Below are 57,671 nucleotides of genomic sequence, written 5' to 3'. Positions count from 1 at the left end.
ACCCGGGATTACTTAATCAAACCGATGTTGAATCAGCATTATCCTGTGGCTGTGAAAGGAGAGGGGATTTATTTATATGATCGGGACGGGAAAAAATATTTAGACGGCTCATCGGGTGCTGTCACGGCAAGTATTGGACATGGCATACGAGACATCATTGATGCCATGACAGAGCAAGCGGAAAAGGTGAGCTTTACGTACAGATCACAATTTACAAATGAACCAGCGGAAGAACTTGCCTATGAATTGAGTACGCTCTGCCCAGGGAACCTGAACTGGTCTTTTTTTGTCGGAAGCGGATCAGAGGCAACAGAAACCGCCATGAAAATAGCCATTCAGCATTGGCAGGAGCAGGGGAAGGCTGAGAAGAATCACATCATCTCAAGATGGATGAGTTATCACGGCATCACACTCGGTGCGCTTTCGATGTCAGGACATATTGCAAGGAGAGAGCGCTTTGAACCACTGCTCGAAAAACACCCGGTGCTGTCTCCGCCATACAGCTATCGTTCGTGGCTGCCAAAGGAAGAAAGCAAGCAGGTCGAATGGTATGTACAGGAATTTAAAACCGTCATCCAGCGTATAGGAAAAGAGAGGATTGCGGCTTTTATTGCAGAGCCGATTGTTGGAGCAGCGGGCGCGGCGCTTGTTCCGCCAGATGGATATTTTGAGGCGATGAAGCGAGTTTGTGAGGAAAACGATATTTTAATGATTGCAGATGAAGTCATGACAGGCTTTGGACGAACTGGGAAAATGTTTGCCATGGAACATTGGGGCGTCGTACCAGATATTATGGTACTCGGAAAAGGCATGAGCGCCGGCTATTCACCGATTGCGGCAGCTGTCTCAGCGGATCATGTGATTGCACCGATTCTCAGCGGTTCGGGCTCTGTGATGGCAGGCCACACTTATAGCGGCAATCCGCTTTCAGCAGCCGTCTCACTGGCTGTCATTCGATATATGAAAAAACACCAGCTTTCAGAACGAGCTGATTTGTCTGGCCGATATTTAATGAATGCTTTAAAGAATTTGCAAACAAATCATTCCATCATAGGAGATGTGAGAGGAAAGGGACTGCTCATTGGCATTGAATTTGTCGCAGACCGATTATCGAAAACACCATTTCCTGCCCATGCTCAAATGACACATTTAGTTGTGGAGACGGCCAAACAAAATGGTTTGCTTGTTTACCCAGCAAGCGCTGGTGAGGATGGCGTAGGAGGTGCAGCGGTCATGATCGCACCGCCGCTTTCTATTACGCAGCAGGAGATGGATGAACTGATTCATTTATTCAGGCAGACAATGACGCAGGTCGAGCAAGAAGTCATCAATCGAGGGTTTTTCCCATCTGCCATGTAGGGAGGAAAGATGATGAACAAAATAGCGAACTTTGATGAAGTCATCACGCATTTCAGAGACGGAATGACCATCATGTTTGGCGGGTTTGGCGGTGTGGGTTCACCGCCATCATTGATCGATACCATTCTAGAAGCCAATATCAAAGACCTGACATTGATCGGAAACGATGCAGGCTTCCCGCAAATCGGTGTTGGCAGGCTGATCACAGAAGGAAGAGTGAAGAAAATCATTGCCTCTCATATTGGCTCAAATCCAATTGCCGGGCAGAAAATGCAGGCAGGTACACTAGACGTTCTTTTTTACCCGCAAGGCATTCTAGCAGAAAAGATCAGGGCAGGCGGGATGGGTTTAGCGGGCATTGTGACAGATGTCGGCATGGATAGCCTGAATCTTGATGAGAAACAATTGGTTCAGCTGGATGGAAAGAAGTATATCCTTGAGCCTGCACTGACTGCGGATATCGCAATTGTGAATGCCCTCAAAGCAGATGAAGCAGGCAACCTGATTTTTGATAAAAGCGCGCGGAATACAAACCCGATTGTGGCGATGGCAGGAGACTGGACCATTGCGGAAGTAGAAGAGATTGTGCCTGTGGGCGGGCTTCATCCAGAGGAAATCGTCACGCCAGGCGTATTTGTGAACCAGATCGTGCAATCAAAAGGAGTGAACTGGACATGGGCATGGGAGACATCGATTTAAGACACCGCATAGCCAAACGCGCGGCTCAGGAAATTGAAGATGGGATGATCGTCAATCTTGGGATCGGCATCCCGACTCTTGCAGCTGAATACATCCCAGCACATTACGAGGTGTGGCTGCATGCAGAAAACGGCATTATGGGGGCAGGCGCTTCACCAGCACAAGGGGAAGAAGATCCGAATTTGTGCAATGCCGGCGGTTTTCCCATTACGTTAACAAAAGGCGGCTCATATATGGACAGCACAACCGCTTTTGGCATCATTCGCAAAGGGATGCTGGATATGACCATTTTAGGTGCACTTGAAGTCAGCAGTCATGGTGATCTTGCCAATTGGATTGTGCCAGGGAAACGAGTGCCGGGTATGGGTGGAGCGATTGAACTCGCGCAAAAAGCGAAAAAGGTGGTGGTCGTAATGAGCCACCTTGATAAACACGGACAATCTAAGATAAAAGCAGCCTGCACGCTGCCTTTAACAGCTAAGACTTGTGTGGACTTGATTATTACGGATATGGCAGTCATAGAGGTCAAGTCAAAGCTGCTCATTTTGCGTGAAGTCATGCCGCCGTTTCAGCCGGAGGATGTCATGAGGGCGACAGAGGCGCCGCTCATTTTAGCGCCTGATGTCAAATCTGTTGTGTAGAAAGGATGACCGACTTGCAGCCAATTACACGTATCAGAAGCTGGATGAAAGAGCATAAGGAGGAAGCCGTGACGCTTCTTCAGCAAATGGTGCAATGTGACAGCACACAAGGAAATGAGCAAGAAGTACAGCAAATCGTAGCAAATAAAATTTCTGCCATTGGCTTTGATGTTGACCTATGGGACATTGGCGGAGATGACTTGCTGAACCACCCGTATTTTTATTCCCCTAGGCGTTCCTTTAAAGGAAGTCCTAATGTCGCCGGACGATTGAAAGGTAAAGGAGGCGGCAAATCTATCTTATTAAATGGGCATGTGGATGTTGTCCCAGCAGGAGATCACAAACAATGGACATATCCGCCCTACAGCGGGCATATCATAAATGGGAGACTTTATGGACGCGGGGCAACAGATATGAAAGGTGGAAACGTTTCTTTACTCTTTGCACTTGAAGCACTGCATGCGCTTCAGATTCCGCTGAAGGGAGATGTCGTGTTTCATAGTGTTGTCGAAGAAGAGAGCGGCGGCGCAGGCACCCTTGCAGCCATACTAAGAGGATATACAGCAGAGGCAGCCATCATTCCAGAGCCAAGTCATATGAAAATCTTTCCGATTCAGCAAGGATCTAAATGGTTCAGACTGCATATTAAAGGAAGGGCTGCTCATGGCGGAACAAGATATCACGGCGTTTCTGCTATTGAAAAGAGCACGATAGTCCTTTCACATATAGCGGCACTTGAAGAAGAAAGAAATCAGCGAATCACTGAGCCGCTGTTTCAGCATATCCCAATCCCGATCCCGATCAATATCGGGAAAATTCAGGGCGGTGATTGGCCATCCTCTGTAGCAGACCTTGTCACAATGGAAGGCAGGCTCGGGGTGATGCCGGGTGAAACGGTAGAACAGGCAGAGAAGGAATTAGAAAATTGGATGGCAGGACTCGGAGAAAAAGATGAATGGTTCCAAGAGCATCCTGTTGAGGTTGAATGGTTTGGTGCAAGGTGGCTTCCGGGTTCCATCGATACGGATCATCCGCTTTTAGGTTTATTGAAGGAACAATATGAAGCGGTCATGAATCAGCCGCCGAAGATCGAAGCCGCCCCTTGGGGAACGGACGGCGGATTACTGTCACAGGCGGCAGGTATTCCGATCATCGTGTTTGGACCGGGAACAACGGAGCTTGCCCATTTTCCGAATGAATCCATCGACATTGAGCATGTGATTGAAGCAGCAGAAATTATTGCAGGTACAATAGTAGAATGGTGTGAAGCAGCGGAATGAGATGAAAATGATCACAAAAAAGAAGGCTGTCTTACTCAGCCTTCTCTTTATGTGTATCCTGCTGCTCACACATATATGTCACTGGACAAAAACGAAGAATACCAGATCCCAGTTTCATACCGCCAAACATGATGCCCAAAAGCAGCATTTTACTCCATGGTTTTCTAGCATATAACGATCCAGCCACAGTACATATTGTCATTCCGCAGGCAATTCTAATGAGCGCTTCCATTAAGCCGAGATTAGGTTTCATTGAAGGTGAATCTCCTTTTTTAAATTATTTTAAGTGTGATTTCAAGAAATTGTAACGTTTCATTAATGCGTAACGTGGTTCGTTATGTTACGATAGGGCTAATACAAATGAAGGAGAGTATGTGAATGTCCGAACGTACTTTTAATTGGAGAAACAATGACATCCGCACACAAATCGATGTAGTCGACTCAAAAATAGTTCCAACACTCCTTTTAACGAATGGACTCGTGCTTAACCCGTTTTTGAAACAATGGGTGAAGGCAAATATTTGGATACATGATGATCGAATTGTTTATGTCGGAGCAGAGCTTCCTCAAAATAAATCAGCTAAACGTGTGATTGATTGTGAAGGGAAATACATTGTGCCTGGGTATATAGAGCCTCACGCGCACCCGTTCCATATTTATAATCCCCAATCACTTGCAGAATATGTGTCTCAATTTGGCACAACAACAATGGTCAGCGATAACTTATTTCTTCTTTTGCAAAGCAATGAAAAGAAAGCGCTTTCCACTCTGTGTGAATTAAAAAAGCAGCCATTTCAGTATTTCTGGTGGTCCAGATACGATCTTCAAACGGAAGTCAGATATGAAGATGAGATGCTGCCAGTCAACTACCGGAAGGAATGGATTGATCATCCTGACGTCCTCCAAGGCGGCGAATTAACAAGCTGGCCAAGATTGATGGACGGTGATGATCTCATTCTATATTGCATGCAAGAAACGAAGAAGCAGAGAAAACGAATCGAAGGTCATTTCCCTGGAGCTTCTGAGAAAACGCTAACAAAAATGAAGCTGTTTGGCGCGGACAGTGATCATGAAGCGATGAATGCGGACGATGTGTTAAAACGCTTGTCCCTTGGCTATCATGTTTCATTGCGGCATTCTTCCATCCGCCCAGATTTAGTGAACATTTTAAGAGAACTGCATGAGCGTGATTTTAGACATTATGATCACTTTTTCTATACAACAGATGGTGCTGCTCCTCACTTTTATGAGGAAGGCATGATTAACCGTTTGATTTCAATTGCCCTTGAAGAAGGCGTGCCGATCATTGATGCGTATAATATGGCGACATTTAACATTGCAAAATACTATCAAATTGATGATTTACTAGGCGTTGTTGGCCCAGGCCGGCTGGCTTCTTTGAATATTTTAGATGATCCAATGAACCCAAATCCTGAAACGGTGATATCTAAAGGGGTTATTCTCAAATTAGATGGCGAGAACCAGCACCAATTCCAAGAAACAAAATGGGAAAATGGCGGGCTTGCTCCATTAGATTTAGGCTACGATCTCACGATGAGTGATTTGCAATTCTCTATGCCGCTAGGTGTCAAGATGAGAAATGCCGTTATTATGGAGCCTTATACAGTGGAAATTGATAACTCAATCAACCAGCTGTCATGTGACCATGATCAAAGCTTCTTTAGCCTGATTGACCGAAAAGGTGAGTGGCGTGTGAATACGATGCTAAAAGGGTTCGCAAATAAAGTGCAGGGCTTTGTCAGCTCATTTTCGCTCACGGGTGACATTTTAGTGATCGGGAAAAATAAAGAAGATATGATGCTGGCTCATAAGCGGATGAAAGAAATTGGCGGGGGAATCGTACTCACAGAGAACGGGAAAATTTTGCACGAAATCCCGCTGCAATTATCAGGCTGTGCATCGGCTGAACCGTTTGAGACTGTTCTTCAGCAGGAACAAACATTACGTGAGCTGCTCATTGAGCGCGGCTATCCATTTGACTGCCCAATTGATACACTTGTCTTTTTCCAAAGTACACATTTGCCGTATATTCGAGTGACACCAAGAGGAATATTTGATGTCATGAAAAAAACTGTACTCTTTCCGTCTATAATGCGTTAAAATATAACAGAGTGGAGCTGTATCATCTTTGCCGCATTTCTGACTGCTGTTATAGGGCAGAAGTGAGCCATGGTTCTCTTCACTGCCATGTAAGTGAAAATGATCTTATGTGGAGCTGTTGACAAAGCAGAGGGCTTTGACATGACGAAAGAAGTACTCTAATTGTAAAATGAATCTGTCGGTTACGCTGACCGGCCAACATATTTTGAATAATTGAGCAAGGCGGGGCGCATATTTGTGGTCTCGCCGAGCTTTCCGCAAAGCCTGTATATAAGGGTAGAAGACCTAACCAAGCAGTAGTCATCTTTATACCGGAAGCAAACAAGTTTGTCAGATTGTCATACAAGGAAAATGACAGAACTTGTCGAATTTGTTTACGATAAAGAAGCTTCGGCTTACGAAAGAACCTGACGGCAATTTCAGCGTAGAACCAAACCTGTCATGATCTGTTCAAAGCTCATTGCTGAGGTTTTAAAAAATTAGTCAGGAAAGATACCGCTTTCTCAGAAGAAAATCGTGCGAAGCGGTGGGGCAATAGTAAAGGAGAAGATGTATTAAGATGCAAATTGATAAATTAAGGGGCAAAAGCTTAGATCAGTTATTCAACTCCATCTTATCCCTTAAAGACCTGGAAGAATGTTATCGATTCTTTGATGATTTATGTACCATCAATGAAATCCAATCTTTATCACAGCGTCTTGAAGTAGCACGTATGCTTCGCGAGGGAAACACGTATCATAAAATTGAGACGGAAACAGGTGCAAGCACTGCAACCATCTCACGTGTCAAACGCTGCTTGAACTACGGCAACGATGCCTATACGATGGCACTTGACCGCGTAGCAGAACAGCAGGAAAATAACGAAACAAAATAAAGCAGCTTTCACTGTAAACAATCCTTTTCACAAAAAATGGACTTGTTTGCAGTTTTTTTTATGAAAAGGCGGGCAGGGGCTGATAAAGTGTCCCTGTTTTTTTACTTTAGCTCGCCCATAAACCATCTTTCTCCCTCATAGGAGATGCCATCTTCACTAGACATGATTTCCTTAAATCCTACTGTTTGCATGTCCTGTGAAACAGATAACCACCATTCCCTTTGAAAGTCTCTTTCTGCGGGAAGAGGCAGCCATTTCTGATCGTCATCATGTCTATCGAAAAAGTTTTGAAAATAGGCATCTCCTTTAAATACAATGATTTGTGAACCCAAAAATCCAGGGACGTCTACTGCAACTACTACACGATATGTTTCACCGTCATTCGGTTTTAGATCAATAAGATGTTCAGCTCTATTTAATAGGGTTTGAATGCATAATCGCTTTATCTTTTTCGGTGTTTTGCTCGAGGAAATAAAATCATATGCAACTGGTAGAGGCAGATGCCAATAGCCATGTTCGATATCTGCCGGGAACTTCTGTGTATTTGCCTCAATTCTTGTGACCATTTGATCGGTCTTCCGTTTCCTTCCGCGAACCTTTTTCTCACGCATGCTCTAGCTCTCCATTTCAGTCACTTTTTTAAGTTCTTTATACGCGATTAATGTCAATAAAAAAGGCGCGTTTCCGCACCTTTTCGAGTTAGACAGATGGCTGTGTGCCTGAGAACATCGGCACTTCGCTTGTCTGGCCATTCTCTTGTCTAAAGATAATATGTTTTTCATTAAAATGAATAGGCGATTCTATTCCCGCAGCTGCGGATAAGTTAAACAAACCTTCTCTAAGAGACAGGATATAATTGCAGACTCGATATTTCTTTTCTTCAATCGATAAACCCTTTTGCAGCTTTGGATCAGTCGTGGCGACCCCGACTGGGCATTTATTCGTGTGGCAGACTTGGGCGCGAATGCATCCGACTGAAAACATGAGTCCTCTGGCAATATTCACAAAGTCAGCTCCCATTGAAAGGGCAATCGCAATTTTATCAGGTGAGAGAAGTTTGCCAGAAGCAAAGAGCTTCACTTGATCTCTGACACCGTATTCTTTTAATATTTGATGAACCATTGGGAGTGCCGTGAAAATCGGCAGCCCGGCGGAATCTGCCAATTCATGAAAGGACGCCCCTGTACCGCCTTCTCCGCCATCCACTGTAATGAAATCAGGGTGTTTCCCGCTTTTTTTCATATAGCTGGCAAGCTCTTCAATATTTTCTTTATGTCCGACAACAAGTTTGATTCCGACTGGCTTTCCGCCTATACTCCGCAACTCCTCAATGAAATCAAACATGTCAGGAATGGAGTGGAACATCTCAAAGCGGTTTGGGCTGTCAATGGATTGGTGAGGCGGTAATTTACGGATATTCGCAATTTCTTCCGTCACTTTTTCGCCGTCAATATGACCGCCGCGTGTTTTTGCTCCTTGTGCCAGCTTGAGTTCAAAGGCTTTGACTTCCTCGTGTTCGCTTTTTTTCTTGAATTCTTCAAAGGAAAATGCGCCATCTTCTGTTCTGACGCCAAATAAACCAGGTCCAATCTGGCAAATGATATCTGCGCCGCCTTTGAGATGATAAGGAGAAAGCCCGCCTTCACCTGTGTTCATCCACGTCCCGCCGGCCATTTTTAATCCTGAGGATAGAGCTGTAATCGCCCTGTCGCCTAATGAGCCGTAGCTCATGGCAGATTGACCGATCAATCCTTTCACATGGAAAGGCTTTTGACATGTGTGTTCGCCAATGACTTGTACATCCTCTTGATGGAGAAAGTAAGGCTTTGCTTCGACTTCTTTGAAATGTTCACTTCTTCGCAGTAAATTGTCTTGGTCAATCTGATATACTTTTGTTTTGATTTTTTCAGATTGATCGATTCGTAGTTCATTTCGCTGCTTTGGAAATAGGACGTTTCGAATGTAATAGCCTGGCTTGTCAAAATCACGTTTTGATCCAAAGCCCATCGTCCGGCTTTTGTACTTCCCAGACATGACCGCCTGCTCGTATTCTCTTCTTGAGAAGGGCAGCTCCTCTCGGTCATTCAGAAACAGATATTGGCGAAGCTCAGGTCCTATTTTTTCAAAAATAAACCGCAGCTTTCCAATGACCGGATAATTTCGCAGAACTGAATGTTCTTCTTGTTTTTCATCTCTCATCCAAATCCAGATTAGTAGAATGATTGGGATGATCAAACAAATGACTAGTAATGCGCTGATGATCATTAAGGTTGTGGTCATGAAGTTCCCCTCTTTTCTCTTTCATTGCTGTTGTTATTCCACTTTTTAATGAAAGAGAAACCACACCAGCATATTGTGACGTTTAGAAATGAAAAGGCGGGGTAACTTACAAATAAGATCATAAGGGGAGGGAACATACATGAATAAGCGTCCAAATGCGTATGTACTTGCAGGATTAGGGGTTGGAGGTGCTGTGTTATTAGCGGTAAAAAATAAACAGCATCTGAAAAAATGGGCAAGCATGTTCCGGTCAGATGAAAAGATTCCTGAAAAAGCCGGCCACCCAGATCCATTAGATATCCAAGACAACAAGATGGTCGACGAAGGGGCTATGACATCCGTCCATTATTTTAATGAAGCGAGACAATAATTTGAAAAAAACCGTTTTGAAAGATCAAAACGGTTTTTTTTCTTGTGATGTTATAGCGAAGAGGATCGACAATGGTAAAACCGGTCAGCCCATTGTGATCAGATGTCGAGAATTGAAATTCAATGCCTGACAGATGATAAGTTGAGAGAATTTCCTGATCTGTCAAACGTAAAGAAATTTCATCCTCATAAACCGGTACGTTCCGCAGCACTTTGGATTCTTCTGCAAATAACTCCAAGCCAGCCACCCGGCCTTCTTGATCAATATCTACATTGACACATTCATTGACATCTAATTCAATGGTTTCTTTGATTTTCATATGCTCCGCTTGCGGGGTGATATAGATGTATCCGATGTCTATATTTTGTTCATATGTAATCGTTCTTTTCAACTGAATCACCTCTGCTCAATAGATGGTTTTTAAATCTATAGTAAAATATTCCTTTATTGTATAATGACATGTGACAAAATGCCAAAATATCAACCTCTTTTAGCTCCTCTTCGAGTGGGTTTTTTATCTATTCTCCAGCAATTTTATGTAAAGACACAATCACCCATTTTCAAAAGAATGAAACTTTTAGCTAAAGGAGGTTACCCATTTTTTGCGGCCTTTGATTTTGTTATAATATTTAAATGGAATGAAACGAATGGAGGAACGTTTTTCATGTATGATGTTACCGAGTGGAAGCATGTCTTTAAACTCGATCCAAATAAAGAAATTTCCGATGAACAGCTAGAAGCGATTTGTGAATCTGGGACGGATGCCATATTGATTGGCGGCAGTGATCATGTGACAGAGGACAATGTGCTTCAATTGATGTCAAAGGTCCGCCGGTTTCTTGTACCATGTGTGCTCGAAATCTCCACACATGAGATGATTGTGCCCGGCTTTGATCTGTATTTCATCCCGACCGTCTTAAACAGCTCTCACCCTGACTGGATTGTTGGGCTCCATAAGGACGCGATGAAGGAATTCGGTGATTTGATGTCAATGGAAGAGATTGTGCCTGAAGGTTATGTGATCTTAAATGAAGATTGTAAAGCGGCCAAGCTTACAGAGGCAAATACAGCGCTGGATATCGATGACGTCAGGGCATATGCAAGAGTGGCAGAGCATTTGATGAAGCTGCCCATTTTTTATCTGGAATACAGCGGAACGCTTGGAGACATAGAGCTTGTCAAAGAAACAAAAGCAGTGCTTGATGAAACAGTTCTTTTTTATGGCGGCGGCATCGAGAACGCTAAGCAGGCAAAAGACTTCTCGCAGCATGCAGACGTCGTGGTTGTAGGAAACGTCATTTATAACAATTTCAAAGAAGCACTAAAGACAGTCGAAGCAGTCAAAAAGTCATCATAGTCAAATAAGACGAAACGGGTTAAAATAGAACATAAGTTCGAATTGGCGGTGAATGGAATGAATGAAATATCGAATCATCTATTAGAAGGGCTGAATGACGCGCAGAAAGAAGCAGTCAAAGCAACAGACGGTCCTTTATTATTGATGGCAGGAGCAGGAAGCGGGAAGACACGGGTGCTCACACATCGAATTGCCTACTTAATGGCAGAAAAGCATGTGGCTCCGTGGAACATTTTAGCGATTACATTTACAAATAAAGCAGCACGTGAAATGCGTGAACGTGTCCAGGCTATTTTAGGGCCTGGCGCAGATGACATCTGGATCTCTACGTTCCACAGCATGTGTGTCCGTATTTTAAGACGCGATATTGACCGCATTGGTGTGAAACGCAACTTCTCTATTTTAGACACATCTGACCAGCTTTCAGTTATTAAAAACATTTTAAAAGAACGGAATATCGATCCTAAAAAGTTTGACCCACGCAGCATTTTAGGTTCCATCAGCAGTGCAAAAAACGAACTCATTGACGCAGAGGAATACGCCAAAACAGCTGGTGATTTCTATGATCAAGTGGTCAGCGATGTCTATACAGATTATCAAAAGCGTCTACTTAAAAATCAATCACTCGATTTTGATGATTTAATTATGATGACGATTCGTTTGTTTGAGCGCATCCCTGAAGTGTTAGAGCACTATCAGCGGAAATTCCAATACATTCATGTGGATGAGTATCAGGATACGAACAGAGCGCAGTACATGCTTGTGAAACTGCTCGCGCAGCGTTTTCAAAATATATGTGTTGTCGGTGACTCGGATCAGTCTATTTATCGCTGGCGCGGAGCGGATATTACAAACATTCTCTCCTTTGAAAAAGATTATCCATCCAGTGAAGTGATTCTGCTTGAGCAAAATTACAGATCGACGAAACGCATTTTGCATGCCGCAAATACGGTTATTCAAAACAATGCAAACCGGAAGCCGAAAAATCTTTGGACAGAAAATGATGAAGGGGCGAAGATTGCCTATTACCGCGCAGATAATGAATTTGGTGAAGGTCAATTTGTCGCTGGAAAGATTCATCAGCTCTATAAGAGTGGTAAGCGCAAATTATCTGATTTTGCGATCCTTTATCGGACCAATGCCCAATCTCGTGTCATAGAGGAAACATTATTGAAGTCAAACATTCAATACAACATTGTCGGCGGCACGAAGTTCTATGACAGAAAAGAGATCAAGGACATTTTGGCATACTTACGCCTAGTGGCAAACCCAGATGACGATATTAGTTTTGCACGAATTGTCAACGTACCAAAGCGCGGAATCGGTGCGACATCTGTTGATAAAATTGCAGCATATGCGGAGATGAATGACCTGTCTATGTTTGAAGCACTTGGTCAGGTGGATTTCATTGGACTCAGTGCAAGAGCAGCTAATGCGCTTGATGAGTTCAAACAGCTCGTTGATCAAATGACGAACATGCAGGATTATTTATCTGTCACTGAATTAACAGAAGAAATTCTAGAGAAAACAGGCTATCGTGAAGCGCTGAAGCTCGAAAAAACGATTGAAGCACAAAGCCGCTTAGAAAATATTGACGAGTTTCTATCCGTCACTAAGAACTTTGAAGAACAGAATGAGGACAAGTCACTTGTGACCTTCCTGACAGATCTCGCCCTCGTCGCAGACATTGATAAGCTGGATGAGAATGAAGAAGAAGATCAGGATGCCGTCATCTTAATGACTCTTCACGCCGCAAAAGGTCTAGAATTCCCTGTTGTTTTCTTAATGGGGATGGAGGAGGGTGTCTTCCCGCACAGCCGTTCATTAATGGAAGATGCAGAGATGGAAGAAGAGCGCCGCCTCGCTTATGTGGGCATCACACGGGCTGAAGAAGAGCTTTATTTATCAAGTGCAAAAATGAGAACACTTTTCGGCCGGACGAACATGAACCTTGAATCTAGATTCATTCGAGAAATACCAGCCGATTTATTGGACAACCTAAATGAGAAAAAAGAAACAAAAACACCGTTTGGTCAAACAAGAGAAAGACCGCAAAGACGGGGACCAGTCTCACGTCCGCAAACACAAACGATTCAAAACACAGGCGGCGGCAGTATTGGCTGGGCTGTGGGCGATAAAGCGGCCCATAAAAAATGGGGCGTTGGTACGGTTGTAAGTGTGAAAGGCAGCGGAGACAGCACAGAACTTGATATTGCCTTCCCAAGCCCTACAGGCATTAAGCGTCTTCTCGCAGCATTTGCACCAATCGAGAAGCAATAAATTGATAGGACTGACAAAACGGATGAATTGAAAGGAAGAAGCAGATGGAAAAAGAAGCAGCGAAACGCCGGATCGAGGAACTGCACCAGATTTTGAATCAATACAACTACGAATATCATACACTTGATCGTCCAAGTGTTCCTGACGCTGAATATGATGCGCGGATGCGTGAGCTGATCTCTCTGGAGGAAGAGCACCCTGATTTAAAAGCAGCGGATTCTCCTTCACAAAGAGTAGGAGGCGCTGTTTTAGACGCCTTCCAAAAAGTGCGTCACGGCACACCAATGCTCAGCCTTGGGAATGCGTTTAATGAACAGGACCTTCTTGATTTTGACCGCCGGGTTCGTCAAGCAGTCGGCGACGATATCGCATACAATGTCGAGCTGAAGATTGATGGACTCGCTGTTTCTCTCCGTTATGAAAATGGCGTGTTTGTCCGAGGAGCTACACGCGGCGATGGAACAACGGGTGAGGATATTACTGAAAACCTCAAAACGATTCGTTCCATCCCGCTTAAAATCAAACGCCCTCTGTCGATTGAAGTGAGAGGCGAGGCATTTATGCCAAAACCTTCTTTTGAAGCATTAAATGAAAAAAGAATACAAAACGAAGAAGAGCCGTTTGCAAACCCGCGTAATGCGGCTGCAGGTTCACTTCGTCAGCTTGATACGAAAATTGCAGCGAAACGAAACCTTGATATATTCGTCTACAGTATAGCGGAGCTTGATGAAATTGGTGTTGAAACGCAAAGCGCAGGACTTGATCTTCTCGACGAACTTGGCTTTAAAACAAACAAAGAAAGACGGATGTGCCAAACGATCGAAGAAGTCATCGACCTTATTGAAACATTAAAAGTAAAGCGTGCCGATTTTTCGTATGAAATCGATGGAATTGTTATTAAAGTCGATTCACTCGCTCAGCAGGAAGAACTCGGCTTTACAGCAAAAAGCCCGCGCTGGGCGGTTGCGTACAAGTTTCCGGCTGAAGAGGTCGTAACGAAGCTGCTTGATATTGAACTTAGTGTCGGGCGAACAGGCGTGATTACACCAACAGCAATTCTTGAGCCTGTCAAAGTAGCAGGGACGACAGTGCAGCGTGCGTCTCTTCATAATGAAGATTTGATCAAAGAAAAGGATATTCGCTATTTTGATCAAGTGATTGTGAAAAAAGCCGGCGATATTATTCCTGAAGTCGCAGGTGTCCTTGTCGATCAGCGTACAGGCGAAGAAAAGCCGTTTCACATGCCAACTGAATGTCCAGAGTGTCATAGTGAGCTGGTGCGAATCGAAGGCGAAGTGGCCTTACGATGCATCAATCCAGAATGCCCTGCCCAAATACGCGAGGGGCTCATTCACTTCGTTTCCCGTAATGCAATGAATATTGATGGGCTTGGCGAACGGGTCATTACACAGCTCTTTAAGGAACAGCTCGTTTCTCGTGTGTCAGACCTTTACCGATTAACGAAAGAAGAGCTGATTCAGCTTGAACGAATGGGCGAAAAATCTGTAGACAATTTACTGCGTTCGATTGAGCAGTCGAAAGAAAACTCTCTTGAGCGTTTACTATTTGGACTCGGTATTCGATTTATTGGTTCAAAAGCGGCAAAGACCTTGGCGATGCATTTCGAAAACATCGATCAATTAAAGCAAGCAACGAAAGAACAATTACTTGAAGTCGACGAAATTGGTGAAAAAATGGCTGATGCCGTCGTCACGTACTTTGAGAAAGAAGAAATACTCGATCTGCTGAACGAACTAAAAGAACTTGGAGTCAATATGACCTACACAGGGCCAAAGCCGGTAAAAGCAGAAGAAAGTGATTCCTACTTTGCAGGAAAAACCATTGTGCTGACAGGGAAATTAGAAGAAATGGCTCGAAACGATGCAAAAGCAGCGATCGAAGCGTTAGGCGGCAAGCTGGCAGGCAGTGTGAGTAAAAAAACAGATCTAGTCATTGCCGGAGAAGCAGCGGGGAGTAAGCTGACAAAGGCAGAAGAACTCAATATTGAAATTTGGGACGAAGCTAAAATGCTCGAGGAGCTAAAGAAATAAGAGGAGTGTTTTCTATTGAAAAAGTTGTTATTGCTGCTGACAATGCTCACACTGGTATTGTCAGCGTGTGCACCTTTTGGGGGAAAGGAAGAGGAAGAGGTCACACAAAAAACGGATGAAACGAAGGAAACAAAGGAAACAGCCATCATCCCGATGTACAATATCTCAGACTCCTATTACAAAATGGTTCTGCCGTTTAAACAAGGAGCTGCGAGAGGTTTAACAGCGGAGCGTCTCAACACACGCTTGGACATTGATGAATTTGAAACAGGACTCATGCGCCTCGCAACAGAGTCATTTAATACGAACGACTATCTTTTCCAAGAAGGACAGCATTTAGATGAGGACACCGTTCTCAGCTGGCTGGCACGCAAAAAAACAGGCAGTGATCTGAAAAAGGCAGAAAAAGATGATAAAGACTTTAAGAATCTAGGCTTAAATCCTGCTCTTCCAAACTCAGGTTCAACAAAGTCTAAAAATGAAAATAGTCCAATTTACTTAGCTTCAATGCTAGAGCATAATTACTTAATTCGAAAAGACAAAAACAGCTTACAGCTTGGCGGAGTTGTCATAGGTCTTGCGCTGAACTCTGTTTATTATTACCGTGAAAAGATCGGTGACCCGCAGCAAGAGGTGACCATCGATTCATCGAAAAATTCAAAGAAACTTTTGGCAGAGGGTGAAAAAATCGCTGAACAAGTGGTCAAACGCATTCGTCAAATGGACGGTCTGCAAAAAGTGCCTGTCATGATTGCCCTTTATAAGCAAGCACCAAAATCATCTATCGTTCCAGGTAACTTTATCGCCAAAACGGATGTGAAAGCAGGCTCTGCTGATATTGGAAATTGGGATACGATCAAAGAGGAGAATGTATTCTTCCCTTCAGATAATGCGAAAAGCAGCTACAAAGATGATTCAGAGCGATTTGACCGCTTCAAGACAAAGGTCGAAGACTACTTCCCGAATTACACTGGTGTTGTAGGAAAAGGTTTTTACAAGAACGGCAACCTGCAAAAAATGAAAATCGAAATTCCAATGCAGTTCTATGGAAAAACGGAAGTCGTAGCCTTCACACAATATTTAACCGGGGAAGTCATGGATTACTACAAGAGCACCAATATTGAAATCAACATCACATCTTCTGATCAACAAGAAGCCCTGATTACAAAAAATGCTGAAGACAAAGAACCAACTGTTCATATATATGACTAAATAAGAGGGATTTCCAAACCCTTGTCAAAATATTAGTAGAAACCAAGAAGAAAGGCAGGTATGTTGATGCTCGTATAATGCTGATTACCGTCAAGAACATTTAAAAAGACGATAAAAGGAGAATCAGCATGCATAAAGAAGTAAAAGCACGATACGATGAACAGAAAGTCTTAAAGAAAGCGGCTCATTTGTATGACTTTCAGCTTGACCAAGTCACATTTCTAGCCGATGCAGAAAATTATGTGTATGAATATCAGGCAATGAATGGGGAGAATTATATATTAAAAATCACCCATACCATTCGTCGTTCACCCACATATATTTTAGGAGAAATGGACTGGATTCGATTCCTGTCTCATCATGGTATTTCTGTAGCAAAGCCGATTTCATCAGCTAGAGGAAAAGACGTTGAAACCATTCCTGATCAAGCCGGAGGCGCATTTTTACTCCGTGTGTATGAAAAAGCACCGGGGAGAAAAGTGAATGAAGGAGATTGGAATGGGAAGCTGTTTGAAGCGTTAGGGTCCTATACAGGCCGAATGCATCAAACAACAAAACGATATCAAGTAAAAGATCCTCGCTGTAAGCGTCAAGAGTGGTATGAAGAGGAGCAATTAAAGCTTGATCAATATATTCCTTCTGATCAAACGGTTGTATTGCGAAGAAAAGATGAACTGATGCAAAAGCTTCACCAGCTCCGAATTTCCAAAGATGTGTATGGGCTGGTGCATGCCGATTTGCATCACGGGAACTTTCATTATCATCAAGGAGAGATTATTGCATTTGATTTTGATGATATTGGATATCACTGGTTTATCAATGATATTAGTATCTTGCTATACAATGTTCTTTGGTATCCAGTGATTCCATATGATGATAAAGCTGAATTTACGGCAGAATTTATGAGTCATTTTCTAAAAGGCTATCGACAGGAGAATGAGCTTGATGACGCGTGGCTGGCAACAATCCCTGATTTCCTCATGCTGCGTCATATGCTTATTTATGGGCTTTTACATCAAGCATTTGATCTCCAAACATTGACTTCTGACGAAAAAGCCATGCTGTCATGTTTTCGAAAGGAAATTGAGCAAAACATACCAATTACTCCTTTTGACTTTCAACAGCTGGCCCGATAAAAGAAACCCCTTGCTGTGTCAAACAGCAAGGGGTTTTTTGTGACTATACCGTATCACACTTCACGCCAACGACGCCTTCTAGATCTTTAATATCAAAGTACACATCGGTTGTATAGCGGTCTTTATGCACACGTACACGTACTTCCATGATCGGATAGTCCTTTTCTTTTAAATCATCAATTCGTACAGAATGTATGCGGATATTGAGGGCTTTCATTTCTTTTAAAATATCGGTCATGCGGTTTCGATCAGAAAGAGACATTCTGATGCGGATTTCTTTTTCCTGCAGGCGAATCGGTCCGATCCGTTGGAAGAGCCATGGTAGAAATTCGACACTAATCAAAATAAAGAAAAGACTGAGGAAGGCTTCTTTATAAAATCCTGCACCTGTTGCAACCCCAAGTCCTGCTGCTCCCCAGATCATCGCAGAAGTCGTGAGTCCTGAGATGACATCATTGCTTTTTCGAAGAATCACACCTGCTCCAATAAAACCAACACCAGATATAATTTGCGCCGGTAACCTGAGTGGGTCCATTTGAAGCTTAGAGACTCGAGGGAAATTGTAGGCTGCATCAATGCTGATGATGGTTAAGACGCAGGAGCTGACAGCAATGACAATACACGTTTTTAAGCCGAGGGGCTTTTTCTTCAGCTCTCGTTCAAGCCCGATAATCAGCCCGATTAAGGTGGCCACGGCTAATTTTAAGACTGTATCCCATTCAATTGTCCAAAACATGCGTATCGCTCCTTCACTTCATGTACGTTTCACAACATGTATATGATCTTCTCACAGCCCATATAGCTGCACAACTCTTATTTTATTCAGTTTCTGAAGAAAGAAAAGCTTTTTATTTTATTTAAAAAGAGAGTCATCCGCATAGGGCAGATGACTCTTCAAGTTCTTTATTTTGTTTCTTCTTCAAGATGATTTTCCATTTTGTTGAAAAGCTGTTTTGATGCTTTTGACGGCTTACTTGTCAATAAGCTCACAATAATGGCAGCTAATCCACTAAGCGTAAAGCCTGGAATCATTTCATAAATACCTGTGGCATGGTTGAGGCCTGTCGTAATCCATGTCAGAACCACAACCGCACCAACGATCATTCCAACTAGGGCACCATGATGATTCATTCGCTTCCAGTATAGGCAAAGTAAGATGACTGGACCGAATGAAGAACCAAATCCTGCCCATGCATAACCGACAAGGTCAAGAATGGTGTCACTTGGGTTAAGTGAAAGGCAGAGAGCAATCACAGCGACAACGAGTACAGACATCCGGCCAATCATGACGAGCTCTTTGTCTGATGCTGTTTTTCTAAAGAACGTTCTGTATAAATCCTCTGTCATCGCACTTGCTGTGACAAGCAGCTGAGACGAAATTGAACTCATAATCGCAGCTAAGATGGCAGAAAGTAAAAATCCAGTGATATATGGATGGAACAATACTTTAGAAAAGACGATAAAGATGGTTTCAGGGTCAGCAAGGTTCATACCTGTTTCATGAACATAGGCAACACCAACTAAACCGACAGACAGTGAACCAATCACTGAAATAATCATCCAGCTCATTCCGATTCGGCGTGCTGGTTTTAGATCTTTTACAGACGTAATGGCCATAAAGCGCACGATAATATGCGGCTGTCCAAAGTAACCTAGTCCCCAAGCGAGGAAGGAAATAATGCCAATGACGCTCGTTCCTCTAAAAATATCAAGCAATTTAGGGTCAATCTGTTGAATATCTTGGATCGTAGCAACAGGTCCGCCTAATTGTGTAAAGGCAACGATCGGCACGAGCACTAATGCTAAAAACATGATAGCTCCTTGGACAAAGTCCGTTAAGCTCACTGCCAAAAATCCGCCGAACAATGTATACAAAATGACAATACTTGACGTCAAAATCAGTCCAAACGTGTAATTTGCACCGAATGCTGACTCAAATAAACGTCCGCCTGATACCATCCCAGACGATGTATACAGCGTAAAGAAAATTAAAATGATGACGGCTGACACAGCTTTTAATAAAGCAGATGATCCTTTGAATCGTTTATCAAAGAAATCGGGAATCGTAATCGCATCATCCGCAATTTCTGTATAAGAACGTAAACGAGGTGCAAGAATGAGGTAGTTCAAGTAAGCACCAACGATTAAACCAATCGCAAGCCAGGCTGTCGATAAACCTGTTTTATACATTTCACCTGGCACACCCATCAGCATCCACCCGCTCATGTCCGCAGCACCTGCTGAAAGGGCAGTAACGAATGGGCCAAGCCCGCGTCCACCAAGCATATAATCATTTAAATCATGTGTTTTCCTAAATGCATACCAGCCAATGGCAAGCATTCCGATAAAATAAATAGATAAGGAAATTGTAACTTCAATACTCATTTTGTGTTCTCACCTTTTTCGTATTAATTTGACATCACCTCAATCAAAATATACAGAAGTGCGATGGCAGCTTTTTTGCTTGACTGTCCCGCTCACTGCTATGGTTACTTAACCTAACAGAGTATTCCCAAGTGATCAACCTGCCTAAACCTCTTCATTTTGAAGGAAAAATCCACAGACCGGTGATAAGAATCAGTGTGTAAGCGTTTGCAAAAATAAACAAAAGTAAAAATTTTCTGAAAAATAAAAAGTCACCTGATGAATATTTCTTTTATCGTTTTGATAATAAAGATGTTTCAAGAAAACGGACCTTTTACCGCACCTGCGTAAAGTTGCTTTAGAACAGTAAAATTTGATATGATAAAGTGTATATGACTTATGATCATGACCACGAGTACGCATCATTTTTGGAGGTGAACCTGCATGTCAAGAATTTCAATAGAAGAAGTCAAGCACGTTGCGCATTTAGCAAGGCTTGCGATTACAGAAGAAGAAGCTGAGATGTTTACAGAACAGCTTGATAGCATCATTTCATTTGCAGAGCAGTTAAACGAGGTAGATACGGAAAACGTTGAACCTACTACACACGTATTAAAAATGAAAAACGTCATGAGAGAAGATGTTCCGAATAAAGGTCTTTCCATTGAGGCAGTCGTCAAAAACGCGCCTGATCATAAAGACGGCTATATTCGTGTGCCATCAATTTTGGACTAAAGGAGGCCCGAGACATGTCACTGTTTGATCACAAAATTTCTGAATTAAAAGAGCTTTTACATAAAAAGGAACTGTCTGTTTCTGATTTAGTGGACGAGTCTTATAAACGAATCAATGAAGTAGACGGGAAAGTACAAGCATTCCTTGCACTGGACGAAGAAAAAGCACGTGCGTATGCAAAGGAATTGGACGAGGCAGTTGGTGAAAAGGACGAGCTTGGCCTATTGTTCGGTATGCCGATCGGTGTGAAAGATAACATTGTTACAAAGGATTTGCGTACAACAGCTTCAAGTAAAATCCTGCAAAACTTTGATCCAATTTATGATGCAACCGTTGTGAACCGCCTAAGAGACGCAGAAGCAGTCACAATCGGTAAATTAAATATGGACGAATTTGCTATGGGATCTTCTACGGAGAACTCAGGCTTCAAAGCGACGAAAAACCCATGGAATTTAAACACCGTTCCGGGCGGATCAAGCGGTGGATCAGCAGCTTCTGTTGCAGCAGGTGAAGTACCGTTCTCTCTTGGATCAGATACAGGCGGCTCTATTCGTCAGCCGGCATCTTTCTGCGGGGTTGTGGGTCTTAAGCCGACATATGGCCGTGTATCCAGATACGGATTAATTGCATTTGCTTCATCATTAGATCAAATTGGTCCGATTACACGTAATGTAGAAGACAACGCATATGTTCTTCAAGCGATTGCAGGTGTCGATCAAATGGACGCAACAAGTGCAAATGTCGATGTCCCAGATTTTCTTTCTTCATTAACTGGCGACATCAAAGGTCTGAAAATTGCTGTGCCGAAAGAATACCTTGGCGAAGGCGTTGGCGAGGAAGCAAAAGAGTCTGTTCTTCAAGCGTTAAAAGTATTAGAAGGACTTGGTGCTTCGTGGGAAGAAGTGTCTCTACCGCACTCTAAATATGCGCTTGCGACTTACTACTTACTGTCTTCTTCAGAAGCATCTGCAAACCTTGCACGTTTTGACGGCATCCGCTATGGCTACCGTACAGATAATGCAGACAACCTGATTGATTTATACAAAAATACTCGTTCTGAAGGCTTCGGAGACGAAGTGAAGCGCCGCATCATGCTCGGTACATTCGCGCTAAGCTCAGGATATTACGATGCGTACTATAAAAAAGCGCAAAAAGTCCGTACATTGATCAAAAAAGACTTTGAAGATGTTTTCGAAAAGTATGATGTCATTGTAGGACCTACAACGCCGACTCCTGCATTTAACATTGGTGAAAAGACAAGCGACCCGCTAACCATGTATGCAAACGATATTTTAACGATCCCTGTTAACCTTGCAGGCGTTCCAGGAATCAGTGTGCCTTGTGGATTTGCAAATGGCCTTCCGTTAGGACTGCAAATCATCGGCAAGCACTTTGACGAAGGAACAGTGTACCGCGTGGCTCACGCTTTTGAGCAAGCAACAGATCATCATAAAGCAAAACCTGAACTGTAAGGGGTGAATTAGAATGAACTTTGAAACGGTAATTGGACTTGAAGTCCACGTAGAGCTAAAAACACAATCAAAAATTTTCTCAAGCTCGCCGACACCTTTTGGTGCAGCTGCCAACACGCAAACAAGTGTCATCGATCTTGGGTATCCTGGCGTACTGCCTGTACTGAACAAAGAAGCGGTGAACTTTGCGATGAAAGCGGCCATGGCGCTGAACTGTGAAATCGCAACAGATACAAAATTTGACCGTAAAAACTACTTCTATCCTGATAACCCAAAGGCGTATCAAATTTCTCAATTTGATAAACCGATCGGTGAAAACGGCTGGATTGAAATTGAAGTAGAAGGCAAAACAAAACGAATCGGTATTACGCGTCTCCATTTGGAAGAGGATGCTGGGAAACTGACGCACACAGGCGACGGTTACTCACTCGTCGATTTCAACCGTCAAGGTACACCGCTAGTTGAAATCGTATCTGAGCCAGATATTCGCACACCAGAAGAAGCGTATGCTTACTTAGAAAAATTAAAATCCATTATTCAATATACAGGCGTTTCTGACTGTAAGATGGAAGAGGGCTCACTTCGCTGTGATGCCAACATTTCTCTTCGCCCAATCGGCCGTGAAGAGTTTGGTACAAAGACAGAGCTCAAAAACTTGAACTCATTCGCTTTCGTACAAAAAGGCCTTGAATTCGAAGAGAAGCGTCAAGAGCAAGTATTGCTTTCTGGCGGCTTGATCGAACAGGAAACCCGCCGTTATGACGAAGCGTCTAAAAAGACAATTCTCATGCGCGTCAAAGAAGGCTCTGATGATTACCGCTACTTCCCAGAACCGGATTTGGTGGAGCTGTACATTGATGACGAGTGGAAAGAACGTGTAAGAGCATCTATCCCAGAGCTTCCAGACGAGCGCCGCAAACGCTACATCGATGAGCTTGGACTTCCTGCATACGATGCAATGGTACTCACGCTGACGAAAGAAATGTCTGATTTCTTTGAAGCGACCATTTCAGAAGGTGCAGAAGCGAAGCAAGCATCGAACTGGCTCATGGGTGAAGTATCTGCTTACTTAAACTCTGCTCAAAAAGAGCTGGACGATACAAAGCTAACACCGCAAGGACTGGCTGGTATGATCAAGCTTATTGAAAAAGGAACGATTTCCTCTAAGATTGCGAAAAAGGTATTCAAAGAGCTCATCGAAAATGGGGGAGATGCAGAAACAATCGTCAAAGAAAAAGGACTTGTCCAAATTTCTGACGAAGGTGCGCTGCTCAAACTCGTTACAGAAGCACTTGATAACAACCCGCAATCCATTGAAGACTTTAAAAATGGTAAAGACCGCGCGATTGGTTTCTTAGTCGGACAAATCATGAAAGCATCGAAGGGCCAAGCTAACCCGCCGATGGTGAACAAGATTCTCCTTGAAGAAATCAAAAAACGATAAATAGCAAAAAACCGCCTTATGAAAAAGGCGGTTTTTTTTCTTGAAATGACAGGGTCTTATCATAGATTCAGACCACAGCCGTATATCAATTTAGAGAATCTTTTCTTATAATGAAGCATAAGCGAAAGTGCACATTCGAAGGGGAAAAGGTGAGCTAAATCCATTTTACTGAAGAAACAGCTTCAATTGTTCCACTGCTCTTAGAACAGCAGGGTCCTCACACTTTTCTAAATTCGTCAGCATCCCTTGAATGACTGGCTTACGAGGTTCAGCTTTTGCCAGCTCTTCTTCAATCACTTCAATGGATACAATGGTATCATCAGAAAGCAAATGCTCAAGCTTTAACAAACGAAGCTCCTCTTGAAGGGAATCAGCACTCGGCACTTCATCGTCCCAAATGGTTTGCTTCAAAATCGGTTTCGTCTGAGAACGAAGCAAGCCGTGGACCAGATCATCAAACCGTTCGAGTATAAAGGATGAGAGCTCATCAAATGATAATTGCATTTGATCCTGTAAAAGCAGAACCTGCACATATGATTGGATAATTCCTTGAATCATGACTGACAGGTCAGTTACATATGGTTCGATCTCCTGTCCATAAGTGGTCAAGATGGAAATTTGAATTTCATCGTTCATTTGCTTTTTCACAGTTTTTGAATACTTTTTAATTTGCTGGTTTTCCGGAATAATATTCTCGCTGAGGATCAGAATGATAAAATCCTTGTTCTCAGCAAAATGCTGAAACTGTTCAGCGATTTGTTTCTGAAAGATCTCTCTCGGCGCGAGATGCTGATTCTCTTTTCGAATCGTTTCGATAGTTTGCATCGAAGTGTCGATATAATATTCAAACGCTCGGTTGAAAAGCTGTTCTTTTGATTTGAAATGTAAATAAAATGCGCCTTTTGATATTCCGCATTCATCTGCAATTTCCTGAATGGTCGTAGAAGAAAAACCCTTTTTCGCAAACAATTGGATGCTTGCTTTAATGATTTTTTCTTTTTTTTCGTTCATGAAATAAGGCCCCTTCAGCTTTAGAATGTTACGTCACACGCAAGTGAAATGGTTGACGGCATTGTATGTCACCGTTTATTATGATATAGAATGACCAGTCAGTCAATACATAAAGGAAAATGGAGGAAATAATGAATTCGATCATCAATTTTGTATTAAAGAATAAGTTCGCTGTATGGCTCATGACGATTATCGTAACAGTTGCTGGTCTATATGCCGGATTGAGTATGAAACAAGAATCAATCCCAAATATCAACACTCCAGTCATTACGGTTTCTACAACGTACCCTGGCGCAACGCCGGACGAAGTATCAGATAAGGTGACAGATCCAATTGAAAAGTCGATTCAAAACCTCAATGGGGTCAACGTGGTCACTTCTAATTCTTTTGAAAATGCATCATCCATTCAAATCGAGTACGATTACAACAAAGACATGGATGAAGCAAAAAAGGAAATTGAAGATGCGATTAGCAATATCGATTTTCCTGAAAATGCAGAAAAACCTAAAATCGCACGCTTTAGTATTAACGCGATTCCAATTTTAGCTCTTAGTGTCTCTGGAGATAAAGAATCATTACAAGACCTTACACAAAAAGTAGAAAATGACCTCGTTCCTTCACTTCAAGGATTAGACGGTGTCTCTTCTGTCGAAACTTCAGGACAGCAAATCAAAGAAGTAGAATTTTCGTTTAAACAAAAGAAATTGAAAGAATACGGTCTAGATGAAGATACCGTTCAAAACATGATCAAAGGCTCTGATGTGAATGTACCATTAGGTCTATACACATTTGGCAACAAACAAAAATCAGTTGTCGTGGACGGCAATATTTTAAGCGTCAAAGATTTAAAAAATATGCGAATTCCAGTCACACCAAGTGCAGGCGGCGGTGCGGGAAGCGCTGGAGCTGGAGCACCTTCTAGCAGCGCAGGTGCGCAAGGTGCCGAGCAGCAGGCGGGAAGTGCAAGTCAGCAGCAAACAGGTGGAGGAGCAGCAAGCAGTCAATCTGTAGAGCTGCCGACGATTAAGCTATCTGAGATAGCGGATATTAAAGTCGTAAAAGATGCAGAATCGATCTCTAGAACGAATGGAAAAGACAGTATCGGTCTGCAAATTGTCAAAGGCTCTGAAGCCAACACAGTAAGTGTAGCAGAAGAAGTCACAAAAGAACTTGAGAAATTCAAAAAAGACAACAAAGGAATTAAAGTAAGCACGACATATGATCAAGCAGAGCCGATTAAAGAGTCTGTTAGCACAATGCTGAACAAGGCGATCATCGGAGCAATCTTTGCGATCATTATCATTATGTTGTTCCTGCGGGATATCAAATCAACATTAATTTCGGTCATTTCCATTCCGTTATCTCTGTTGATTGCTGTCTTATTATTAAATCAGTTGGATATCACGTTAAATATCATGACACTTGGTGCCATGACCGTCGCCATCGGGCGTGTTGTCGATGACTCGATAGTGGTCATAGAAAATATCTATCGACGGATGGCGTTAAAGGATGAACCGTTAAAAGGCAAGGCACTCGTCAGAGAAGCCACAAAAGAAATGTTTATCCCAATCATGTCTTCGACGATTGTAACAATTGCGGTATTCTTACCGTTAGCATTAGTAGGTGGAATGATTGGTGAACTATTCATTCCATTTGCCTTAACGATTGTGTTTGCGTTACTTGCTTCACTGCTTGTCGCTATTACAATTGTTCCAATGATGGCACACACTCTATTTAAAAAGAACCTGTACGGCACAGCGAAAAAGGTAAAAGAACATAAACCAAGCAAGCTTGCTGGCGGTTATAGACGTGTACTTAATTGGACACTCAACCATAAATGGATCACATCAGGAATTGCCATTCTTATGCTTGTCGGAAGTTTATTCTTAGCACCACTTGTCGGTGTCAGCTTCTTACCACAGGAAGCAGAGAAGACGGCCATGGTGACATATACACCTGAACCTGGACAAACGAGAGAGCAAGCAATTGATGAAACGAAAAAAGCTGAAGAATATTTGATGAAACGTGACCATGTCAAGACAGTTCAGTATTCACTAGGCTCTTCAAATGCCATGACAGCAAGTGTTGGCGGTAACTCTAACGGTGCGTTATTCTTCGTACAATATGATGATGACACGCCAAACTTTGATAAAGAAAAAGATCGTGTGGTCAAAGCCCTGCAAGATAAAGCATCTAAAGGGGAATGGAAATCACAAAACTTCTCATCTGCTGGTGCAAATAATACCGTGACATACTATGTGTACGGGGACAAAGCAAGTGATATTGAAGGCACAGTAAAAGATGTTGAGAACATCTTAAAAGATGAGAAAAACCTGAAAAATGTCAGCACAAGCTTATCTGAGAAATACGACGAATATACGTTTAATGCAGATCAAGAAAAACTGGCGAAACTAGGTCTAACTGCTTCACAAATCGCTCAAGCGATTGCACCTCAAAATAGTGAAACAACACTGACGAAAGTCACAGAGGACGGCAAAGAACTTGATGTGAAGCTTCAAACGGAAAAAGATGAATATAAGAGCAAAAAAGATTTAGAAAATAAAAAGATCACCACACCAACAGGGCAAGAAGTCCGAATTGGTGATGTCGTAAAAGTAAAAGATGGTACGACTGCAAATACGGTGACAAAACGTGATGGGAAAATCTACGCAGAAGTGTCTGGTGACATGACAACAGACAACGTCTCAAGTGTGACACAAGATGTTCAGAAGAAAGTCGACAAGCTTGATCTGAAATCTGGCGTAACGATTGACACAGGCGGCGTAAGTGCGGATATCGAAGAATCCTTTACACAGCTTGGCCTTGCAATGCTAGCAGCGATTGCCATTGTGTATCTCGTTCTCGTCATCACATTTGGCGGAGGTCTTGCACCATTTGCGATTCTCTTCTCACTGCCATTTACGATTATTGGTGCGCTACTTGGATTATTTATAGCAAAAGAAACCATCAGCTTAAATGCTATGATTGGATTGCTCATGCTGATCGGTATCGTTGTAACTAATGCCATTGTCTTGATTGACCGCGTAATTCATAAAGAAAAAGAAGGTCTCTCAACAAGAGAAGCGTTACTTGAAGCAGGTACAACAAGATTACGTCCAATCTTAATGACAGCACTTGCGACGATTGGTGCACTGCTGCCACTCGCATTAGGATTTGAAGGCGGAAGCCAGATCGTATCAAAAGGACTTGGCGTTACCGTGATTGGCGGTATAACCAGTTCTACACTTCTCACATTGGTCATCGTCCCAATCGTGTATGAAATGTTAAGCAAGTTTAGACGTAAGAAAAAGTACGCAGAAGAAGAGTAAGAGGAAGCCCCGCCAATGAGCGGGGCTTTCAGCGTGTAGACAAACCCTCGCATTCTTTGTCAGTCCTGCGTGCCGGTGCTCACGAATATTAAATTCGCTCCGCTTCGGTACTCGTCCTTCCTAGACTGCAAAGGTTTTCTATCACGCTGAAAAGAAGACAAAGGGCTAAAATAAAGATCATTTCAGCCCTTTGTCAATTATTTGAAAGCCCCGTGTATTGGCGGGGCTTTTTTATTTTGAAATCTGACAAACCGCTTTTCTCATAAGCTCTTCAAATGCGTGGAAAAAGGCATCACGATCGACATGGTCAATCACTTGAATTGATTTTCCATCTGGATGCTCTTCGGTGCGACCTTGTCTAGGCGTTTCAGTATAAACGATCGCATTAACTTCTTTTGAACGGGTAAATGATGTAGAAGCAAGAGTAATCGTTGTCAGCACGTCCCATAAGTAGTAAGTCGAGTTCGTTTCATGATGAATGAGCGGCGGACAAAAGGCGTAGCACTGTCCGATAAAATCTATTCCAATATGAGAACGAAGAGAAGCCCAGCGCTGACGTACATCAAGTGTAAGCGGGACTTGATTTGTACTTTCAAGTGCGACCATTTCAATAGGAAACGGTTCCTGAAAAACAGTGCTGACAGCATAAGGATCCCAAAAGGCATTCCATTCTGCTGTCCCATCATGCTCAGGTTCTTCAACATTGCCTTTTTCAAGGAACGTGCCGCCCATCCACACCAATTTCTCAATTTTATTAGAGATCGAAGGATCTTCTTCTAAAGCGCGTGCAAGATCCGTGAGCGGACCAGTAAAGAGCAGGGTGACAGGTTCTTTTGCCTTCTTAACCGTTTCAATCAGGTGAAGGTGTGCTGGCAGTTTGGACACTTTTGTATCAACAGTACCTTTTTCATTTAAAATTGGCAGAGCATCTACATAAAAAGCATGCATACGCCACTCCTTCGGAAATGGATTGACGCCTCTAGAAGTTGAAGCAGCAACTTCAATTTCATAAGGGCTGAAGCGATCAATGATTTTTTGAGATGCACTGAGAGCAGGCTCTAAATAACAATCAGCAGGAATCACAGACATTCCGATGACTTTCAGATGTTCCATTTGAAGAAGAAGAAATAAAGAGACGAGGTCATCAACACCGCCGTCATGATTAAAATAGACAGGCTTTTTCATCGCATATCATCCTTTACAGCGTTTTCTTTTATCTTATCAGAATGCTTTCTTGCTGGGGGAAATGTGGTAGGAGATTTCACATATTAGGTGGTTGTTTTGTTGCCATTTTCAAATCTCATAGTATAATTAAAGGTTGTTAGTGGTGAAAATAGATTGCATAATGAATATAGGATGATGATGAATGAAACGTGCTCGAATTATATACAATCCGACATCTGGGCGTGAACTCTTCAAGAAGAATTTACCGCAGGTTTTGCAAAAATTTGAACAAGCTGGCTATGAAACTTCTTGTCATGCGACGACATGTGCAGGAGATGCCACGCAAGCAGCAGAAAAAGCCGCACAGAGAGATTTTGATTTAATTGTAGCAGCAGGTGGAGACGGCACGATCAATGAAGTCGTCAACGGACTAGCACCGCTTGAAAAAAGACCGAAACTAGGAATTATTCCAGTTGGAACGACAAATGATTTCGCAAGAGCACTTGGCATTCCACGAGAAGGTGTTTTGAAAGCGACAGATGCCATTATTGAGGGTGTAGCGAAGCCGCTTGATATCGGTAAAGTCAATGGCCATTATTTTATTAATATTGCTGGCGGCGGCCGGTTAACAGAACTCACCTATGAGGTGCCTAGTAAACTGAAGACCATGCTTGGACAGCTTGCTTATTATTTAAAAGGCATGGAGATGCTTCCTTCAATCCGCCCGACAGAAGTCGAAATTGAATATGACGGCAAATTGTTTCATGGAGAAATCATGCTGTTCCTTGTTTCACTCACAAACTCAGTAGGCGGCTTTGAAAAACTAGCGCCAGATTCCATTTTAGATGATGGGATGTTTGACCTGATTATTCTAAAGAAGGTCAATCTAGCAGAAGCCATTCGAGTGGTCAGCCTTGCTCTCAGAGGCGAGCATATTCATGATAACAATGTCATCTACGCAAAAGCGAATCGCGTGAAGGTAGATGTAAAAGATAAAATGCAATTGAATTTAGATGGTGAATACGGCGGCATGCTGCCAGGTGAATTTGAAAATCTGTATCGCCATATTGAATTTATTGTGCCAAAAGCAACAGCTGAAAAAATAGGGTGAAGACTGAACTTGGTTCCTTATGGCGGCCAAGTTTTTCTTTGCAAATGAGGTGATAAAATTGGTGAAAATGAAACCGCCTGTTGAAAAGAATGAATACTACAATGTAACCTTCGAAGACTTAACGCATGAAGGTGCAGGTGTAGCAAAAATTGAAGGATTCCCTGTCTTTGTACCAAATGCCCTTCCTGACGAACAAGGGCAAATCAAAGTCACACGAGTCAAAAAAGGATTTGCTTTTGGACGACTCATGGAGCTGACAAAGGAAAGTCAGCACAGGCAAGATGCGCCATGTCCCATTTACAAGCAGTGCGGCGGCTGTCAAATTCAGCATATGAGCTATGAAGGGCAGCTGCTATTTAAACAGAAACAAGTAAAGGACGTTTTAGAGCGGATCGGCAAGCTTGATATGAGCCGTGTAAAAGTTCATCCTGTACTCGGCATGGAAGACCCTTGGAATTACCGAAACAAAGCACAAGTTCCAGTTGGCGAACGCGAAGGCGGACTTGTTGCAGGGTTTTATCAACAGCGTACCCATGAAATCATTGATATGGAAAAATGTTTGATTCAGCAGTCAGAAAACGATGAAGTGGTACAGGCAGTAAAAGACATATGCAATGCGTTTGGCATCAAAGCATATAACGAAGAGCGGCACAAAGGCTGGCTGCGTCATGTGATGGTTCGCTACGGTATTGCAACAGGTGAAATGATGGTTGTGTTTGTTACTAGAACAGCTGATTTTCCGCAAAAGCAGCAGGTGATTGAGCAGATTATAGCACGCTTCCCACACGTTCGGTCAATTGTACAAAACGTGAATTCAAAGAAAACAAATGTCATTTTCGGAGACGAAACAACCGTTTTATGGGGCGAAGAATACATTTATGACACGATTGGCGACATCAAATTTGCCATTTCGGCCCGCTCATTTTATCAAGTGAACCCAGCCCAAACAAAGGTACTTTACGACAAAGCGCTTGAATATGCAGAGCTGCAAGGCGAAGAAACCGTCATCGATGCCTACTGCGGAATCGGTACGATTTCCTTATTTCTCGCACAAAAAGCAGGCAGAGTATATGGGGTCGAAATTGTCCCAGAAGCAATTGAAGATGCAAAACGCAACGCGGCCTTAAACGGAATCAATAACGTTGAATTCGCAGTCGGCGAAGCAGAAACCGTCATCCCAAACTGGTACAAAGAAGGCATCAAAGCAGACACCCTCGTCGTCGATCCGCCAAGAAAAGGCTGCGACGAAGCACTGCTTGACACCATTTTAAAGATGAAACCAAACCGTGTTGTTTACGTCTCCTGTAACCCAGGGACGCTTGCTCGTGATTTGCGTATTCTTGAAGATGGCGGGTATGTGACAGAGGAAGTACAGCCTGTGGATATGTTTCCGCATACCTCACATGTGGAATGTGTGGCGCAACTTATTTTAAAAGAAGGCAACTAACCCGTATGGGTGTTGTCTTCTTTTTTTATAGTAGGGGGATTAACAAAGTTTTAGTTGAAGAGCCCTCAAACTCTTTGTCGGTAACTGCTGGTACTTAATCAGACAATTCACAGAAAATTTATTTTAACTTTTTGATATAATAGAAATATGAATAAAATGTAAAATTGGTAATTAAAACGATGATGAGAAGGTTTGTTATTGGAATATAAGAAAAATCATGGTCGTCGATTAGGGGGGAATAATAGTGAGCATTTTAGCATATATAGCAGGAACTTTGATAGCCCCAAATTTTGCGGGTTATCTTTTGTCAAAAGGTTTAACAAATCGAGGTGAAAAGAGATTAATTAAAGACATACAAGATACAGTTAATGAATTTAATCGTAAGTTTGATAATACTGAGGTTGATAGTAACTATTTTATAGAGTTTCTTCAACAGAGCAAGACTGTTGAGACAATAATACAAAGAGTATTTTATGCATATAACACTACAAAGGAAGATTACCAAGATATATTTAAGAAACTAGCACAAGAAGCGGTCGAATTTGTCAATATTAAAAAAGATGAATTTAAGCATACACCTATTAAGAAACCGAGTGATTTTGAAGAGTACTTCTCTGAGTTATTTGAAATACTAGTAAATTTTCGAGAGTCGTTATTAGATATTAAAGACAAGGCAATTGTATCAATGGTTGATGAGTCAATTGGTAAATCAGAAGGGGAAATTATAAGAACAATTGAGGAGCTAAGGGCCGATTATTTGTTAGGAGGGAATAAACACCTTTCGTCTAATGAACAAATCAAGCCTAGGCTAGAGGAGTTGAATTGCGAATATAAATCAACTTTTATTCCGTTGGATAATAGTCTTATAAAGAGAAAAGAATTTTCTTTATGTAGAGAAGCATTAGATTCAGAGAAATCTTTAATAATACATGGAAAGGCTGGAAGAGGGAAAAGTGGATGTACAGAAGATGTTATCAATTATTGTGAAGAAAATGAGATACCGTATTTAGCAATTAAATTAGATAAACGAGTTCCCAGTATGACTGCCGAGAAGTGGGGAGAAGATTTAGGATTACCTGCATCAATCACTCATTGTATTCACAGTGTTTCTAAAAATGAAAAGGCAGTAATTATTTTGGATCAGTTGGATGCCCTACGCTGGACTCTTGCTCATTCTAGAGATGCTTTATTAGTATGCTCTCAGATTATTAATCAAGTAGAGACATTGAATAATGATAGAAAAAACAAGATATCTGTTGTTTTTGTGTGTCGAACTCATGATTTGGAAAACGATAATAATATTAGAGCATTATTTAAAAAAGATGATTCAAAAGAGGACGTTATTCAATGGGATAGGGTTCAGGTTAATGAGTTGGACGAGGAATTAGTTGAGGGTATTGTTGGAAAGCGTTATGAGCAACTAACAAGTAAATTGAAAGAGATACTAAGAATTCCAAGCAATTTATATATTTGGAAACAGCTAGACCCTGGCAAAGTATATGCAGAATGTTCTACCGCAAGCCATTTGATCTCAGAATGGTGGGGACAGCTGTCCGAAAAATGTTTTGAGTTTGGATTGAGAGAAGACAATCTAACTCAGATTAAAGATAAGATGGTAACTTTTTTAGAAAAGTCTAGTAGAATATTTATTCCTTTAAGTATATTAAACGAAAATAAATCAACCTTAGAATTCTTATCTTCAAATGCTTTCTTAATAATTCAGGATAGAAAAGTTTCATTCGCTCATCAGTCTATATTAGACTGTTTTTTAGCAGATAAGATGCTTCATAGATATTATGATGGTGAAGATATCGTAGATATTATTGGGGCTAAAGATAAACAAACACCTGGTAAAAGATATCAAGTGCAAATGTTTATGCAAAATTTATTTGAAATTGATAGCCATGATTTTATTACTGTTGGACAAAAAATGTTTGAAGCAAAACAAATCAGGTATTTTGTCAAATTTGTTTTCTTCGAGGTGTTAAACCAGATAGATAATATAGATGAAAATATACAAAATTTTATTGTGAATAACTGCGAAAATGAAATATACAGTAATCATATTATTAATAACGTTATATTTTCTAAGACCAATTATATTAAGTTGCTTAGGCAAAATGGTGTTTTAGAGAAATGGTTTAACACCCCATCTAAGAAAGATATGGTTATCAATTTGTTCGTAAGTATAAGCCCGAATTTTGAGGCTGATGATATTATGTTCATTGAAAAATATGCATTTAATTCTCAGGAAGACGATAATAAATTTTCTAAATGTTTTTTTCACGATATAAATGATGATACGGATGAGTTATTTGAATTAAGACTGAAATTTTATCAACGTTATCCGTCAATGGCTGATGACTATCTCGATTTTAAGGCGATGCTCAAAAATGATGAAATAAGAACAATACGGCTAGTGTCTTTTTTGTTGGAAAATAAAATTAAAAGCAAGGGGGAACAAATTTATACTTACGAAGATGAAATACTGTATGATGACTCTAAAATTTTAAAAAATAATGGAGAAGAGGTTCTTAATTTATTATTACCATTCGTTCCAATAGAAGAAGACACAAGCTTTATTTATAGTGAGTGGTCTGGATATTATATTCATAAAAGAGGGCTAGAAAGGGCTGCTATCCAAATTATAAAAAAAGCGAATGCAGCAATAATTTCTCAACAACCAAAAAAATTCTTTGATCGCTATAAAGAATTCATGGGAAAAGGTAATGATTTATTTAATGAAATTATATTGGATGGATTATTCAGAGTGTCAGAAAGTTATAGCGATGTTGTAATTAATTATTTATGCAGTGATTTCAACAGTAACATATTCGATAATACAAGTGGCAATGGTGATAAATTATTTTTTGCCAAACAAATATTAAAAAAGCATGCGAGATACTGCAGTGAAGCTATTTTTAGTGTATTGGAAAACCGAATTCAAAGTTATCTATCTCCACAAGCTAAAGATGTATATCGAAGAAGAATTGATTATAATAAAGAAAAAAATGGTTATACAGTTTATTGGAGTTTTTGGGGTGATTTCCAAAAAGAAATTCTAGAAATTCTTCCCTATAATCGTTTAAGTATTCAAGCAAAGGATTTGCTACGTATTTTAAGACGTAAATTCCCTAAAGGGTCAACTTTATATAAATATTCGGATGGGCACAGCGGATGGATAAGCTCACCCGTGGCGGGGAAAAAATTAAATAACAAAAAGTGGATAGAGATTTTAACTAATAAAAAACTTATTCAAAAAGATTCTTCCAGATGGATAGAGGTTCCAGAAGGTTTTATTAGTTCTTCTATTGAAGAATTTGCAAGTAGTTTTAGTAAAGCTGTTTCCGAGGAACCTGAAAGAATGATAAATCTAGTTCTTTTAAATAAAGAGAAAGTTCTGGAATCATACGTAGATTCCTTATTTAGTGGCGTTGCATCTAGTAAGGCATTGAGTAATGTGCCGGTAGAGTTATTGGAAAAAATGATTTTGACCTATCCATATGATTATACCTCATATCGGGCGAATGACATTTGCTCAATCATTAGAGACAGGAAAAACGTAAAATGGTCTCAAGGGATTTTAGACATTCTAAAGGATATTGCGATCAACCACAAAAATCCAGAATTAGGAGAATCGAATATAACTAATAATGAGGATAAAGAAATGCGTAGCTTTAGTATGCTACAAAGTAATGCATTAAACTGTGTAAGAGGTAACTCAGCTCAAGCTATAGCTGAGTTATTATGGAATGAAAGAACTTTGTTTAAACAGTTTAAAGATACAATTGAAAAGCTGGCATTGGATGAAAATCCGGCAGTTAAATTTGCTAGTTTACTCGCATTATGGCCTTCATATAACATTGAAAGGGATTGGGCATCAGAATTAATTTTACTTCAATATGAACAAGATTATAAGCTAGCGGGCTTCTTTGGTACGAAAAAAATGCTCTTTTTACTATATCCGAAGTATCGCGAACGAGTATTAGAAGTTATTAAAAAATGCTACAAATCTGAAGATGAAAGATTAGTTGAAATGGGTGGACATTGTCTTTCAGAGATGTTTATTCTAAAAAAAGAATTTACACAAGTAATGAATAATGTTGATAAAATGAGTGAAGTACAAGCAAAAGCAATTCTCCATATGACAATTAATTATTTCAATAAAGATGAATTTAATTCATCAGCAAAGAATATAATGCTTAAATTTAAGGCAAGTAAATTAGATATGGAGATTCCGATTTCAAGGTTATTTTATGATAATCTTATAGATTTAAAGAGAGATAAGGATTTTATGATTGAAATAATGAATTCTGGTTTAAACCGTAGAATAGTACATGCATTTGTTCATTATCTTGAAGAAAAATCAAAATCAATAGTTGATTACAAAGATATTATATTTTCAATGAGTCACCACTTACTTGGAAACGAAGTTGGTAAGTTTGAAGAGATTTGGGGGATAGAAGATGAAATTTCTAAATTAATCATTGGATTATATGACGAAACCTCTAACTCAACTATTCCTGAGATAAAAGCTATTGCAAATGAATGTCTTAATATATGGGATTTGATGTTCGAAAATCAATTTGGTCAAATTAGGTCCTTGAGTCAAAAACTAATGGAAAGATAAGACGTTGTTGCATAACTATTATGTGCATCATTTTACACCTTTAGATCTTTTAATTAACTATCAGATATCTCGTGTAATCTATATTCGCATCTTTATGTTAACTGGATAAATTTAAAATTCTATATATAAATAACCCCCTTGTCTAGATAGGGGGTTCTTCTTCTATATTCTGATTTTTTTGATCCAGCGCAGTGGATATGATATCAAGACCAATGTATAAAAAGCTAACAAAGAAAGATAAAATTAATACACCATTCCCCCATATAGAAACTTCAATTATCTTTAAATTTAGTACATATTTAATCGTGAAGTAAATAAGAGCCCACGAAGCAAAAAATTCTAAAATATAAGTTATCCATTTTGGGACCTTCAACAAAAAAATGATTCCTTTCCCTATAAATAAAACTATAAATGACCAAAAAATTACGATGATGCTAACTAACAAAGAAAAAGTCACCAAAGAGAAAAATGAATCATAAGTTATGTATTCGCCGAAAAGAAAATTTACTCCCAATGATACTAGGTAAAGCATGAAAGTCGGAATAGCAATGACGAAACCAAGGGAAAAACATATTAGTAAAATAAGAAGAACGGCAGCAATAGCACCTGGGGGTTCATCTACAACATTTTTTTTCCTTAAAAAAGTATAAAATATGATAGAAACTAAAAGAAGTATTAAAAAAGTCAATAAAATCACATAAGAAAAAGACAATATATACCCTCCATAAAAAAGCGCTATTAGAAAACTAATAGCACTTATTGTTTATTTAAATAAGAGTAATGATGAATTTTGCCAAAGTTTTAGCAACATCTTTAGGTGCACCCATTTTAATAAAAGCTGTTACAAACTGTTTTTCTGTCCACTTTTCCCCTTTATCCATTACCTTTGCGATTTTAGCAGATTTCTTTCTGATCCAAGCAGCAGCCTTTGGATTAAAGGGTTTCAATGCTTTTGATAGTAACCATCCACCAGAACGTAAAGCACCTCGGAATGCTTTATATGACCATGAAACAGCACCTTGAGTAGAAACTTCCCCGTTTGTGGCTGTTTGAGTTGTTAAAGCATTTGACTGAATAGGGCTAGTGCTGTTATTTGCTGCGGCTTGTTGTAAAGATGTTTTATATACCTTCGTATGTACTGGTGCTATTGATTTAGTTGGCTCCGCTGCAAACGCAGTAGTCGCACCAAGACCGGAAGTTAATAAAGTTGCGCTTAATAGTACAGGAACAAACTTCTTTCTAAAAGTCATAGTAATTTCGCCTCCGAAAATTTAATGAAGAGGCTGTTTATAGTGCTAAAAAAATCTTGTTGTTCAAGCCTCAATTATAAAATACATCTTGAGAAAAAACAGTGGCATATGTCTTAAATTCTTATAGGACTTTTATATAAGATAATCACTCCTTTCTTGATTTACATAAAAATTGTAACAACAACCAAATTAAGGGTAAATAGTATTTTAATACTGTATTTTCACAACGTTATACATTTGTGTGTCTATATAATTGTATTTTATATTATGGAAAAATTGCGGTTTCTTTTCGGTGTGGAAATATTTCGAAAATGATAATATATGTCATTATAGGGAATAGCAAGAAAGGAGATGGTAGGAGTGGAGAAAATTCTTTCTTCTCAAGTTGGTATATTGATAAATGATTGGTATAGATTTATAAGGACATTTAGCGTGCCGGATGCAGAGATTTTAAAAGAACAGGTTGAAAGAGAAATAGAGAACATGGAAGAGGATCAAGATTTACTGCTATATTATCAATTAATGGAGTTTAGGCATCGACTCATGCTTGAAAGTCTTGTGCCTATTGAAATGAATCAACAACGCCCCACTTTACCCGATTTACTCAGAGAAATAGAGAACAAACAGCCCCACGTCAAAGGAACGCTTGACTACTATTCAAACTTCTTTAGAGGTATGCACGAATTCCACCAAAAAAATTATGTTGCTGCTATAAATTTTTACAAGGCTGCTGAAGAACATTTAAAGAATGTTCCCGATGATATAGAAAGAGCCGAATTTCATTACAAACTAGCTGATGCATATTATCGCATTGATCAACATTTCGTATCGTTAAACCATTTGGAAAAAGCAAAAGAAATGTATTCAACAAGCGAGTTTTACAAAGCAAAAGTAGTCGGTTGTAATATCAAATTTGGAGCGAATATGTACGACTTATACCGCTTAGATGAGGCAGAATCTTATTATAGGGAAGCCTTGAGCATGGCTCAAGAGCTTAATGAGGAAACAGCCCAACGGATTATTGGTGTAATACATCATAATTTAGGTTTAGTGAAAAAAAGAGCCGGAGAAATTGAAACCGCAGAAAATGAATTTCTAAATTCAATTCAAATAAAAGAACATGCCGAAACGATCTCGGGAATTAGAACACTTTATATGTTGTCCTGGGTATTCTACGAACAAGATAAAAAAGATAGAGGAAACCAATATTTCACCATTGGCTTAAATAGAGCTAATTTTGCAGACGATCAAGAATATATAGCTAAATTAAAAATCATTTATGCGCTTTTTGAAGAATATAATGAATCGGAGGTAAATGAAAGCCTCAGTTATTTAGAAAGCAAAAGTTTGTGGCAAGATGTAGCGGAGTTATCAGAAAAACTCGCAGATTATCATTATCAAAAAGGGAATTTTGAATTGAATAGAGAATATCTAAAAAAGACCATTAAAGCACAACAACAAATACTAAAAATGGCGGAGGCGTTATGATGAAAAAGTTATTTATCAGTTTAACAATTTTTTCTGTGTTATTCGCTGCCGGTTGGTCACTTGATAAAATCATTACTTCTAACACTTATCATGTAACAGAAAAGGCAATTACAATTTAAAAAGCCCCTGCATAGGGCTTTTTTATTTGAATATCTTTTCATTAGTTTGCCGGATGCTGTTCCTGCTGCCCGTCGCGTGACACGTTTCCCAGAAGTAGCTTTTGAACGGCGTTTACGTCTCCTCAAATTTTTGATATTTTATAAAGTGTTGATAGTTTTTTGTTCATTTTATACTCCTTTTGCGTTGAATCCTTACAAAAGTATATAATGATAAAAATTGCTGAAAGAATTTACAGAAGGACATGCCCTTTAAGGCGCTATGTCATGAGAGGAATTGGATGAAAGATGAGTAAAAATTTCTGGCGTGATTTACCGCGGCCATTTTTTATATTAGCACCAATGGAAGAAGTGACAGATGTTGTGTTTCGTCATGTTGTGAGTGAGGCGGCGAGACCGGATGTGTTTTTTACAGAGTTTACGAACAGTGAGAGTTATTGCCACCCTGATGGTATTCAAAGTGTGAAGGGGCGTTTAACGTTTACAGAGGATGAGCAGCCGATTGTTGCTCATATTTGGGGAGACAAGCCTGAAAACTTTAGACAAATGAGTATTGGAATGGCGGAATTGGGATTTCAGGGGCTTGATATTAATATGGGCTGTCCTGTCCCGAATGTCACGCAAAACGGGAAGGGCAGCGGCTTGATTCTTCGTCCAGACGTTGCCGCAGAGCTGATTCAAGCGGCAAAAGCTGGGGGATTACCTGTCAGCGTCAAAACAAGACTTGGTTTTACAGAAGTCGATGAATGGCGCGGGTGGCTTAGACATATTTTGGAGCAAGATATTGTGAACTTATCGATTCACCTTCGTACAAGAAAGGAAATGAGCCAGGTTGATGCGCATTGGGAGCTCATTCCTGAGATCAAAAAACTTCGTGATGAAGTAGCACCTGATACTCTTTTGACAATCAATGGTGATATTCCAGATCGTCAAACAGGCTTAAAGCTCGCTAAGCAGTATGGAATAGACGGCGTGATGATTGGACGTGGGATTTTCCATAACCCATTTGCTTTTGAAAAAGAGCCGAAGGAGCATACAAGTGATGAACTGCTTGGTCTTTTAAGATTACATCTTGATCTTCATGATCAATACTCATCACTAGGTTTGCGTCCATTCAAGGCACTGCACCGTTTCTTTAAGATTTATGTAAAAGGATTCAGAGGAGCGAGTTTCTTAAGAAATCAATTAATGAACACATCATCAACAGATGAAGTGCGTGCAATGCTGGATGAATTTGAAGCGAGAAATCAAGACCAATCATGACCAACAAGAGGAGGGGTAACCCTTCTCTTTTTTTATTAAATAGGACTATTAAACTATTTCTCTTAAATGGTAAAATGAGATAGAAATAACAATTGGAGGTATTTTATTTGAAACCATTTTGGGATAGAGAAAGTGAAGAAACATTTAAGAAAATCAATGAGAAAGGCATTGCAAAAGCGGAAAAGAAGCTAGGCGTCATCTTGCCGGATACATATAAAAAACTGATTCTCGAACAAAATGGCGGGTATACCCTGCATAACGCTTTTCCTACGGATCAGCCGCATGGATGGGCAGAGGATCATGTGTCATTTGATCATTTAAGAGGGATTGCCAAAGATGAAGGCATTATGGATAGTGATTATTTAATAGAAGAATGGGAATTGCCTGAGGGACTTGTACTCATTTGTGGGGATGGTCATACGTGGATTGCATTGGATTATAGAGAAACAAAGGAGCATCCGCCGATTCACTACTTTGATCTAGAAGATGAGACGGATTTCAAATTAGCGGATTCGTTTGATGAACTGCTTGCTGGTCATTATACCGCTGAATAACATGAAAAGGAAAAGGCAGCCGCAAGTAGATATATTTCATTAAAACCGTTGTTATACAGTATTTTTTGAGAGAGACAAAAGAGTCTCTCTTTTTTTTGTAAAGCAACATTGAATCTCTCTCCAAAACTGTATCTGTTATGTTTAAGTCCTATTATTCAATTGGTTCACTTTCCACTCACTAAATTTCCTGACGATAATATCTGCCACAATATAAAAAGGCAGAAAGCTGGAGTTGTCCACTTTGTTATATAAGTGAAACGGGGTGCTGCTTACATAGATGTTAAACATGGCATTTTGTGCAAGGAGGTTATTCCTTAAAGTGGTCATGCTGATAAATTTGATATGTCTCGTTTTCACCAATTGAATGATTTCATCTAAATTCTTCGATTCACCCGATAAAGAAATGATAAATAAAAGGTCATCCTCACCAAATTCAATGATTCCATCTGTTAAGTCCCGCTTGCTTCGTAATACTTGAGATTTTTTATGCAGTGACCATAGCTGCCGCTGTACATCATTGGCCAAATCGAGCTGTGCTGTTCCTGTCCCATAAATATAAATATACGGTGCGCGATCAATCAGTTGATTTAATTGATGAAAGTCGAGCTGCTCCATATATTTTCTTGTCTGGCGGATATCTTGATCAAGCAGCTGCATTAAATCCTGTGTGGTCTCTTCAGTGAAAGCATTTAATTTCACATAAGACTTTAAGTCGCTGTAGCCGTCGAACCCTATTTTCTTGGCAAGCCGGTGAATGGATGAGATGGAAGTATGAGCATAACGGGCAAGGTCCTGAATTTTCATTGTCTTCATTTTTTCAAGATGATCATGGATCGTTTTAATAATATGCAGGTCATTCTTATTTAAATCTTCGAAGTGTTTATTAACCAGCTTATCCAGTATCATGGGATGTGCCCTCCAACATGAAAATATTTTCTTCCTGTGAAAATATAATCTAATGTTACAACTTGATTTCTAAATACGTCAAACCTATTGGTTTTTGTAAGCGCTCCCTTTACAGTGGTGTTATGGATCAAGCAAAGGGGTTATGCTTATGAATGCAATCAAGCGATTTGGCAGTGCTATGGTAGTTCCTGTACTTTTATTCGCGTTTTTTGGTATTGTTGTCGGCCTCGCGACTTTATGTAAGAATCCAGCGATTATGGGGGAAATGGCTGCAGAAGGTACGATGTGGTACAAGGTTTGGTCACTGATTGAAAGCGGGGGATGGACGATTTTCAATCATATGGAACTAGCTTTTGTGATTGGATTGCCCATCTCACTTGCGAAAAAAGCGCAAGCACGTGCGACACTCGCAGCTTTAATGATTTATCTCGTATTCAACAATTATATTCATGCTATTTTGACACTTTGGCCGTCTACTTTTGGTGTTGATTTATCGCAAGGTGTCGAGAACGTAGCGGGTGTAAAAGAAATTGCAGGTATACCTACACTGGATACAAGTATCATTGGTGCGGTGATGATATCTGGAATTGTCATTTGGATCCATAATCGTTTTTATGATCAAAAGCTGCCTGAGATGCTTGGGATTTTCCAGGGGCTTGTATTTGTTGTCATCATCGGATTCTTTGTAATGATTCCTATTGCTTTTATCGTGGCTTTTGTATGGCCCTATGTTCAGCAGGGGATTCAATCTCTCCAAGGGTTCATGGCACAGTCTGGTTATATTGGTGTCTGGCTGTTTCATTTCTTGGAAAGGGTGTTAATTCCAACAGGACTTCACCATTTTATTTATACACCTTTTGAGTTTGGTCCAGCGGCTGTAAATGGGGGATTAAAACCATATTGGATTGCTCACTTAAATGAATTTGCGTCCTCCACTTCCGATTTGAAGGATCTTTATCCATACGGATTTTTATTGCATGGGAATATTAAGATGTTCGGCTGTTTAGGGATAGCTTTAGCCATGTATTTTTCAACACCGAAAGAAAATAGAAAAAAGGTTTTGGCATTGGTATTACCCGCCACATTAACAGCCATATTTGCCGGAATTACAGAACCGCTTGAATTTACATTTCTATTTCTCGCGCCTTATTTATTTGTGATACATGCACTTCTTGGAGCGACCATGGTGACAATCATGAATATGTTTGGTGTTGTGGGCATGATGGGTTCCGGGCTTATTGAAATAGCTGCATTGAACTGGATTCCGCTCTCTTCAAATCATGGAGGGATTTATCTAATCCAAGCGGTGATTGGACTTCTCTTTACAGCATTGTATTTTGTCATATTTAGATGGATGATTGTGAAATTTGATATTCCATTACCAGGACGAAAACATGAGGAGGAGACGAGGCTATATACAAAACAAGATTATGAGAATGCTCATAAAAAAGCTCATGACCAAAAGGAAGCGCCCGTTTATGCGTCTGAGTATGAAGAGAAAGCCGTTTATTTCTTAGAAGGCCTCGGCGGTAAAGAAAACATTAAAGATGTGACAAACTGTGCCACGCGTCTGCGAATTACAGTGATTGACCCTAGCTTGGTGAAAGATAGAGAATACTTTACAAAAAATAAACTGGCACACGGAATGGCGAAGAGTGGTCAAAGCATTCAGATCATTGTTGGCTTAAGTGTACCGCAAGTGAGAGAGTCCTTTGAGACAAAACTTTCATTAGATTGAAAAAGGAGCTGGATATCATGAAAAAATTTAATATTACGATCGCTGGAGGAGGAAGTACATTTACACCAGGGATCATTTTGATGCTGTTAGACTATTTAGAGGAGTTCCCAATTCATACAATTAAACTCTATGATAATGATGAAGCTAGACAAAAGACGATTGCAGATGCATGTGAGATTATGTTAAAAGAACGAGCACCAGAAGTGCGATTACTGGCAAGCACGGACCCAGAAGAAGCCTTTACTCAAGTCGATTTTGTGATGGCACATATCCGTGTCGGCAAATATGCAATGCGTGAATTAGATGAGAAAATTCCATTGAAGCATGGAGTCGTCGGACAGGAAACATGCGGTCCAGGCGGGATCGCTTACGGAATGCGGTCCATTCCAGGTGTATTAGAACTTGTCGATTATATGGAAAAATACTCACCTGAAGCTTGGATGTTAAACTATTCTAACCCTGCAGCGATAGTAGCAGAGGCAACACGTAAGCTAAGACCGAATTCTAGGATTTTAAACATATGTGATATGCCAATTGGCATCGAAGAATTAATTGCAAAGAATTTAGGCTTATCTTCACGGAAAGAACTAGAAGTCGATTATTATGGTTTAAATCATTTTGGCTGGTGGACAGATATTCGAGATAAAGCTGGAAATAGCTTAATGCCTGAGGTGATTAAGCATGTAAGCGAGCATGGTTATGCAACAGATGGAACATCTGAATTAGAACAGCAGAAGAGCTGGAACAGCACATTAAAAAAGGCTAAAGATATTCAAGCACTTGATCCAAAAACGGTACCGAATACGTATTTGAAATACTATCTATTTCCAGATGAAGAAGTGGCACATTCAAACATAGCGTTCACGCGTGCCAATGAAGTGATGGAGGGGCGGGAAGCTTTTGTTTTTAGTGAATGTCAGGCTATCATTGATAAAGGAACTGCAAAGGATACAAAGCTGACCATTGATGAGCACGCTTCCTATATCGTTGATTTAGCAAGAGCTATTGCTTTTAATAAAAAGGAACGGATGCTGATGATTGTAGAGAACAATGGCGCCATTAGGAACTTTGATCCAACAGCCATGGTCGAAATTCCTTGTATCGTTGGCAGCAGCGGTCCAGAAAAATTAGTAGTTGGAGAGATTCCAAGATTCCAAAAAAGTCTCATGGAGCAGCAAGTTGGCGTAGAAAAATTAGTAGTAGAAGCATTTGAAGAAGGGTCCTATCAAAAACTATGGCAGGCTATTACATTATCGAAAACGGTGCCGAGTGCTAAAGTAGCAAAAGATATTTTAGACGACTTAATTGTGGCAAATCAAGCATTTTGGCCAGAGTTAACTTAACACGAGAATAAGCAATATGGGCGTCACAGCGCTCATATTGCTTATTTGTTTTTTTAACCGATGTATTGTGATGGAGAGGAAAAGGCCCCCTTACTCTGCACTCTCCTCAACCTCACGGCTATCCTCTGTTTCACCAATGTAAATAGGGCCGTTTGCGTGGTCGATTCGGATTGGCCATTCGTATGGAATTTGAAGACGTCTAGCAATGGCTCTCCAGAATTTTGTGGAATCCAATTCGAATTCTTGGAAGTCTTTTAATAAGTCTTTGTAAGACGAGCCATCAAATTGAATGAACATATCTTGAAGGCGCATGAACGCGACATGTCTCACTTCAAGTGCTGCTGCGGCTTCCATTTCTTCTTCTGTTGCTTCTCCGATGATTGTACCTGCGGGCGGAAGCATGTCGTATACGTTAAATTCCTCTTCTTCTTCGTGTGCTGCATTGTGCTGTTGATCTGACATTTTTCTTCACTCCTTCTCGTTCTCAATCAAAACTTTATTCTGTGCTTACTTCTATTATCGGAAGGAAATGTGAAAAGTGGAGCAGATCCACAACACTTGCTTTTTTCTCTTGAATCATCTATGATCAATTACAGATATAAAAGGTCTATAATAGATAGAAAGGAATTTCCCCATGAAATATTCTAAAGCGACCAACTATGCGCTGCATACGATGGTATTTTTAACTCTTGTGCCAAAGGGTAAAGCGATTGGCGTTGAGCCTCTTGCTAAGATGCAAGACCTTTCACCAACCTATTTATCCAAAATTTTAACAAAGCTTGTGAAGGCGGGATTGATTGAGTCAACACCTGGTGCAAAGGGAGGTTATACCCTTATCAAACGAAAGGAAGACATTTCGTTTTTAGATGTCATTCAAGCTGTAGAAGGACAAACGAATTTATTTCGCTGCTCTTTAGAGCATGACTCCTTCATGCCTCATGATGGCTGTTTGATTGAACAAGTCATGCAGGATGTGGAAAGGAAAATGCAGGAGACGTTAAGTCAAAAACGGTTAATTGATATTGCGAACCAAATTGAGCAGACAGAAAAAAATCCATTTTTCAATATGTGATTTTTTTGAACTAATTATAGATATTAAGAGTCTTTAAAGTCTTGAATAAAAAGGAGAGATTGATATGTTATTAGATTGTGCCATTATCGGAGGCGGACCAGCCGGATTAAGTGCAGCACTTGTTGTAGGGAGAGGCAGAAAGCAGGTCATTGTATTTGATGATGAGCTGCCAAGAAATCGAGTGACGCAGGAATCACATGGATTTATTACAAACGATGGAATGACACCGTTTGAAATCAGACAAGCCGGAGAGGCAGACCTTCAAAAATACCCTAGTATTAAAATCAAACGAAGTCGAATTGTTGATATACAAAAGAAAGAGGAAAGCTTTACGTTACTGACACACGAGGGGGATACATTCGAAGCGAAAAAAATCATTTTGGCAACAGGACTTCAGGATATTCTGCCAGAGATCGAAGGAATTCATGATGTGTACGGAAAAACGTTGTTTAGCTGTCCTTTCTGTGATGGATGGGAATTAAAGGACAAAGCACTTGCCCTTATTGCAGAGAATCAGCGAGCCTTGCATATGGCTAAGCTTCTTTCCAATTGGACAAAGGATTTGATCGTGTTTACAAATGGGCACGTGTTGGCTGAAGAGGACAAGGCACTTCTGACGGCACATTCTATTCAAGTCATTGATGAGCCAATTGTGTCGATTGATCATGACAATGGGCAGCTGCGCGCTCTCCAGCTTGCGAATGGGGAGACAGTGAAAAGGGAAGGTGGTTTTGTCGCAAGTGAATTCAAGCAGTCAGCCCCATTTGCCGAAAAGCTTGGCTGTCAAATGACGAAGAATGCGGGGATTGAAACAGATATTCTTGGACGTACAACCGTCAGTGGAGTCTTTGCGTGTGGGGATAATTTAGGCGGCCCTGCTCAGTTAGTTCTTGCAGCAGCAGCTGGAAGCCAGGCAGGAATGGGCGTCATTCATGAATTTGTGCAAGAAGAGTTCCAAGAAAAAACATCTCTTTGAAAAGAGATGTTCAGCGGAGAGCGGTTTTTCGTTTTGTTAAGACGTGAGCTGTCCATTCAAAAATTGCGTAGATAACAAAGAAGATCAGGAGCCAGCTGCTGGCATCGACCCAAACATTGGTGATCTGAATGATGTTCGCCTGATCAAGTCCAGCCTGTATCCACATAGTGATCAATGCGGTGAAGAACACCTGTAAAAACCATTTTTTCAATTGGTTACATCTCCATCTTTTTCTATCATATAAAAAATTACAGTTTATTTCCATCAGTTTCAACGGTAAAATAAGAAATAAAACTAATGAAAGGACATGAAATGAGCGAGCAAACCACTAGTTTTTTAAAAAGTCATTTTCCTGATCTTGTCCTCACGCCGCCTCTTTTTTATGAATGGCCTTTTGGGCTTCGCTTTGAAGTGGCAGATTGGTCATTAGGAGAAGAATCGGTTGTATTAGAAAAAGCAGGGGATCGTGCTTTGAAAATTGTCAGATATGCTTTTGATCCAGAAGACGATATTCTATTTGTCACAGATGTCTATACGCAGCATGAACATGAATTAATGAAGAAAAAGCTCCTAGTTTATCAGAAATATGTTCGCCGGCAAGTACGCAAACGATTGCGTCACGAGCTTTTGACCTATGTCATATCAGAACTAGATGAGCCCCTGACATTGGAGAGATTTACGTTGACTTGCCAGCTGCAAGATATACGATTACGCCCACTGCTGCATGCCATATGCCAAGAGGATTTCTATGCACCGAATCAAATTTTGAACGGGAAGCTTGGTTATGAAATTTATCTCATCAATCTCTCAAAACAGATGATTTTCCACTTATATGATGATCGAGGCTGTGATCTTATTGCGGCAGATACTGAGCGTCTTCGGCCAGTCTATGAAGGCTTACAGCACTGGCTATTAGACTATGACCGCCCTCAGATGGATCAGTTGTTTACAGAGAAATAAGAAAACCGCACTTTCGACAAGTGCGGCTTCTTTTTATGCTTCTACTTTATTGAAGAACTGTGGCAAATATTCTTTGTGTGCTTCTAGCATTTCATCTAGGATGCATTTTGCAATGGCATCTGATGGGACAAGCGGGTTGATGGTCATTGCGACAAGAGCTGTGTTGTAATCACCTGTCACGGCTGCTTCAGCAGCTACACGTTCAAAGGATTTAATTTGAGAAATGAGTCCTTTGACAGCGACTGGCATTTCACCAACAGCGATTGGTTTAGGACCGTCTTTTGTGATAACGCAGTTGAGTTCAACCGCAGAATCATTTGGAATGTCACTAATTGCCCCATTATTAATGGTGTTTACAGGCTGAATGTCATGCTTGTCGTTATAAATGGATGCAATCAAGTTACAAGCCGCATCACTGTAGTAGGCACCGCCTCGTTTTTCAAGCTGTGGCGGCTTGATGTCGAGATCAGGGTCTTTGTAAAGCTCGAACAAATCATTTTCTAATGCGCGAACGACTTCAGCACGTGTTCCTTCATTTGCTGCTGCTTTCTTTTCTTCAGCCAGCATATCACTTGTTTTGTAGTAGTAACGGTGATACGGACAAGGAATGGCGCCAAGCCCTTTTAAGAAATCAGCATCCCACGGAATCGCCTGAATGTTGTTCATCGACATGCTAGAGTTTGGATCAGCCATGTCTTCGATGACTTGATCCATGATGCTTTTGCCATCTAAGAATACATTGAGTCCAAAGACCATATGGTTTAATCCAGCAAAGCTGACTTCAACTCTGCTTGCGTCGACATCAAGCCCTTTGGCGATTCCCATGCGAATGCCGATAGGCACGTTGCATAAACCAACGACTTTACGATGGTTTGAATAACGAAGAACGGCTTCAGTGACCATACCAGCTGGATTTGTGAAATTCACAAGCCATGCATTCGGGCAAAGCTCTTCAATGTCTTTGACAATATCAAGAATGACAGGAATGGTGCGAAGTCCTTTGAATAGCCCTCCTGGACCATTTGTTTCTTGACCAATGACATCATATTTTAAAGGAATGCGTTCATCCTTCATGCGTGCTTCAAGAAGTCCGACACGGAATTGTGTTGTGACAAAATCAGCATCTACAAGTGCTTTCCTGCGATCTAATGTTAAATGAACCTCGATTGGAAGACCTGCTTTTTTGACCATGCGTTTTGCAAGATTTCCGACGATCTCAAGCTTTTCTTTTCCCGCTTCAATATCAACGAGCCAAAGTTCGCTAATCGGAAATTCATCGTACCGTTTAATGAATCCTTCTACAAGCTCTGGTGTATAGCTTGATCCTCCGCCAATTGTGACAACCTTTAATCCTTTTGCCATGTTCTGCACCTCCGAATAATGTAACGCGCAATGTTATAATAGAAAAAAGTCTTTTTTTGTTTTGTACATCTATAGCTTATCGTGAGAGCATCTTGTGCGTAAATGACTTCAGCGTCTTTAGGCAAGGGTGCCCTATTTAGAGATTTGTTACATAAAAGAAACACATTGTGACATGATGTTGGAGAAAGGGGAAGTCAGATGTTTTCAAGTGAGATCATTTCCAGCTTTAATGGACTAGAAAGCGCTTTATACCGATATATCATGGAAAACAGTGAAAAGGTCGTGTACATGAGAATTCGAGACCTTGCAGATGCTGCGCATATTTCCACTTCGTCTGTCCTTCGCTTTTGCCGAAAAGTAAACTGTGATGGCTTTTCAGAGTTTAAAGTGAAGCTCAAAATGTATTTAGAATCAGAGCAGACACCTTCTTTAAAAAGTACACAGCACTTTCTATATGAATTTATTGAACGAACCTTGAAGGGAGACTTTGAGGGGAAAATTAAGGAGGCCGCGAAGCTTATTGCTGAGGCAAAAAATGTGCTGTTTATCGGAACTGGCAGTTCTGGCATTTTGGCGCAGTATGGGGCGAGGTACTTTTCAAGTCTTGAGAAATTTTCATTTTACATCAATGATCCGTTTTTCCCGATGAATATGCAGTATTTAGACAATAGTGTCACTATTGTGCTGTCTGTATCAGGAGAGAACAGTATTACGATTGATCATATTTCGAAGTTAAAAAGAGAAGGCAGCAAGATCATTAGTATTACGAATAACCAGCACTGCACGATTTCGCGCATTTCAGATTTAAATATTGCCTACTACGTCACAGATGAGCGGGTCCACAGAGCCAATATCACCACACAGACGCCAGTTGTGTATATTTTAGAAGCCATGGCCCGTGACATGTTTGCGATGTTAAAAGAAAAGTAAAAGAGCCGCTGCATACATCAGCTGCTCTCTTTTTTCTGCTTCATAAAAGCAAGGATGGCAATGCCGGAACAGACGAGCACAAACAGACCGCCCAGCAAATACACAGACCTCGCCCCGTATGCATCTGCAATCAATCCAACAAAGAAAATAGATAAACCGACAGATACAGAAGAAAGGACGTAGTGAGCCGAATACACCTTTGATAAATCACGTACTGGCGTTGCCGTTTGAAGAATGGTTTGCTGCGAAACATCTCGGATTTGGTAGGCAGGCCCCATCAAAATACAAAGCACCAAAGCAAGCCATGGCAGGCTGTTCAGTGAATAGACAATGGTCAGCACTGCATAAATGAATGAACCAGCTGCCATAAAGAGGAGAAGCTGTTTTTGAATAAACCGGCTTATCCATGCAGCTAAGAGCCCGCCTATGATGGCACCTGTATAATAAGCGGCATTGATAAATCCCCACCATTCCTCACCTTGCTTTAAATCATGGGTGACAAAGGCAAGCGTAATCGCCCCGATCCACACAGCACCCGCAATATTTTCACAAACATCCATAAAGGTCAGGGTGCGTACCGTTTTATTTCTCCAAATGATCGTCCAGCCATCTTTGAAGCTGTTCATCTTATTTGCTTTTCGAACCGTCTCTTCTTGCTTGAGAAGAGGAAAAACAGGGATGAAAAATAGATAAGACAATACAATCATGACACAAGTAATCCACATTAAATAAAATGGACCGATCAACAGGACGAGCATTCCAGTGAACGAATAGCCGGCGATTTGAACCGTTTGATGAAAAATCGAGGCCGTACTGTTCGCTTTCACAAGCTGATTTGCTGGTACAAGCATCGGCATGATGGCCTGCATTAAAGGACTGATGAACCCGCCTGTGAGGGAAATCAAAATAAGCGCACTAAACAGCCAGACCATATGCTGCTGAAAGAAGTGAAATTGGGCTGTAAACACGATGAGCATTCCAAGACGTAAAAGCGGGACCCATTTCAATAGGCGGCCAGCTTGAAAGTAATCGGTTAAAACAGGAGAGAAGAGCCCAGCCAATAGCTGGCATATCGTTCTGATCAGCGGAAATACAGCCGCATAGGCAACAGATTGTGTATCTTGATAAATGACAAACGTGATCGTCATGACAAATAGAATATCACTCAGCATGAGAAGGCTTTTACTGCTTGTATAACACCAAAACTTGTTTCCCATATCAAACCGGCTCCTTTTCAAAAACAAGTTCAGTATAGCATGGTGATGGTGTGTCCAGAGGTTTTTCATTGAAAAATACATCTTAAGGATGAGAAGATTGTGATAAGCTAAATGAAGGACATTGTAAGGAAAGGGGTTCAATCGATTGAAAAAATTACCATCACATGACTTTTTGGACAAACATGGCATCCCATATGAGGTCAAAACATTTTCTGCCGAAACAGAAAAGGGAGCAGCAAATGTAGCGGCAGCCCTTGGTTTTCGTGAAAGACAAATGATTAAAACATTGATTTTTGAAACAGGAGAAGGGGAGCAGCTGCTTGTGATGGTTGGTGCTGACCAGCATATTAAGTCAGGGAAACTAAAGAAAGCGGCCGGCTCCCGTAATATTAAAATGGCTTCACCGGAGAAGGTTCTTGAAGTGACGGGCTATCGAATTGGTTCGATTCCGCCGTTTTGCTGGCAGCCAGAAGGATTCCGCACGATCATTGAAGCTTCGTTATTAGAGGAAGAGGTATTAGGAGTTGGAGCAGGTGAATGGGGAAATGAAATCCTCATCACACCAGAACAATTAGTGAAAGCCTCAAAAGCTGTACCGTTTGACATCGTGCAGCCAGCCGAATAGAAAAAAAGTGCCTGTTTCAGAAGCAGGCACTTTTTTAATTGGCAGCAGGCGTAGTAAATGGTCCGATACCTTTCATTTGCAGGAAGGCATCCACGGTTCTATTTTCTTCAAGATCATTCGCCCGTTTGCACACAACAACAGGTCTGACGATCTCAATGCCTTCAATGTACACGCGCCCAATTTCTTGCCGCTTGAGACTGCCTCGAACCGCATCATGGGGAACAAGTGTGATGCCATAGCCAGCTTTGATCATTTGAATCGCTTCATGAACACCGCTGAATTGTAAATCAACGGTCGGTTTTTTGATCCCTTTCGAGGTAAATAATGAAAAGAGCTTATCTCTTGTGGAACTGCCTTCTTCACGCATCAAAAAAGGCTCCTGGCTCAGGCGTTCTAGCGGGACCGTTTTTCCGTCCAACGGATGGTCTGCCGGCACAATAAAATCATAGCTTAAATTCGTTAAATGAGAAGTGAGAATTTCCTCATGGTGCAAATCCTCGATCACAGCGATGGCCACATCTGATTCATATTGAAGCAGGCTCTCTAAAACTTGAGCGGAGTTTCCGCTTTTTAATTCAATTTCTGTCTGTGGTGAAGAAGTTTTAAAGGCAGCAAGCCAATCTGGCAGTAAAAAGTTAAGTGGTACATAGGTAGAAGCGATGCGGAGCCGCCCTTTTTTTCCGTTTTGTAAAAGTGTAATCTGATATTCTACTTCTTTTTCAGCCTCGAACACTTGCCGGGCATAAGGATATAGAATTTTCCCCATTTCCGTAAGTGTAATGCCTCTTCCATTTCGTTTAAAAAGACGGAAACCGATCTCACTTTCAATGCTTCTAAGTTGAGCCGTCACAGCTGGCTGTGTCAAAGATAGCGCGTCTGCTGTTTGTGTAACGCTTTTTGTCTCTGCGACCTTTGCAAAAATTCGAAGGGCATGTAAATTCAACTTTGCACCACCTATCAATTATTTTGATGGTTTAATCAAAAACATTCATTAGATTTATTATAAGGCATCCCTTATTGTAAAGATAGCGAAGGGGGAAGAGAAAATGGATCATCGTCAAAAGCAAGTGGTGTCAATATCGCTCATCACAGCATTTGCACTGATTGGGGATTCAATGCTTTATATTGTTCTTCCGATCTATTGGAAAGAGGTTGGTTTATCATCTATTTGGGAGGTCGGGCTGCTGCTGTCCATCAACCGATTCATTCGCATCCCGCTAACACCTGTTGTTTGGTGGCTCTATCGGTTTGTCCCAATGAAGACCGGTGTATTGATCGCTATTTTGATTGCATCAGTGACCACAGTGCTTTATGGTGTGAGCGGTTTTTGGCTGCTGCTGATCTGCCGCTGCGCTTGGGGGCTGGCATGGACGTTATTGCGTATGAGTGGAATGAGATTACTTGCTGAGATGGAGGAAGGCTCACAAGGGCATTATACGGGTATTTATAATGGGCTTTACCGGCTTGGCAGTTTATTTGGCATGTTATTTGGTGGAATATTCGCCAGCCTGATCGGTTTCCAATCCATGACGCTTGTCTTTGGTTTACTCACATTACTAGGAGTCATTTTTTATGTCTCTTTGGATGAGATTGAAAAGGGAGAAGAGGGGCAGGTGTATCAAGTCATCAAACAGAGATGGCTTGCACGAGATGTTGTAAAAGTATTGATGACAGGTATGCTGATCGCACTTGTGATACAAGGCTTATTCGCATCAACCCTCAGCCATGTCATTGAAGCAAGGATCGGTCATGGAGAATTTGCTCTGTTCGGCTTTGTCATCGGAGCTTCGGCATTAAGCGGAATCATTCAAGCGCTCAGATGGGGATGGGAACCATTTGTCGCACCGAAAACAGGCAGATGGTTTGATCGTCTTGTGATGAAGGAACGAACGCTTTGCTGGATGTTTCTTTCATTTGGAGGTCTCAGTCTTCTTGCGGTCATGCTGAAAGTAAGCGGCTGGTTTCTTGTGATGCTGCTTTTGATCCAGCTGATGTCAACAATCTTAACGACATTAACGGATACGCTTGCTTTTCAAAAAGCGTCTGCTCAAACAGATAAAAACCGCTTCCTCGCAAGCTATTCCTTTGTTCAAGATATGGGAGCGGCTTTAGGACCCTTGTGCGGGTATACGATGATTCAATTTTTTGGATCAGGCAGCGTCTTTTGGCTGATGCTCATCATAAGCTTATTTCTTGTCAGCATGTGGGCAAGAGGCAGGGAGCTGCATGTTTCTTCTGATCCAGCGTAAAAAATCAATCATTATAAAAAAACTGCCTCATGCGCTGAATGCAAGAGGCAGTTTTTTTATTCTAGATCTGAATCATAGGCTTTTTGCGTCAGCTGGCTGACCACCTCTTTTAACCCATTTGGTTTATGAAACTCAACAGGTGTGCTTCCTTTTTCGAAGACGATTTGGTCTGCTTCAACGAGCACGACATATCGATTGTTGAGCTTTGCAATATGGATCGAGTGGCCAAAGTCTGCTAGAAGACCTTTGATTTCCGTTTCGCCTAGACGCATTTTCATTGTGATATCAGGGGTTTGTTCAACAATATGGGAGGCTGCTTGTGTAACCTGCTCTGTATCGAGTGTTTCTCTAATTTCTCGTTTTTCACTCGCTTCCCATATTTCAAGATCCTCTTCAAACTGCTTTAATTCTTCACTTTCATCCTGTAATGTTTCAAAAACCTGTTCCTGTACCATATTCATGACCTGTGATTTCATAATTTCAGGCATGGATTCACCGTATTCGACGAACTTCAAAAAGTCTTCAAAATAACGAGCGTGTGAGGATTGGTGAATTTTTACTTCTGCTTCTTCAGTCATGCCCTCTTCTGGCATAAACGGGTATTGAATCGATTTCATGTTTTTTGTCGTAATAGCCATTTCGACTTTTCTAATCAAGGTAGATGTATCAGCGATAGAAGCCACTTTCTGTTCGAAATCGCATTTCATAATAAAGACAAAGGAATCATCGAAATACTTTTTAGGAACGGCAGAAGCAACTAAAAAAACGCCGCCTCTGACAGCACTTGTATCTAAATATGTGCGAACAAACTGTTCACTGCATTCATTAAACAATTCTTTTGTATCTGCAAATCTCGTTTGATGAAATAGATTGTAGTTTGGGTTTGAATCGAGCTCATGACCGGGTTCTACAATAAATCGGCCAATTTTGGTCGGTACTTGTTCAGATTTAGGGTGTCTGTCCACTTTACGTTTGACGATTTTTTTCAGCTCACCGTCTAAAAAGTCCTTCAGCTCACTTTGTTCAAATTCCTCTTGATCTAGTGTTTGATAATGTTTAAACCGTTTATTTGCTTGTTCATCTTTGCCTTCAATTTCCACGACAAAGAATGATAGAAAACGTATCGTAAAATCCATTGATTGGTCACCACTTTTTCTTCTTCGGATATGTTGAGTATAGAAAAAGGAGTGAAAATCGTCAACGAATGGAGAAATATCGTGTCATTATTTCCCGAGAAATGTTTATTGAAAAACACTTGATAATAATTATCATTCTTGATAGAATGATAAAAGAAAAGAAGGAACCTGCCAGTTCCTTCATCTCAGTGAAAAATAGATTATTTTGTTTCAAATGTTTCGCAATCAGTTTCAGTATTGCGAGTCACTTCAGTCATCGTGTTTTTACCAATTTTAATGGTAGAAGCGGTACAGCTGTTTTCAGCCCAAAAACGGCAAGAGTTCACTTCACAAAGAACGTTTTGTGCCATGGGAATTCACCTCCGTGATTCATATTGAGAATGAAGCAAGCTGCCACTTGAATTCATTCAATCTAGTAGTCTCTTTGTAGAAAGAGGCTGTTTGTGCTGATTATGCACATGTTTATCATACCATCTACCCTGAAAATATACAATTTAAACTTTGGAAGAGCGAGAATATGAATCTCGCTCTTTTTTTATTTGTAAAAATAGTTAAATGCTAGGTGGCACACTCTCTCATTTCGACATATGAATAGAGTAGATTCAAAACCTGATGTCGGACAAAGTATGAGGGTACATGTACTGATTTTCCGCATAAAGATAGGGTTTTAATCAAAAATCTTCATAGAGAGATGAGGGGAGAAGATGAAAGCAGTCATTCTCTGCGGAGGAAAGGGAACGAGAATGAGTGAGGTCACACAAGCGCTTCCTAAACCACTTGCTATGATCGGAGATCGGCCTATTCTATGGCATATTATGAAAATCTATCAGTATTACGGTGTAGACGAATTTATCCTATTGCTTGGATATAAAGGAGAGAAGATCAAAGAGTATTTTCTGAACTACGACTGGCAGCATCACAGCATGCAGCTCGATATGGCGACAGGAGAAATGAAGCTATTAGGGAAATCGGAAAACTGGAAAATCACCTTTTTAGATACAGGTGAAGATACGATGACAGGCGGACGTTTAAAGCAGGCACAGGATTACATTGGTGATGAGACCTTTATGATGACGTATGGTGATGGACTGGCCAATATCAATATGTTTCATTTGCTTAAACGTCATCAGGATTTTGGAGCAGCTGCGACTGTCACAGGAATTGAAAAGAAGTCCCAGTACGGGACACTGAAGGTGTATAACGGGATGGCACAATCCTTCTCTGAGAAGACAGACAGTATCGGGATGATCAATGGAGGATTTTTTGTGTTGTCTCCAAAGGTATTTGATTATTTGACAGACGATGATCAATGCGTGTTTGAAGCAGAGCCTCTTCAAAATTTGGCGAATGATGGAGAGCTTGCCGTTTATGAGCATCACGGATTTTGGACAGCAATTGATACGTATAAAAACCTGAAGGAAATCAACGACATGTGGACAGATGGAAAACAACCATGGAAGGTTTGGTGACAGCATGAGCGGATTTTGGAATGGAAAGAACGTATTTGTAACTGGATGTACAGGGCTGTTAGGAAGCTATCTCGTCAAGGAATTGATTGATCAAGGGGCAAACGTGACTGGGCTTGTGCGTGATCAAGTGCCTCGATCGAATTTATATCAAGGCAGTCAATTTGAAAAAATGAATGTGGTGCAAGGCGCATTAGAGGATATGCAGACGATTGAACGTGCGTTAGGAGAATATGAAATTGACACCGTCTTCCATTTGGCTGCCCAAGCCATTGTTGGGGTCGCGAATAGACATCCTGTTTCTACATTTGAAGCGAATATCTTAGGGACATGGAATGTGCTGGAGGCTTGCAGAAGACAGCCGCTCATCAAACGAGTGATCGTGGCATCAAGTGACAAAGCATACGGTGATCAAGAGCAGCTTCCATATGATGAAGACATGCCGTTAAACGGGAAACATCCGTATGATGTCTCAAAGAGCTGTGCAGATCTCATTTCTCATACGTACTACAACACATACGGTCTTCCGGTTTGTATTACACGCTGCGGTAATTTATATGGAGGCGGAGATTTGAATTTCAACAGAATCATTCCGCAAACAATTCAGCTTGTGTTAGAAGGAAAGGCGCCGGAAATTAGAAGTGATGGGACAT

Annotated in this window: 49 protein-coding genes and 1 pseudogene (2 of these 50 only partly in view); 32 read left to right on the top strand and 18 right to left on the bottom strand. The window is 40.9% G+C overall.

Annotated features, from left to right (window positions below; all coding sequences use genetic code 11):
- The 4 genes in view from JVX94_RS11290 to JVX94_RS11275 are tightly spaced (at most 14 nt apart) and all read left to right on the top strand, a layout consistent with a single transcriptional unit that may run on beyond the window.
- A protein-coding gene (locus tag JVX94_RS11290) for an aspartate aminotransferase family protein (RefSeq protein WP_205183123.1) crosses the window boundary here: on the top strand, nt 1-1,359 show its 3' portion. 6 nt of this gene lie to the left of the window's left edge; only the last 1,359 of its 1,365 coding nucleotides appear in the window; its start codon lies beyond the left edge, outside the window; it ends in the stop codon at nt 1,357-1,359.
- A 12-nt stretch (nt 1,360-1,371) separates the two neighbouring features.
- A complete protein-coding gene (locus tag JVX94_RS11285; RefSeq protein ID WP_481748183.1) occupies nt 1,372-2,058 on the top strand; it encodes a CoA transferase subunit A in 687 nt (228 codons plus the stop codon).
- On the top strand, nt 2,034-2,699 hold the full coding sequence (locus JVX94_RS11280) for a 3-oxoacid CoA-transferase subunit B (RefSeq protein ID WP_205183121.1): 666 nt from the start codon (nt 2,034-2,036) through the stop codon (nt 2,697-2,699). The genes JVX94_RS11285 and JVX94_RS11280 overlap by 25 nt, the downstream gene beginning before the upstream one ends.
- Nucleotides 2,700-2,713: 14 nt before the next feature.
- A complete protein-coding gene (locus JVX94_RS11275) occupies nt 2,714-3,979 on the top strand; it encodes a peptidase (RefSeq protein WP_205183120.1) in 1,266 nt (421 codons plus the stop codon).
- A 31-nt stretch (nt 3,980-4,010) separates the two neighbouring features.
- On the opposite strand, the gene JVX94_RS11270 is transcribed toward JVX94_RS11275, so the two are convergent.
- Nucleotides 4,011-4,232 carry a YgaP family membrane protein gene (locus JVX94_RS11270; RefSeq protein WP_024424522.1) on the bottom strand — a complete coding sequence of 74 codons (222 nt, stop codon included), beginning with the start codon at nt 4,230-4,232 and terminating at the stop codon, nt 4,011-4,013.
- Nucleotides 4,233-4,357: 125 nt separating this feature from the next.
- Between JVX94_RS11270 and JVX94_RS11265 the strand changes: the two genes are divergently transcribed.
- Both JVX94_RS11265 and JVX94_RS11260 read left to right on the top strand, forming a co-directional pair.
- Nucleotides 4,358-6,100, top strand: a complete 1,743-nt coding sequence (locus tag JVX94_RS11265; RefSeq protein ID WP_197198120.1) for an adenine deaminase C-terminal domain-containing protein — start codon at nt 4,358-4,360, stop codon at nt 6,098-6,100.
- Between the two features lie 559 nt (nt 6,101-6,659).
- Nucleotides 6,660-6,974, top strand: a complete 315-nt coding sequence (locus JVX94_RS11260; RefSeq protein ID WP_024424524.1) for a YerC/YecD family TrpR-related protein — start codon at nt 6,660-6,662, stop codon at nt 6,972-6,974.
- A 101-nt stretch (nt 6,975-7,075) separates the two neighbouring features.
- Here JVX94_RS11260 and JVX94_RS11255 read toward each other — a convergent pair whose 3' ends face one another.
- Together JVX94_RS11255 and JVX94_RS11250 are read right to left on the bottom strand one after the other, a co-directional pair.
- Nucleotides 7,076-7,585 carry a DUF3916 domain-containing protein gene (locus tag JVX94_RS11255; protein WP_205183119.1) on the bottom strand — a complete coding sequence of 170 codons (510 nt, stop codon included), beginning with the start codon at nt 7,583-7,585 and terminating at the stop codon, nt 7,076-7,078.
- Nucleotides 7,586-7,673: 88 nt separating this feature from the next.
- Nucleotides 7,674-9,254: an FMN-binding glutamate synthase family protein gene (locus JVX94_RS11250; protein WP_205183117.1), complete on the bottom strand. Its 1,581-nt coding sequence runs from the start codon at nt 9,252-9,254 to the stop codon at nt 7,674-7,676.
- A 139-nt stretch (nt 9,255-9,393) separates the two neighbouring features.
- Between JVX94_RS11250 and JVX94_RS11245 the strand changes: the two genes are divergently transcribed.
- Complete coding sequence (locus JVX94_RS11245; protein ID WP_024426686.1) at nt 9,394-9,624, top strand: hypothetical protein; 231 nt, start codon at nt 9,394-9,396, stop codon at nt 9,622-9,624.
- Here the strand turns inward: JVX94_RS11245 and JVX94_RS11240 are convergent.
- On the bottom strand, nt 9,605-10,015 hold the full coding sequence (locus JVX94_RS11240) for a DUF2283 domain-containing protein (RefSeq protein WP_205183115.1): 411 nt from the start codon (nt 10,013-10,015) through the stop codon (nt 9,605-9,607). The genes JVX94_RS11245 and JVX94_RS11240 overlap by 20 nt on opposite strands.
- Before the next feature lie 273 nt (nt 10,016-10,288).
- Here JVX94_RS11240 and pcrB point away from each other — a divergent pair, with 273 nt between their 5' ends.
- The 5 genes from pcrB (at nt 10,289) to JVX94_RS11215 (ending at nt 17,660) form a co-directional block, all read left to right on the top strand.
- The gene (pcrB, locus tag JVX94_RS11235) at nt 10,289-10,981 is read left to right on the top strand and encodes a heptaprenylglyceryl phosphate synthase (RefSeq protein ID WP_205183112.1); all 693 of its coding nucleotides are present in this window, start codon (nt 10,289-10,291) and stop codon (nt 10,979-10,981) included.
- A 57-nt stretch (nt 10,982-11,038) separates the two neighbouring features.
- A complete protein-coding gene (gene pcrA, locus JVX94_RS11230; protein WP_205183109.1) occupies nt 11,039-13,261 on the top strand; it encodes a DNA helicase PcrA in 2,223 nt (740 codons plus the stop codon).
- Nucleotides 13,262-13,305: 44 nt separating this feature from the next.
- Entirely contained in the window at nt 13,306-15,312 is a 2,007-nt protein-coding gene (ligA, locus tag JVX94_RS11225; RefSeq protein ID WP_048239993.1) for an NAD-dependent DNA ligase LigA, read from the top strand.
- 15 nt (nt 15,313-15,327) lie between these two features.
- Nucleotides 15,328-16,524, top strand: a complete 1,197-nt coding sequence (locus JVX94_RS11220) for a CamS family sex pheromone protein (RefSeq protein WP_111291427.1) — start codon at nt 15,328-15,330, stop codon at nt 16,522-16,524.
- Between the two features lie 128 nt (nt 16,525-16,652).
- A complete protein-coding gene (locus tag JVX94_RS11215; protein ID WP_144472548.1) occupies nt 16,653-17,660 on the top strand; it encodes a phosphotransferase enzyme family protein in 1,008 nt (335 codons plus the stop codon).
- Nucleotides 17,661-17,703: 43 nt separating this feature from the next.
- Here the strand turns inward: JVX94_RS11215 and JVX94_RS11210 are convergent, their stop codons facing one another.
- Together JVX94_RS11210 and putP are read right to left on the bottom strand one after the other, a co-directional pair.
- Entirely contained in the window at nt 17,704-18,396 is a 693-nt protein-coding gene (locus tag JVX94_RS11210) for an MgtC/SapB family protein (protein ID WP_024424547.1), read from the bottom strand.
- Between the two features lie 167 nt (nt 18,397-18,563).
- Entirely contained in the window at nt 18,564-20,045 is a 1,482-nt protein-coding gene (gene putP / locus JVX94_RS11205; RefSeq protein WP_144472547.1) for a sodium/proline symporter PutP, read from the bottom strand.
- Between the two features lie 423 nt (nt 20,046-20,468).
- On the opposite strand from putP, the gene gatC reads away from it, so the two are divergent.
- Genes gatC through gatB form a run of 3 tightly spaced genes read left to right on the top strand, consistent with a single transcriptional unit; the run spans nt 20,469 to nt 23,675 of the window.
- Nucleotides 20,469-20,759 (top strand): Asp-tRNA(Asn)/Glu-tRNA(Gln) amidotransferase subunit GatC, encoded by a 291-nt coding sequence (gatC, locus tag JVX94_RS11200; RefSeq protein WP_024424549.1) that lies wholly within the window; start codon nt 20,469-20,471, stop codon nt 20,757-20,759.
- 14 nt (nt 20,760-20,773) lie between these two features.
- On the top strand, nt 20,774-22,231 hold the full coding sequence (gene gatA / locus JVX94_RS11195; protein ID WP_041116096.1) for an Asp-tRNA(Asn)/Glu-tRNA(Gln) amidotransferase subunit GatA: 1,458 nt from the start codon (nt 20,774-20,776) through the stop codon (nt 22,229-22,231).
- Between the two features lie 13 nt (nt 22,232-22,244).
- The gene (gene gatB, locus JVX94_RS11190; protein WP_024424551.1) at nt 22,245-23,675 is read left to right on the top strand and encodes an Asp-tRNA(Asn)/Glu-tRNA(Gln) amidotransferase subunit GatB; all 1,431 of its coding nucleotides are present in this window, start codon (nt 22,245-22,247) and stop codon (nt 23,673-23,675) included.
- A 165-nt stretch (nt 23,676-23,840) separates the two neighbouring features.
- On the opposite strand, the gene JVX94_RS11185 is transcribed toward gatB, so the two are convergent.
- Nucleotides 23,841-24,686, bottom strand: a complete 846-nt coding sequence (locus tag JVX94_RS11185) for a TetR/AcrR family transcriptional regulator (RefSeq protein WP_095407910.1) — start codon at nt 24,684-24,686, stop codon at nt 23,841-23,843.
- 131 nt (nt 24,687-24,817) lie between these two features.
- Here JVX94_RS11185 and JVX94_RS11180 point away from each other — a divergent pair, with 131 nt between their 5' ends.
- Complete coding sequence (locus JVX94_RS11180) at nt 24,818-28,015, top strand: efflux RND transporter permease subunit (protein WP_205183106.1); 3,198 nt, start codon at nt 24,818-24,820, stop codon at nt 28,013-28,015.
- A gap of 231 nt (nt 28,016-28,246) precedes the next feature.
- Here JVX94_RS11180 and JVX94_RS11175 read toward each other — a convergent pair whose 3' ends face one another.
- Nucleotides 28,247-29,200, bottom strand: a complete 954-nt coding sequence (locus tag JVX94_RS11175; RefSeq protein ID WP_144472543.1) for a nucleoside hydrolase — start codon at nt 29,198-29,200, stop codon at nt 28,247-28,249.
- A 181-nt stretch (nt 29,201-29,381) separates the two neighbouring features.
- On the opposite strand from JVX94_RS11175, the gene JVX94_RS11170 reads away from it, so the two are divergent.
- The 3 genes from JVX94_RS11170 (at nt 29,382) to JVX94_RS11160 (ending at nt 36,367) form a co-directional block, all read left to right on the top strand.
- Nucleotides 29,382-30,290, top strand: a complete 909-nt coding sequence (locus JVX94_RS11170) for a diacylglycerol kinase (RefSeq protein ID WP_024424554.1) — start codon at nt 29,382-29,384, stop codon at nt 30,288-30,290.
- A 61-nt stretch (nt 30,291-30,351) separates the two neighbouring features.
- Entirely contained in the window at nt 30,352-31,737 is a 1,386-nt protein-coding gene (rlmD, locus tag JVX94_RS11165; protein ID WP_205183103.1) for a 23S rRNA (uracil(1939)-C(5))-methyltransferase RlmD, read from the top strand.
- Nucleotides 31,738-31,981: 244 nt separating this feature from the next.
- Nucleotides 31,982-36,367: an NACHT domain-containing protein gene (locus JVX94_RS11160; protein WP_205183100.1), complete on the top strand. Its 4,386-nt coding sequence runs from the start codon at nt 31,982-31,984 to the stop codon at nt 36,365-36,367.
- A gap of 142 nt (nt 36,368-36,509) precedes the next feature.
- Here JVX94_RS11160 and JVX94_RS11155 read toward each other — a convergent pair whose 3' ends face one another.
- Together JVX94_RS11155 and JVX94_RS11150 are read right to left on the bottom strand one after the other, a co-directional pair.
- Nucleotides 36,510-37,079 (bottom strand): hypothetical protein, encoded by a 570-nt coding sequence (locus tag JVX94_RS11155; protein WP_205183097.1) that lies wholly within the window; start codon nt 37,077-37,079, stop codon nt 36,510-36,512.
- Between the two features lie 55 nt (nt 37,080-37,134).
- On the bottom strand, nt 37,135-37,617 hold the full coding sequence (locus JVX94_RS11150) for a hypothetical protein (RefSeq protein ID WP_205183095.1): 483 nt from the start codon (nt 37,615-37,617) through the stop codon (nt 37,135-37,137).
- A gap of 351 nt (nt 37,618-37,968) precedes the next feature.
- Between JVX94_RS11150 and JVX94_RS11145 the strand changes: the two genes are divergently transcribed.
- The 3 genes and pseudogenes from JVX94_RS11145 to JVX94_RS11135 form a co-directional block, all read left to right on the top strand.
- Complete coding sequence (locus JVX94_RS11145; protein ID WP_240193755.1) at nt 37,969-39,105, top strand: response regulator aspartate phosphatase; 1,137 nt, start codon at nt 37,969-37,971, stop codon at nt 39,103-39,105.
- Nucleotides 39,106-39,509: 404 nt separating this feature from the next.
- Nucleotides 39,510-40,484: a tRNA dihydrouridine synthase gene (locus JVX94_RS11140; protein ID WP_144472533.1), complete on the top strand. Its 975-nt coding sequence runs from the start codon at nt 39,510-39,512 to the stop codon at nt 40,482-40,484.
- Between the two features lie 107 nt (nt 40,485-40,591).
- Nucleotides 40,592-41,035, top strand: a pseudogene (locus JVX94_RS11135) (SMI1/KNR4 family protein); the annotation flags it as partial.
- A 144-nt stretch (nt 41,036-41,179) separates the two neighbouring features.
- Here JVX94_RS11135 and JVX94_RS11130 read toward each other — a convergent pair.
- Complete coding sequence (locus JVX94_RS11130) at nt 41,180-41,944, bottom strand: MurR/RpiR family transcriptional regulator (protein ID WP_205183089.1); 765 nt, start codon at nt 41,942-41,944, stop codon at nt 41,180-41,182.
- 148 nt (nt 41,945-42,092) lie between these two features.
- Here JVX94_RS11130 and JVX94_RS11125 point away from each other — a divergent pair, with 148 nt between their 5' ends.
- Complete coding sequence (locus JVX94_RS11125; RefSeq protein WP_095407915.1) at nt 42,093-43,682, top strand: alpha-glucoside-specific PTS transporter subunit IIBC; 1,590 nt, start codon at nt 42,093-42,095, stop codon at nt 43,680-43,682.
- 17 nt (nt 43,683-43,699) lie between these two features.
- Complete coding sequence (locus tag JVX94_RS11120; RefSeq protein WP_095407916.1) at nt 43,700-45,025, top strand: 6-phospho-alpha-glucosidase; 1,326 nt, start codon at nt 43,700-43,702, stop codon at nt 45,023-45,025.
- A gap of 90 nt (nt 45,026-45,115) precedes the next feature.
- Here JVX94_RS11120 and JVX94_RS11115 read toward each other — a convergent pair whose 3' ends face one another.
- On the bottom strand, nt 45,116-45,487 hold the full coding sequence (locus tag JVX94_RS11115) for a hypothetical protein (protein ID WP_046314086.1): 372 nt from the start codon (nt 45,485-45,487) through the stop codon (nt 45,116-45,118).
- Between the two features lie 172 nt (nt 45,488-45,659).
- On the opposite strand from JVX94_RS11115, the gene JVX94_RS11110 reads away from it, so the two are divergent.
- Nucleotides 45,660-46,097 (top strand): Rrf2 family transcriptional regulator, encoded by a 438-nt coding sequence (locus JVX94_RS11110; RefSeq protein ID WP_205183086.1) that lies wholly within the window; start codon nt 45,660-45,662, stop codon nt 46,095-46,097.
- Between the two features lie 64 nt (nt 46,098-46,161).
- Nucleotides 46,162-47,073, top strand: coding sequence for an NAD(P)/FAD-dependent oxidoreductase (locus tag JVX94_RS11105; protein WP_095407918.1), 912 nt, complete (start codon nt 46,162-46,164; stop codon nt 47,071-47,073).
- 10 nt (nt 47,074-47,083) lie between these two features.
- Here JVX94_RS11105 and JVX94_RS11100 read toward each other — a convergent pair whose 3' ends face one another.
- Nucleotides 47,084-47,284, bottom strand: a complete 201-nt coding sequence (locus JVX94_RS11100) for a hypothetical protein (RefSeq protein WP_095407919.1) — start codon at nt 47,282-47,284, stop codon at nt 47,084-47,086.
- 86 nt (nt 47,285-47,370) lie between these two features.
- Here JVX94_RS11100 and JVX94_RS11095 point away from each other — a divergent pair, with 86 nt between their 5' ends.
- Entirely contained in the window at nt 47,371-48,033 is a 663-nt protein-coding gene (locus JVX94_RS11095) for a DUF3885 domain-containing protein (protein WP_186318702.1), read from the top strand.
- Between the two features lie 33 nt (nt 48,034-48,066).
- On the opposite strand, the gene JVX94_RS11090 is transcribed toward JVX94_RS11095, so the two are convergent.
- Nucleotides 48,067-49,395, bottom strand: a complete 1,329-nt coding sequence (locus JVX94_RS11090; RefSeq protein WP_205183083.1) for a 6-phospho-beta-glucosidase — start codon at nt 49,393-49,395, stop codon at nt 48,067-48,069.
- Between the two features lie 198 nt (nt 49,396-49,593).
- On the opposite strand from JVX94_RS11090, the gene JVX94_RS11085 reads away from it, so the two are divergent.
- On the top strand, nt 49,594-50,325 hold the full coding sequence (locus JVX94_RS11085; RefSeq protein WP_205183081.1) for a MurR/RpiR family transcriptional regulator: 732 nt from the start codon (nt 49,594-49,596) through the stop codon (nt 50,323-50,325).
- Between the two features lie 17 nt (nt 50,326-50,342).
- Here JVX94_RS11085 and JVX94_RS11080 read toward each other — a convergent pair whose 3' ends face one another.
- On the bottom strand, nt 50,343-51,542 hold the full coding sequence (locus JVX94_RS11080) for an MFS transporter (protein ID WP_205183079.1): 1,200 nt from the start codon (nt 51,540-51,542) through the stop codon (nt 50,343-50,345).
- Nucleotides 51,543-51,687: 145 nt separating this feature from the next.
- Between JVX94_RS11080 and JVX94_RS11075 the strand changes: the two genes are divergently transcribed.
- Nucleotides 51,688-52,167 (top strand): aminoacyl-tRNA deacylase, encoded by a 480-nt coding sequence (locus tag JVX94_RS11075; RefSeq protein ID WP_205183077.1) that lies wholly within the window; start codon nt 51,688-51,690, stop codon nt 52,165-52,167.
- Between the two features lie 34 nt (nt 52,168-52,201).
- Here the strand turns inward: JVX94_RS11075 and JVX94_RS11070 are convergent, their stop codons facing one another.
- The gene (locus JVX94_RS11070; RefSeq protein ID WP_205183076.1) at nt 52,202-53,110 is read right to left on the bottom strand and encodes a LysR family transcriptional regulator; all 909 of its coding nucleotides are present in this window, start codon (nt 53,108-53,110) and stop codon (nt 52,202-52,204) included.
- Nucleotides 53,111-53,213: 103 nt separating this feature from the next.
- On the opposite strand from JVX94_RS11070, the gene JVX94_RS11065 reads away from it, so the two are divergent.
- On the top strand, nt 53,214-54,416 hold the full coding sequence (locus JVX94_RS11065) for an MFS transporter (RefSeq protein WP_095407923.1): 1,203 nt from the start codon (nt 53,214-53,216) through the stop codon (nt 54,414-54,416).
- Nucleotides 54,417-54,472: 56 nt separating this feature from the next.
- Here the strand turns inward: JVX94_RS11065 and JVX94_RS11060 are convergent, their stop codons facing one another.
- Together JVX94_RS11060 and JVX94_RS11055 are read right to left on the bottom strand one after the other, a co-directional pair.
- Nucleotides 54,473-55,552, bottom strand: coding sequence for a DUF3900 domain-containing protein (locus JVX94_RS11060; RefSeq protein ID WP_024426661.1), 1,080 nt, complete (start codon nt 55,550-55,552; stop codon nt 54,473-54,475).
- A 200-nt stretch (nt 55,553-55,752) separates the two neighbouring features.
- Complete coding sequence (locus JVX94_RS11055; protein ID WP_072367870.1) at nt 55,753-55,902, bottom strand: DUF1540 domain-containing protein; 150 nt, start codon at nt 55,900-55,902, stop codon at nt 55,753-55,755.
- A 354-nt stretch (nt 55,903-56,256) separates the two neighbouring features.
- Here JVX94_RS11055 and rfbF point away from each other — a divergent pair, with 354 nt between their 5' ends.
- Nucleotides 56,257-57,021, top strand: a complete 765-nt coding sequence (rfbF, locus tag JVX94_RS11050) for a glucose-1-phosphate cytidylyltransferase (protein WP_095407924.1) — start codon at nt 56,257-56,259, stop codon at nt 57,019-57,021.
- 4 nt (nt 57,022-57,025) lie between these two features.
- A protein-coding gene (locus tag JVX94_RS11045; protein WP_025092661.1) for a GDP-mannose 4,6-dehydratase crosses the window boundary here: on the top strand, nt 57,026-57,671 show its 5' portion. The gene runs 326 nt beyond the window's last position; the window shows 646 of its 972 coding nt (coding positions 1-646); it begins with the start codon at nt 57,026-57,028; its stop codon lies beyond the right edge, outside the window.

The organism is Bacillus sp. PDNC022 (assembly GCF_016919285.1).
GTDB classification, from domain to species: domain Bacteria; phylum Bacillota; class Bacilli; order Bacillales; family Bacillaceae; genus Bacillus; species Bacillus safensis.
Note: the sequence above shows the minus strand (reverse complement) of the source record. Positions and strands in the feature narration are given on the sequence as shown.

Bases quoted from the DNA above. Each gene is read 5' to 3' on its own strand.
- JVX94_RS11280 (WP_205183121.1), top strand. From the start codon at position 2,034: ATGGGCATGGGAGACATCGATTTAAGACACCGCATAGCCAAACGCGCG.
- JVX94_RS11285 (WP_481748183.1), top strand. From the start codon at position 1,372: ATGAACAAAATAGCGAACTTTGATGAAGTCATCACGCATTTCAGAGAC.
- JVX94_RS11145 (WP_240193755.1), top strand. From the start codon at position 37,969: ATGGTAGGAGTGGAGAAAATTCTTTCTTCTCAAGTTGGTATATTGATA.
- JVX94_RS11185 (WP_095407910.1), bottom strand. From the start codon at position 24,686: ATGAACGAAAAAAAAGAAAAAATCATTAAAGCAAGCATCCAATTGTTT.
- JVX94_RS11260 (WP_024424524.1), top strand. From the start codon at position 6,660: ATGCAAATTGATAAATTAAGGGGCAAAAGCTTAGATCAGTTATTCAAC.
- gatA (WP_041116096.1), top strand. From the start codon at position 20,774: ATGTCACTGTTTGATCACAAAATTTCTGAATTAAAAGAGCTTTTACAT.
- JVX94_RS11110 (WP_205183086.1), top strand. From the start codon at position 45,660: ATGAAATATTCTAAAGCGACCAACTATGCGCTGCATACGATGGTATTT.
- JVX94_RS11085 (WP_205183081.1), top strand. From the start codon at position 49,594: ATGTTTTCAAGTGAGATCATTTCCAGCTTTAATGGACTAGAAAGCGCT.
- gatC (WP_024424549.1), top strand. From the start codon at position 20,469: ATGTCAAGAATTTCAATAGAAGAAGTCAAGCACGTTGCGCATTTAGCA.
- JVX94_RS11055 (WP_072367870.1), bottom strand. From the start codon at position 55,902: ATGGCACAAAACGTTCTTTGTGAAGTGAACTCTTGCCGTTTTTGGGCT.
- JVX94_RS11140 (WP_144472533.1), top strand. From the start codon at position 39,510: ATGAGTAAAAATTTCTGGCGTGATTTACCGCGGCCATTTTTTATATTA.
- JVX94_RS11250 (WP_205183117.1), bottom strand. From the start codon at position 9,254: ATGACCACAACCTTAATGATCATCAGCGCATTACTAGTCATTTGTTTG.
- JVX94_RS11210 (WP_024424547.1), bottom strand. From the start codon at position 18,396: ATGTTTTGGACAATTGAATGGGATACAGTCTTAAAATTAGCCGTGGCC.
- JVX94_RS11150 (WP_205183095.1), bottom strand. From the start codon at position 37,617: ATGACTTTTAGAAAGAAGTTTGTTCCTGTACTATTAAGCGCAACTTTA.
- JVX94_RS11215 (WP_144472548.1), top strand. From the start codon at position 16,653: ATGCATAAAGAAGTAAAAGCACGATACGATGAACAGAAAGTCTTAAAG.
- pcrA (WP_205183109.1), top strand. From the start codon at position 11,039: ATGAATGAAATATCGAATCATCTATTAGAAGGGCTGAATGACGCGCAG.
- JVX94_RS11245 (WP_024426686.1), top strand. From the start codon at position 9,394: ATGAATAAGCGTCCAAATGCGTATGTACTTGCAGGATTAGGGGTTGGA.
- rfbF (WP_095407924.1), top strand. From the start codon at position 56,257: ATGAAAGCAGTCATTCTCTGCGGAGGAAAGGGAACGAGAATGAGTGAG.
- JVX94_RS11270 (WP_024424522.1), bottom strand. From the start codon at position 4,232: ATGAAACCTAATCTCGGCTTAATGGAAGCGCTCATTAGAATTGCCTGC.
- gatB (WP_024424551.1), top strand. From the start codon at position 22,245: ATGAACTTTGAAACGGTAATTGGACTTGAAGTCCACGTAGAGCTAAAA.
- JVX94_RS11060 (WP_024426661.1), bottom strand. From the start codon at position 55,552: ATGGATTTTACGATACGTTTTCTATCATTCTTTGTCGTGGAAATTGAA.
- JVX94_RS11080 (WP_205183079.1), bottom strand. From the start codon at position 51,542: ATGGGAAACAAGTTTTGGTGTTATACAAGCAGTAAAAGCCTTCTCATG.
- putP (WP_144472547.1), bottom strand. From the start codon at position 20,045: ATGAGTATTGAAGTTACAATTTCCTTATCTATTTATTTTATCGGAATG.
- JVX94_RS11175 (WP_144472543.1), bottom strand. From the start codon at position 29,200: ATGAAAAAGCCTGTCTATTTTAATCATGACGGCGGTGTTGATGACCTC.
- JVX94_RS11115 (WP_046314086.1), bottom strand. From the start codon at position 45,487: ATGTCAGATCAACAGCACAATGCAGCACACGAAGAAGAAGAGGAATTT.
- ligA (WP_048239993.1), top strand. From the start codon at position 13,306: ATGGAAAAAGAAGCAGCGAAACGCCGGATCGAGGAACTGCACCAGATT.
- JVX94_RS11120 (WP_095407916.1), top strand. From the start codon at position 43,700: ATGAAAAAATTTAATATTACGATCGCTGGAGGAGGAAGTACATTTACA.
- JVX94_RS11065 (WP_095407923.1), top strand. From the start codon at position 53,214: ATGGATCATCGTCAAAAGCAAGTGGTGTCAATATCGCTCATCACAGCA.
- JVX94_RS11255 (WP_205183119.1), bottom strand. From the start codon at position 7,585: ATGCGTGAGAAAAAGGTTCGCGGAAGGAAACGGAAGACCGATCAAATG.
- JVX94_RS11180 (WP_205183106.1), top strand. From the start codon at position 24,818: ATGAATTCGATCATCAATTTTGTATTAAAGAATAAGTTCGCTGTATGG.
- JVX94_RS11090 (WP_205183083.1), bottom strand. From the start codon at position 49,395: ATGGCAAAAGGATTAAAGGTTGTCACAATTGGCGGAGGATCAAGCTAT.
- JVX94_RS11170 (WP_024424554.1), top strand. From the start codon at position 29,382: ATGAAACGTGCTCGAATTATATACAATCCGACATCTGGGCGTGAACTC.
- JVX94_RS11105 (WP_095407918.1), top strand. From the start codon at position 46,162: ATGTTATTAGATTGTGCCATTATCGGAGGCGGACCAGCCGGATTAAGT.
- JVX94_RS11265 (WP_197198120.1), top strand. From the start codon at position 4,358: ATGTCCGAACGTACTTTTAATTGGAGAAACAATGACATCCGCACACAA.
- JVX94_RS11095 (WP_186318702.1), top strand. From the start codon at position 47,371: ATGAAAGGACATGAAATGAGCGAGCAAACCACTAGTTTTTTAAAAAGT.
- JVX94_RS11130 (WP_205183089.1), bottom strand. From the start codon at position 41,944: ATGATACTGGATAAGCTGGTTAATAAACACTTCGAAGATTTAAATAAG.
- JVX94_RS11125 (WP_095407915.1), top strand. From the start codon at position 42,093: ATGAATGCAATCAAGCGATTTGGCAGTGCTATGGTAGTTCCTGTACTT.
- pcrB (WP_205183112.1), top strand. From the start codon at position 10,289: ATGTATGATGTTACCGAGTGGAAGCATGTCTTTAAACTCGATCCAAAT.